Source organism: Streptomyces sp. NPDC057486 (assembly GCF_042802415.1).
GTDB classification, from domain to species: Bacteria; Actinomycetota; Actinomycetes; order Streptomycetales; family Streptomycetaceae; genus Streptomyces; species Streptomyces yanii.
On sequence record NZ_JBHVEE010000055.1, the window covers coordinates 1 to 57,671 of the forward strand.

The following is a 57,671-nucleotide window of genomic DNA, read 5'->3' on the forward strand; positions in this document are numbered from 1 at the left end:
CTTCTGCGGTCCGGGCCCTTCCGTATGAGCCGGATCAGCTTGCGGCCTTCTTGGCCCCGGAGAACGCGGCGAACGCGGCGATCGCGATGAAGACGAAGGTGAGCGGGTCGGCGTCGGCCTTCCACGCCTCGTTCAGGAGGCCGAAGTGGTCGAAGAACAGCTCGGAGACGGTGACCGGGAGTTCCTTCGCGGCGATCATCGCCTCGCCGAGCAGCTGGCCGAAGTAGACGGAGACCAGGGCGATCACGGCGCTGAGGACCGGCAGTACGGGGTTGCGGCCGCCGACCTTGCCGGCCGCGAGGCCGACGAGGAAGCCGACACCCACGGCCGCGTAACCGATCTCGTGCTTCGTGGCGCCGATGATCGCGCCGTAGACGGCCGCGGCCACGACGGCTGCGACGACGCCGGCGAGCAGGCCGAGTCCGACGTTGTTGCGCGCGGCCGCCGGGGCCGGTGCGAACGGTACGTCGCCGAACTGGCCGGGCTGGCCCGGCTGCTGACCGGCGAACGGATTGCCGGTCGCGACGCCGGGCTGCCCCGGCTGCTGGCCCGCGAACGGGTTGCCGCCGGGCTGGGCGTCGTACGGCTGCTGCGGCTGGTTCGGCGGTGGCACGGGCTGGCTCATGGTGGGACTCCCCCTGGGACGGATGCGCACGACTGTGCGAGAAGTGACGCCGCAGGCTAGCAGTCGCCTGTGACATCGCCCACCGAAATCCTTGGGGAACTGCGCTCACAACCGGTGTGCGGCTCCGGCCGGGGTGGCGCCGCGTGTGTCCAGAAGGAGTTGGGCCTTCACGGCGAGGCCTTGGAGGTCGTACGTACGGTGGTGTTGCAGCAGCAGCGTCAGGTCCGCGCTCGCCGCCGCCTCGTACAGCGAGTCCGCGCGTGGGACGGGCCGTTCGTGTACCCGCCAGTCCAGGACGTGCGGGTCGTGGTAGCCGATCTGTGCGCCCATGTCCATCAGCCGCGTCGCGATCTCCCGGGCGGGGGACGCCTCCTGGTCGGCGAGGTCCGGCTTGTAGGTGACACCGAGGAGCAGGACCCTGGCGCCGCGGACGGACTTGCCGTGTTCGTTCAGCAGGGTCGCGCAGCGCTGGATCACGTAACTGGGCATCCGGTCGTTGATCTCCTGGGCGAGCGAGACCATCCGCAGAGGGTGGCCGGGGGTGCGGCTGTTGTACGGGAAGTAGCCCGGGTCGACCGGGGCGCAGTGGCCTCCGACGCCGGGGCCCGGGCGGAACGGCTCGAAGCCGAACGGCTTGGTCTCGGCGCACCGGATGACGTCCCAGAGGTCGACACCGAGGTCGTGGCAGAGCACCGCCATCTCGTTCACCAGGGCGATGTTGACGTGCCGGAAGTTGGTCTCCAGAACCTTCGTCATCTCGGCCTCGCGCGGCCCGCGGGCGCGTACGACCTTGTCGGTCAGCCGGCTGTAGAACGCGGCGGCCGATTCGGTGCAGGCGGGGGTGAGGCCGCCGATGACCTTGGGGGTATTGGCGTAGACATGGGCGCGGTTGCCCGGGTCGAGACGGCTGGGGGAGCAGGCGAGGTGGAAGTCGCGTCCGGCGCGCAGCCCTGAGCCCTCTTCGAGGAGGGGGCGCACGAAACTTTCGGTGGTGCCGGGGGGCACGGCCGATTCCAGCAGGACCGTGGTGTGCGGGCGGAGTCCGGCGGCGAGGGCGCGGGTGGCGTCGCCGACGGCGGTGAGATCGATGGTGCGGTCGGCGCCGAGAGGAGTGGGCGCGCAGATCACGGCGGTACGGACCCGGCCCAGCTCGGCCGGGTCAGTGGTGGGCCGGAAGCCCCTCGAGAGCATCCGGCGGATCTCCGAGGCCGTGAGGGAGCCTTCGACGGGGGTGCGGCCGGCGGAGAGCTCGGCGAACGGGCGTGGGTCGGTGTCGTAGCCGACGGTGTGGATACCGGCGGCGACGGCGGCTTGGGCGAGGGGCAGGCCGAGGTGACCGAGTCCGATGACGGCGAGGTCGGCGGGCATAGAAGTGGCCGTCCTTCCCTAAGACCATGAGAGCAGAAAGCGCAACCGCTGAGGACAGCGCAATGTCAGACTAGGCGTAAATATGACCTATATGTCGCATTGTGGGGGTCCCGTCGCCCGGGTGTTGTCCACAGGCGGTGGCTGAAGTCGCGGACCGCGGACAGAATCGAGAGGTGGGTACGGGAGCCCGACCCCCCGGTCGGACCGCAGCCCCGTGCCGGACCCACCCCGATCTACCGGGAGGCAGCAGTGAGGACAGCGACACTGGGACCTGCGGAGCGTGCCGAGGCGCTCGCCGCAATGGCCGAGCGCGAACTGGACGTGCTGGTCGTGGGGGCGGGTGTGGTCGGCGCCGGAACGGCGCTGGATGCGGCGACGCGAGGGCTCTCGACCGGACTGGTCGAGGCGCGCGACTGGGCGTCCGGCACGTCGAGCAGATCGAGCAAGCTGATCCACGGCGGGCTGCGCTATCTGGAGATGCTGGACTTCGCACTCGTGCGGGAGGCGCTGAAGGAGCGCGGACTGCTGCTGGAGCGGCTGGCCCCGCATCTGGTGAAGCCGGTGCCGTTCCTCTATCCGTTGCAGCACAAGGGCTGGGAGCGGTTCTACGCCGGTTCGGGCGTCGCGCTGTACGACGCGATGTCGGTGTCGTCGGGGCACGGCCGCGGGCTGCCCGTGCACCGGCACCTCTCCCGCCGCCGGGCTCTGCAGGTCGCGCCCGCGCTGAGGAAGGACGCGCTGGTCGGGGCTTTGCAGTACTACGACGCCCAGATGGACGATGCCCGCTACGTGGCGGCGCTGGTGCGCACGGCCGCCGGATACGGCGCGCAGGTGGCGAACAGGGCCCGGGTGATCGGCTTCCTGCGCGAGGGCGAACGGGTGGTCGGCGCGCGGGTGGAGGACGTCGAGGCGGGCGGGGAGTACGAGGTCAGGGCCAAGCAGGTGGTCAATGCGACCGGGGTGTGGACGGACGACACCCAGTCGCTGATCGGTGAGCGCGGGCAGTTCCACGTCCGGGCGTCCAAGGGCATCCACCTGGTCGTTCCGAAGGACCGTATCCACTCCTCGACCGGGCTCATCCTGCGGACCGAGAAGTCCGTGCTGTTCGTGATCCCGTGGGGCCGCCACTGGATCATCGGGACGACGGACACGGACTGGGACCTGGACAAGGCGCACCCGGCCGCGTCCAGCGCCGATATCGACTACCTCCTCGAACACGTCAACTCGGTCCTGGCCACTCCGCTGACCAGGGATGACGTCGAGGGTGTCTACGCCGGGCTGCGGCCGCTGCTGGCCGGTGAGTCGGACGCGACCAGCAAGCTCTCGCGCGAGCACACGGTGGCGCACCCGGCCCCGGGGCTCGTCGTCGTCGCCGGAGGCAAGTACACGACGTACCGGGTGATGGCGAAGGACGCCGTGGACGAGGCGGTTCACGGCCTCGACCAGCGGGTGGCCGACTGTGTCACGGAGGACATCCCGCTGCTCGGTGCGGAGGGCTACCGGGCGCTGTGGAACGCACGGGCGAGGATCGCGGCTCGCACCGGGCTGCATGTCGCTCGGGTGGAGCATCTGCTGAACCGGTTCGGGTCCATGACCGAGGAGATCCTGGAGCTGATCGCCGCCGATCCTTCGCTGGGCGAGCCGCTGCCGGCGGCGGACGACTATCTGAAGGCCGAGATCGTCTACGCCGCCTCGCACGAGGGGGCCCGTCACCTCGACGACGTCCTGACGAGGCGGACCCGGATCTCCATCGAGACCTTCGACCGGGGCACTCGCTCCGCGCGGATATGCGCGGAGCTGATGGCTCCGGTGCTGGGCTGGGACAAGGGGCAGATCGAGCGGGAGGTCGAGCACTACGAGAAGCGGGTGCAGGCGGAGCGGGAGTCGCAGCGTCAGCCGGACGACCTGACAGCGGACGCGGCACGGCTCGGGGCGCCGGACATCGTGCCGATCTGATGGTCCGGTCGTCGGTCCGAGCCGATCGGCGGCCCTTCAGGAGATGCGGTGACGATTCTGCCCCGCGGGGCAGAACTCGGCTTCGAGGAGCGCCGGTTCGAGGGTCGCTTCGGTCAGTGTGTCCGTGTTGATGCGGAACGTCAGGGTGTGTCGGCCGTCCCGGGTGACTGCGGTGCGGACATAGCTGCCCGCGATGTGGCCGTTGTGGCCCCAGACGGTCGAACCGCACGAGAGTTTCTGCGGATAGATGCCCATGCCGTAGACCCCGTGTGTCGTGACGGTGTTCAGCAGGGTGCTCAGCTGGGCGGGCGGCAGCAGGCGGCCGCCCAGGAGGGCTGCGTAGAAGCGGTTCAGATCGGCGAGCGTGGAGATCAGCTCTCCGGCGGCGCCCGCGGTGCGAGGATCGAGGACGGTGACATCGCGGAGGGTGCCGTCGGCCGGGTCGCGGGAGTAGCCGCGCCCGTGCGGGGAGGGCAGGTCGGTGCGGGCGCCGGGGAGCGACGTGCCGGTGAGATGGAGGGGTTTGATGATGCGGTGTCTGATCTCGGCGGCGTAGCTGTGTCCGGTGACGCGTTGAACGACCATGCCGAGCAGGACGTAGTTGGTGTTGGAGTAGGAGTAACTGCCGGTGGTGTTCGTGGGGCGGTGTGCCACGGCTGCCCGGATCGCGGCGATGGCGGAGACGGGGTGCGCGTCCGGGGCCGCTGCGTAGTCGTAGAGGCCGCTGGTGTGGGTGAGCAGGGCGCGCAGGGTGATGCGGCGGCCGTCGTTGCGGTGGCCGCGAACCAGCCCGGGCAGTTGGCTGTCGACGGTGTCGGACAGCTGCAGCCTGTGCTCCCGGGCGAGTTGGAGGACGACCGTCGCGACGAACGTCTTGGTGATGCTGCCTGCCCGGAACCGGTCCGCCGAGCGGATGCCGGGACCCGTGGAACGGTAGGTGGCGCGGCGGGCGGAGGAGGCGTCCCGGCTGAGAAGTGCCGCGGCCGGGGCGCCGCCCTCGGCGACGAGCCGGGGGAGGTACGCGGCTGCGGGCGTGAGGTGTGGTTCGCTGGGCAGGCTCGCTGTTCCGAGGCCGAACAGCGTGAGCACCACCAGGGTGGCGCGCAGCGCCCTGAGTGTCGGCATGGCAGGGAGTCCCTTCCTCCGGCCACATCATGACGGACCCCGGACCCGGCACCATGACCGGTCCCGGGGTGAGGGACAATGAACGCTCTGCCAGGGCGGGTTGATCGCAGAGGGGACGCATGTCGGAGGCGGAGCAGGCACGGGAGCCCCAACGGGACACGGATGGACGTCTCCTTGCGGGTAGGTACCGGCTCGGGGAGGTGCTCGGCCGGGGCGGTATGGGCACGGTCTGGCGTGCCGTCGACGAGACGCTGGGCCGCACGGTCGCGGTCAAGGAGCTGCGGTTCCCGTCGGCCATCGACGAGGACGAGAAGCGTCGGCTCATCACGCGCACACTGCGCGAGGCGAAGGCGATCGCCAGGATCCGCAACAACGGTGCGGTGACGGTCTACGACGTGGTCGACGAGGACGACCGGCCGTGGATCGTGATGGAACTCATCGAGGGCAAGTCGCTCGCCGAGGCGGTGCGCGAGGACGGTGTGCTGACGCCGAAGCGCGCGGCCGAGGTCGGTCTCGCCATCCTCGACGTGCTGCGTTCGGCGCACCGCGAGGGCATTCTGCACCGCGATGTGAAGCCGTCCAACGTGCTGATCGCCGAGGACGGCCGGGTCGTGCTGACCGACTTCGGTATCGCCCAGGTCGAGGGCGACCCGTCCGTCACGTCGACGGGCATGCTCGTCGGTGCACCGTCGTACATCTCGCCGGAGCGCGCCCGCGGGCACAAGCCGGGACCGCCCGCGGACCTGTGGTCGCTCGGCGGACTGCTGTACGCGAGCGTCGAGGGCTCCCCGCCGTACGACAAGGGTTCGGCGATCGCCACCCTGACCGCGGTGATGACCGAGCCGCTCGACCCGCCGAAGAACGCGGGCCCGCTGGAGGAGGTCATCTACGGCCTGCTCGCCAGGGACCCGGAGCAGCGGCTCGACGACGCGGGTGCGCGGGCCCTGCTCAACGACGTGATCCACGCCGCCGACAAGCCGGCCCCCGTGGTGCCGCCGCCGGCCGACTCCACCCAGGTCATGGCGCTGCCCGGAAGCGTCGTCGCTCCCCGTGCCAAGGGGGCGTCGAAGCCCGGTGAGGCGGCGGAGGGCGCCCGGGACCGGCTGCGCGGTGCGCTGCGTTCCGTGCGGAACGCGAAGGCCGCGCCCGGAGCGGGCGCGGCTGTCGCCGCTCCTGTCTCCGCCGAGCCCTCTGCCGTTTCCACGACTCCGGCCCGGCCCGAGGTTCCGGCGGCCTCCGCCTCCGGGGGTGTACCGCCGCAGCGTCCGGGCGGCTCGTCCAGCAGTCCGGTCCGTGCGCCCCTCACGGACGTGGTGCCCCGTCGCACCCTGGCGATCATCGCTGCTGTCGTCGCGCTCGTCGTGCTCGGCACCGTCCTGGCGCTCTCGCTCGGCGGGGACGACACGGACAACCGGAGCAGCGGTTCCGGCAAGGGTGACACGGCGGCCTCGGCGGGGGCTTCCGCGAGTGCCGGCTCCGGCAAGGACCAGGGGCAGAACGCCGATCAGGGCGAGGGCAAGGACAACGGCAAGAGCAAGGACGACGACTCGGGCAAGGGGTCGGACGACTCCGAGCCCAAGGGATCGGACTCGGGCAAGGCGGGCGCGCTGCCCGACGGCTACAAGAAGGTCACCGACAAGCGGTTCCACTTCACGATGGCGATGCCCGAGAACTTCACGCCCTACAAGATCGCGGGCGCCAACTCCGGCCGGATCTACGCCGTGAACGGCGGCTACCCGCGCGTCCAGGTCGACTACAACAGCTCTCCCAAGGACGACGCCGCCGCGGCCTGGAACGCGGCCAAGGGCTATATCGCGGCCACCAGCAGCGGTTACCGGCACCTCGGGATCAAGACGGTCGAGTTCAACGGCTATCCGACCGTCGCCGACTGGCAGTTCGAGCGCAATGAGAACGGGCAGCGGAGCCGCGTGCTCAACCGGGGCTTCAAGGTCGACGCCACGCACGGCTACTCGATCATGGTGAGCTGCAAGGCGAGCGAGTGGAACGGCGAGGCGTGCCGGACCGTGCGTGAGACGGCGTTTGCCACGTTCCGGCCCAAGGACTGAGCGGCGGGTTGCCTCGACCCTGCCGCGCGGCCCGCACTTGCCACGTATCGTGAGAGGCCGAGGACCGTACGCAGCCATAACCGTAGGCGAATTGCACAGTATGTGACCGCAATTGACGGTTGTTGCGGTCTCCGTGACCGGGGGACAGCGCGCTCTGGGGAGGCGTCGTGGACGACTATGCGGGTCGGGTGCTTGCCGACCGCTACCGCCTGCCGCTGCCGCCTTCCGACGAGTACGAACCGGTCGAGACCCGGGCGTTCGACACGTACAGCGGACAGGAAGTCCGGGTGCGGCAGGTGCCGTTGCCGGAGGTCGTGGACGCCGAGGTGCTCGAGGGGGACGGGCCGCCGCCGGCGGTGCGTCGGTCCGGCGGGCGTACGGCGCACCGGTCCACGGACCCCGCGGTCCTGCGCGCGATCGAGGCCGCGCAGGCCGCGGCCCAGGTGCCCGACCATCCGAGGCTCGATCAGGTCTTCGACGTGTTCGCCGAGGACGGATCGCTCTGGATCGTGAGCGAACTGGTCGCGGCCCGTCCGCTGGCCGCGCTGCTCGCCGAGCGGCCGCTGAATCCGTACCGGGCCGCCGAGATCGGCTCCGATGTGCTGACGGCCGTGCGCGTGCTGCATGCGCACGGCTGGACCCACCGGAACATCACCGTCCGTACGGTGCTGATCTGCGACGACGGACGCGTCATGCTGACCGGCCTGGCGGCCGGGGCGGCGGAGGAGGCGTTGTGCGGGTATGTGCCGACGCCGCAGCCCGAGGACGGGTACGGGCGGCCCGCGCTCGAGTCGGGCCCGACCGGTCCGTACGTACCACCCGCCGAGCCCGCCGAACGAGCCGGACCGCCCGGCCCCGTCGAGCTGCCGTCCTCGCGCGGCCCGGCCAGTGAGCTGGAGGCCGTACGGTCGCTGCTGCACCCCGACGCGGCCGCCCCCGGCACGGACGGGTCCGCGCAGCTGCGGGCCGCGCGCGCCGGAGCCATCGCCGCCTACCGCGCGGGCGCCCGCGCCGCCGCACGCGTCAGCGAGGACCAGCGAAACGCCCGGACGGGCGAGCCGGAGGAAACGGACCGGACCGGCAGCCTCCCCGTTCAGCGCCACGGACCGCCCGACACCGGCCGCACGCAGGTCACGGACAGGTGGGGCCCCACCGCGACGGACCCGTACGACGACGAGGGCGACGAGGACGACGAGGACGACCCCCCGTACGGCAGCGACGGTCGTGACGGCGGTGAGGGGGGCCACCGTGGCGAGGGGCCGCCCGACCGGCGGATGAACCTGATCGGCTCATGGGGCGACGGCGCCGACTTCGGACGCCCTGTCCCCGCGGGCGGCTCCGGCGAGGACGCCCTGCGCGCCGACGCCCGTCGCGACGGCAACCCCGCATCTCAGCAGCAGGAGCACCATCAGCAGTCCGCCTCCGGCCGCTGGGACGACATCGTCGCGGGTGGCCGGGGAGCCCCCGCCTACCGCGGCCCCGCCACCACCCTCGCTGCCGAGCGCGCCCGGCAGGCGCGCATCGCCGTCGTCGGCGCCGTCACCGAGCGCTGGGCACCCGAGCAGGCCGGACCGGTGCACGAGAACTGGCAGCTGGCACCGCCCATCGGTCCCGCCACCGACCTCTGGGCGCTCGGCGCCCTGCTCTACCGCGCCGTTCAGGGCCACGCACCGTACCCCGAGGAGAGCGCGGCCGAGCTCGTCCAGATGGTCTGCGGCGAGCCGCCCGCCTTCGCCGAGGAGTGCGGCCCGCTGCGCCCGGTCGTGGAGTCGCTGCTGCGCCAGGACCCCACCGAACGCCCGGACTTCGAGGAGCTGCGCGGCTGGCTGCGCTCCCTCGTCCGGTCGGCGCCCGAGCCCGAGGCCGGTCTCGATGTCGTGCCGCTGCCGTCCGTCGACGGCACCCGGCTGCCCGTCGTGCGCCGCCGGGGCGAGCTGGTCCGCAGGCGCCGCGGCCGCATGGGCAGCGCCTCCGCGCACGGCCGCCACCGCCAGACGAGGGAGCGGCCCGAGCGGTACGAGAGGCCACGGCCGTCCCGCGAGCCCAAGGGCCCCAAGGCGCTGCGCACTCCGCCCCGCCCCCGGCAGGGCGAGGGGCGTGCGCCGCGACGGCTCGGACGGTTGCTGCTCGTGCTGATCCTGCTGGGCATGGCCGCCGCCATCGCGTACGCCGTGATGTTCATGCCCAAGGCGGACGGCGGTGCCGGGCCGGGCGCCCCCTCCGGCTCCAAGGGTTCGGCCCCGGCGTCCGCGGACACCGGCTCCCCCGACTCCTCCGACGGGAAGCCCCCGGCACGGTCCGAGCCGCCGTCACCGTCCGGGTCGCCGGGTGCGGAGCAGCCGCAGACCAGCCGCTCGGCCGTCGCGCTCGCACCCGGTTACACCCTGCGCAAGGACGCCGAGGGCTTCGAGGTCGGCGTGCTCAAGGGCTGGCAGCGCAGCGCCGGTGGCGCCGACCGGCAGGTCAGGTACGGCAGCGACGGGTTCAGCCTGCTGGTCGTGCCGGGCCGCGACACCGTGAAGGCGAACGGCAGTGACCCCCTCGTCTACCAGAGCGAGAAGGAAAGGGAGTTGCAGCCCTTCCGGGACTCCAGCTGGTCGTCGGCGACCGGGTTGCGCCGTATCGACGTCGGCCGACAGGCCATGGCGGAAGGCCAGTTCACCTGGCAGGACGGGACCGGGCGCGAGGTGTACGTCCGCAACCTCGCGATGATCGTCGACGGCCGCTACCACGTCATTCAGGTCATCGGCCCGGAGAACGAGCGGGACAAGGTGACCGCCGTCTATGAACAGGCCATCGCCTCGTACCGCGTGAACTCCTGAGCAACCGCCAGGAGAAGGGCGCCCGCGCGACAAGCATCACAGTGCGGTTTCGTGGGCGGTGCGAGGTTCCGTGGCCGTACTCCCCCTCCGTAACCTGACATCCGAAGGAAACGGGGGCGGGGAATCGTGGAGCAATCACAAGGTACGGACGCGGGGCTGGTACTGGCCGGAAGATACCGGCTCGGTGAGGTTCTGGGGCGCGGCGGCATGGGCAAGGTGTGGCGCGCCCATGACGAAGTGCTGCATCGCACGGTCGCCGTCAAGGAGTTGACCGCCGGGCTGTACGTCGCCGAGGCCGACCGGGTCGTGCTCCATGCCCGGACCCAGAAGGAGGCCCGTGCCGCGGCCCGCATCACCCATCCCGGCGTGGTCACCGTCCATGACGTGGTCGAGTACGACAGCAGGCCCTGGATCGTCATGCAGTACGTCGACGGGCCGTCACTCGCCGACGCGGCCAAGGAAAGTGGCGAGATCGCGCCGCGCGAGGCGGCCAGGATCGGCCTCCATGTCCTGAGCGCACTGCGCGCCGCGCACAGCGCCGGTGTGCTGCACCGGGACGTGAAGCCCGGCAACGTACTCCTCGCCCGTGACGGGCAGGTGCTGCTCACCGACTTCGGTATCGCCGCCATAGAGGGCGACTCGACCATCACCAGGACCGGTGAACTCGTCGGGTCCATCGACTATCTGGCGCCCGAGCGGGTACGCGGCGGCGATCCCGGTCCCGCCTCCGACCTCTGGTCGCTCGGCGCCACGCTCTACTCCGCGGTCGAGGGACGCTCGCCGTTCCGCCGTACGTCCCCGATCTCCACCATGCAGGCCGTCGTCAGCGAGGAACCGCCGCCGCCCGCCCGGGCCGGCGCGCTCGGCCCGGTGATCGTCGCGCTGCTCCGCAAGGACCCGACGGACCGGCCCTCGGCGGCCGAGACGGAACGGATGCTGCTGGACGCGATGGAGGGGCGGGAGCCCCGGGCGGCGCAGGCGTTCGTACCGACGCAGCGAGTGCCCGAGGAAGCCCTGCGGGCGACGGACCCGGGTGGGACGGGGCCCGCAGGTACCGGGACGGAGGCACTCGGCCCCGTACCGCAGTTCACGGCCGCCCCGGTGACCCGCCGCAGCCGCGGCCGGTGGCGTACGACGGTCGTGGTCATCGCGCTCGCCGCGCTGGTCGGTGGCGGCGCCGGGCTGGCCGCGATGAAGTTCGGCGGGAGCTCCGGGACGGGCGGCACGGGCGGCGGGGCGATCCGTGCGACGAACACTCCGCCGCGCACCTCGTCCCAGGATCCGGGGCCCGGCCACTCCGCCAAGGCAGTGCCCGACGGCTGGCACCCGGTGACCGACCCCGAAGGGTTCGGTCTGGTCGTCCCCGACGGCTGGGAACGCCGGGTGGACGGCCAGAACGTCGACTACACCCCGGACGAGGGCGAGCACTACATCCGGATCAGCGTCGACCCGGAGCCCGACTTCGACAACCCGTACATGCACATGGTGGACCTGGAGAAGACGCTCACCGAGCGGCTGCCCGCCTATGAGCGCAAGACACTCCACTCCAACGTCTACCGCGATCGTCCCGGCTCCCTCTGGGAGTTCACCTGGACCGAGTCCAAGGACCACCCCGGCCCGCGCCACGCGATCGACCAGATGTACTTCGCGGAGGACGGCGGCCCGGAGTACGCGTTGTACATGTCGGGTCCGGCGGAGGACTGGGACACGACGCGGGACCAGTTCGACACGATGCTGCGGGGCTGGCGCGCCCCGGGTGACGCAGGCTGACGGTGCCTGGGCGTGCGGCATGACGAGCGCACGGAAAACCAGGGGGAGCAGGCGGCGCGGTGGCCGGGAGCCGCCCCAGGATCGTGCGCAGGCTCGGGCACACGAGGATCCGTCGGCCGGGGCCACCGGGTCGCGGGCCGGGATTGATGCGGATCGCCGACGCGTTCGACGCGGCACCGGACTCTTCCACCGCGGCCCGCCGAGGACTACGTTCCGCTGCCGCAGTTGTTCGGCCAACGGCCGGCCGGCCCGTCCGGCTCGGCAGATAGGCCCTGATCAGCAAATATGCAGCCAGTGATCGCTGGCTCGATTTGTAGGGACTGTGAAAACCTGTTACCGGCGGGTACCCAAAGTGTCCGGCTGGACATACTCTCGCCCCATGACGGACTCGCAGGCCTCTGTGGCCCACCTTGGTTCGAACCCTGTGGCCGCCGCTCCCGCAGGCGCGCGCACAGCCGCCGATGTGGTGACGCCCGAGGTGGTCGCCCAGTTGACCCGTGGCGTCGTCGGCTCCGGCCGCACCGCGAACCACACCCCCTTCACCGGGGAGAAGCTCGCCGACCTGCCGGAGTCCACCCCCGAGGACGTCGCTGAAGCCTTCGCGCGGGCCCGCGCCGCCCAGCCCGCCTGGGCCGCCACCCCCGTCCGGGCCAGGGCCGCCGTCCTGCTCCGCTTCCACGACCTCGTACTCCAGCGCCAGGCCGAGGTCCTCGACCTCATCCAGCTGGAGACCGGCAAGGCCCGCCTGCACGCCCACGAGGAGATCCAGGCGGTCGCCGTCGCCGCCCGGCACTACGGGCGCAAGGCGTCCTCGTATCTGAAGCCGAAGCGGCACACCGGTGTCGTACCGACGCTGACCAAGGTCACCGAACTGCGCCAGCCGCGCGGCGTCGTCGGCCAGATCGCGCCGTGGAACTACCCCTTCGAGCTGTCCGTCGGCGACGCGCTGCCCGCGTTCGTCTCCGGCAACGCCCTCGTGATGAAGCCCGACACGGAGACCGCGCTGACCGCGCTCTGGGCCCGTGACCTGCTGATCGAGGCCGGGCTGCCCGCCGAGGTGTTCCAGGTCGTCCTCGGTGACGGACCGGTCGTCGGCCCCGAGGTCGTCAAGCACGCCGACTACGTCTCGTTCACCGGCTCCACCCGTACCGGCCGTGAGGTCGCCCAGGGAGCCGCCGCCCGCCTGGTCGGCGTCTCGCTGGAGCTCGGCGGCAAGAACGCCATGCTCGTCCTGAAGGACGCCGACGTGGAGAAGGCCGCCGCGGGCGCCGTCCGCGCCTGCTTCTCCTCCGCCGGACAGCTCTGCATCTCCATCGAGCGGCTGTACGTCCACGAGTCGGTCGCCGACGATTTCGTGGCGCGGTTCGCGGCCCGTACCAAGGCCATGCGGCTCGGCAGCTCCCTCGCGTACGGCGCCGACATGGGTTCGCTCGTCGGTGAACGCCAGCTGGAGACCGTCACGCAGCATGTCGCGGAGGCCGTCGAGAAGGGCGCCACACTCGTCGCGGGCGGCGTCGCCCGCCCCGACATCGGCCCGCTGTTCTACGAGCCGACCATCCTCGACGGCGTCGAGGCACCGATGGCCGTCTGCACCCAGGAGACCTTCGGCCCGGTCGTCTCCATCTACCGCTTCTCCGACGAGGACGAGGTCATCGCCCTCGCCAACGCCACCCCGTACGGCCTGAACTCCAGCGTCTGGACCAAGGACTCCCGGCGCGGCCACCAGGTCGCCGCCCGGCTGCGGACCGGCACGGTCAACATCAACGAGGGGTACGCCCCCGCGTACGGCAGCGTGCAGTCCCCGATGGGCGGCATGAAGGACTCCGGTCTCGGCCGGCGGCACGGCTCCGAGGGCATCCTCAAGTACACGGAGGCCCAGACCGTCGCCCAGCAGAGGCTGATCCCGCTCGCCCCGTCCTTCGGGATGGACGACGAGAAGTACGCGGCGTTCATGAGCCGCAGCCTGAAGGCGATGAAGGCGTTCCGCCTGCGCTGACCGCGTCGCACCGCAGCACGTTCTGTCCTTTTCGCACCGAGGAGAGCCATGTCCCAGGACAGCCCTGCCCAGAATCAGGCCGGACCGGCCGATGAGACCGACGACGCGGCGTACGACTACGACGTCCTCGTCGTCGGCTCGGGCTTCGGCGGTGCGGTGTCCGCCCTGCGGCTGAGCGAGAAGGGGTACCGGGTCGGGGTCCTGGAGGCGGGCCGCCGCTTCACCCCCGGCACCCTCCCCAAGAACTCCTGGGACATCAAGAACTACCTGTGGGCCCCCGCCCTCGGGCTCTTCGGCATCCAGCGCGTGCATCTGCTCGGCAAGGTGATGGTGCTCGCCGGGGCGGGCGTCGGTGGTGGCTCCCTCAACTACGCCAACACGCTGTACGTCCCGCCGGCGCCGTTCTTCGAGGACCGCCAGTGGGCTTCCATCACCGATTGGCAGGACGAGCTGGCGCCGTACTACGACCAGGCCAAGCGGATGCTCGGGGTGCGGCTCAACCCCACGATGACCCCGTCCGACGTCCATCTGAAGGCGGCCGCGCAGGCCATGGGCGTCGGCGACACCTTTCATCTCGCCCCGGTCGGTGTCTTCTTCGGCGACGGCAAGGACGCCGACGGCGCGGCGAGAGCGAAGCCCGGCGGAACGGTCGCCGACCCGTACTTCGGCGGCGCGGGCCCCGCCCGCAAGGCCTGCACCGAGTGCGGCGAATGCATGACGGGCTGCCGCCACGGTGCGAAGAACACCCTCAACGAGAACTACCTCCACCTCGCCGAGAAGGCCGGAGCGGTCATCCACCCGATGACCTCCGTCGTCGCGATCACGGACGCCCCGGAGGGCGGGTACCACGTCACGACCGTCCCGACGGACCGCCGGAAGAAGGGCAGGCCGACACTGCTGCGCGCCCGCCAGGTGGTCGTCGCGGCGGGCACGTACGGCACCCAGACCCTGCTCCACACCATGAAGGACACGGGGTTGCTGCCCCGGCTCTCCGCCAGGCTCGGCGAGCTGACCCGTACCAACTCCGAGGCGCTCGTCGGTTCCCAGACCAGCGACCGCCGCTACCGAAAGAAGCACGGCACCGCGAAGGCCGACTTCACCCAGGGCGTCGCCATCACGTCCTCGATCCACCCCGACGAGAACACCCACATCGAGCCGGTCCGCTACGGCAAGGGTTCCAACGCCATGGGCTCCCTGTCGATCCTCCAGGTCCCGTACGGCAGCCGCCGGGTGCTGGGCTGGCTCGGCAACATGGTCAAGCACCCGACCCTCGCCGTCCGGTCGCTCTCCAACCGTCGCTGGTCCGAGCGGACCATCATCGGTCTCGTCATGCAGTCGCTGGACAACTCCCTGACGACATACCGCAAGCCCAGCGGTATCGGAAAGGGCCTGCTCACCGCCCGGCAGGGGCACGGGGCGCCCAACCCCACCCAGATCGAGGAGGCGACGCGCAGCGCCTCGTTGCTCGCCGACGAGATCAACGGCTTCGCCGGATCGAACGTCGGCGAACTGATGGGCACCCCGCTCACCGCGCACTTCCTCGGCGGCTGCCCGATCGGTGCGAGCGCGGAGGACGGGGTCATCGACCCGTACCACCGGCTGTACGGGCACCCGGGCATCTCGGTCGTGGACGGCTCGGCGGTCTCCGCGAACCTCGGCGTCAACCCGTCGCTGACCATCACCGCGCAGGCGGAGCGGGCCATGTCGTTCTGGCCCAACAAGGGCGAGGCGGACTCGCGTCCGGCGCAGGGCGAGGCGTACGAGCGGCTGGCCGCGGTCGAGCCGAAGGCACCGGCGGTGCCGAAGGAGGCGTTCGGCGCGCTGAAGCTGCCGTTCCTGGGCCTGCCGACGGTCCCGCCGAAGAAGAAGCGCTAGGTGTATGTCGGAAGTCCCGCCGTCCGCCCGAAGGGTGGGCCCGGCGGCGTCCGGTGCGTGCGATCGCACGGTGGAGGGTCGTCCTCGTACCGGACGTACTCGGGCGGGCCCGACAACGCGGCGAGCGTGCGTGCCGGGCGTCGCGGGGCAGGCGGGACTTCCGACAGCCCCAGGGCCTCTCTGTCGGACCGGGCCCGATCAGGACAGCGGAAAGGGGCTGCACCCCCCTCCGAGTGCAGCCCCTCACGCCTACCGGTGACGTCGCCCGTTACGCGGCGGTGTCACCGTTCCTGCGGCGTCGCACGACGAACATCGCACCGGCGCCGAGCACTACGGCCGCGCCGCCCGCGAGGGCGAACATCGGCACTGCGGAGGACGAACCGGTCTCGGCGAGCGTGCCGGAGACCTGGCCCGTGGTGTTGGAGGACGGCTTCTCGGCCGGGACCGGAGCGGTGCCGCCGGTCTGCGGCGTCGAACCGCTGCCGCCGGACTTCACGATCTGGAACTTGTACGCGACGTCGCTGACGCCCATGCAGTCCTCGTCGCCGATGTACAGACCGGCGCCGAGGGTGAAGCCGGCGCCGACCGGGGCGGTCGACTTCACATTGATGCGGAGCGGGATGTCGACCTCGTAGCCGGCCTGGATCTCGTCGGACTGACCGACGTAACCGACCGCGCGGCCGCCCTCGCTGAGGTCCTCCCACGTGTGGGTGTCCGGGTCGAGGGCCTGGAGGCTGACCTGCTTCGACTTGAAGAGGTTGTCGCCGTCCTTGTCGGAGGAGGCGCCCGCGAAGTAGTCGATCTCGCGCACGGTGGTCTTCGACGAGTTGTAGACGTTCATCTTGAACTTGTGCCAGCCGCTGCCACGGGCGATCTTGCCGGGCAGTCCGTTGATCGAGATGTCCAGGTCGGACTTCTCGCACTCGGTCGGCTCCTGCGGGTCCTCGGACTCGGACGGCGTGCCGGAGGGCGTGTTGGAGGGCGTGCCGGACGGGGTGGCTCCGACGTTCGCGGAGGGCGTGCCGGACGTCTCGGCGGCGGGCTCGTCCGTCTCCTTCACGGGCTTGTCTGTCTCCTCGGCGGGCGAGGAGGTGTTCTCGGCGGGAGCCGTGGTGGTGACCTCGTCGGACGGCGTACTGCCGGGCGTGGTCTCGGTGTTCCCGGTCGGCTCCGGGGTCGTCGACTCGACGGTGGTGACGGTGTCGTCGGCGAACGCGACCGGGGCGGCCAGGATGGCTGCGGGTGCTATGACTGCGGTGGCGGCGGCCACCGCCATGGCGCGGCGAAGCTTCATGAAGACCTCAGAAGTCCGGGTGTACCGCTGTGGCCGCGGCACGAGGGGCTGGACGGACCTTCCGCGGTGGGGTCACGGGTGGGGCCGTTGTTCTGCATGCATGACCAGCCACCCGCCGTAATGGTTGTCCAGGTGTTCACAGAATCTTTATGTGACGCGTGTCACACATGTTCTGCCGTGCCTCCGTGGCCTGCGGAAATCTGTCGCCGCTCCATGGCCGAGGGCCCCGCGGTCCGGTGTGAACCGGTCCACGGGGCCCTCGGTGATCAGCACCGACGTCAGGGCCGCGCCGGTGCCGAGAGGCGGCGCCGGGGGGTGGCGCCGCGGGAAGGTGGTGCGTCGGGCCGGCGCCCCCGGCGCGCGGGGGCGCGTACGAGGTGTCGACCCACGTCGTGAGTGGTGCGACATGGGGGACTTGCCCCTTGCGTCGTGCGGGATCGGCTGCGTCCCGCGCAACCGTTTCGACCGGATACGGTCGGCTCCGGGCGTCCCCGGAGCCGACCGCTCTTGGGGTGACCGGGCTGCTGTCCCCTGCCGACCGGTCACGCACGCTGGGGCGCGGTCCCACGGCGTACCTGCAGTACGCCACACGCTCCAGCGGAGCCACGCGTGGTTTCTTCCTGAGCCGCCCCTGGCTGGCACGGACACCGGGACCAACGAAGCCACCGAGGTCCCGGTCACGCGCCGTACGGGTGAGAGTCGGTCCGAACGCAGATACGCCTCCGGAGTCACCGGATCCCCCGTCGGCCGCCGCGCGCCCGGCCTGCGGGTGGGTTGCGCGCGGCCGTCCTGCGGAAGTCACACGCGGCCGCGGCACAGCTCCAGCAGCGTCATGGCGAGTGAGGTGCCGGGCTTGCCGAGCGCCTTCCGGTACTGGCCGAGGATCTCCATCTCGCGGGAGAGGTTGACCCGGCGGCCGCCGGAGGTGATCCGCGCCTCCTGGATGACTGCCGAGACGGCCATCCGTTCCTGGACGAGCCCGATGATCCGGTCGTCGAGGGCGTCGATGCGCTCGCGGGCGTCACCGATCAGCTCGGCGGCCTCATCGGTGTTCGCACCGGTCCTCTCGATGAGGGTCTTCGCGGCGGCGGTGCTGTTGCTCATGGTGTGACTCCTGGGGGATGTGGTCCCCGGAGCGGTCGGGCCCCGAACGCAGAACGCCCCGGGCCTGTCGGCCCGGGGCGCCTGGAACGTTGCTTGTCAGTTGCTCAAGCAGCACGACCATGGCAGCCGGCGGGCCGGATGCCATAGGTAAAGACGAAGGTCGTGTGCTGACGCATGGGCCCAGTATGGACCCGCGCCGGGCGGTGGGCCAACGCGGGGCCGGATGCTGAGACGCCGCCGTCGGGGCGGTCGCGGGCCCCGTCCCGGCCGACGCCCGGAGGGTCTCCGCCCGCACCCGGGAAGACGCAGAAAGAGGTACTCCTCGCAACCCCGGTAGAATCGGAAACCGACCCCCCCTCTCACCGCCGGAAGGCCGCCCCCGTGCCAGCAGCACCCCCCGCCGCCCCCGACACCACGCCCGACGTGGTCCTTGTTGTCGACTTCGGCGCGCAGTACGCCCAGCTCATCGCCCGACGCGTCCGTGAGGCCCGGGTCTACAGCGAGATCGTCCCGTCCACGATGCCGGTGGCCGAGATGCTGGCCAAGAACCCCCGGGCGATCATCCTGTCCGGCGGCCCCTCCTCGGTGTACGCGGAGGGTGCGCCCAGCCTCGACCGTTCGCTGTTCGAGGCCGGGGTCCCGGTCTTCGGCATGTGCTACGGCTTCCAGCTGATGGCCACCACCCTCGGCGGCACTGTCGACGACAACGGTGCCCGTGAGTACGGCCGCACGCCGCTGACGGTCTCCAAGACCGGCTCCACGCTCTTCGAGGGCACGCCCGCCGAGCAGTCCGTGTGGATGTCGCACGGCGACGCCTGCTCCGCCGCCCCCGAGGGCTTCACCGTCACCGCGTCCACGGACGTCGTACCGGTCGCCGCCTTCGAGAACGACGAGAAGAAGCTCTACGGCGTCCAGTACCACCCCGAGGTCCTGCACTCCACGCACGGCCAGCAGGTCCTGGAGCACTTCCTCTACCGCGGCGCGGGCATCGAGCCGACCTGGACCACGACCAATGTGGTCGAGGAGCAGATCGCGCTGATCCGCGAGCAGGTCGGCACCAAGCGCGCCATCTGCGGTCTCTCCGGCGGCGTGGACTCCGCGGTCGCCGCGGCCCTCGTCCAGAAGGCCATCGGCTCCCAGCTGACCTGCGTGTACGTGGACCACGGTCTGATGCGCAAGGGTGAGAGCGAGCAGGTCGAGAAGGACTTCGTGGCCTCCACCGGCGTCCAGCTGAAGGTCGTCGACGCGGAGGAGCGGTTCCTCAAGGCGCTGGCCGGGGTCTCCGACCCCGAGCAGAAGCGGAAGATCATCGGCCGCGAGTTCATCCGCGTCTTCGAGCAGGCCCAGGCCGAGCTCGTCGCCGAGGCGGGCGCGGCCGGCGAGGACGTCGCGTTCCTCGTGCAGGGCACGCTCTACCCGGACGTCGTCGAGTCCGGCGGCGGCACCGGCACCGCCAACATCAAGTCCCACCACAACGTGGGCGGCCTCCCCGAGGACATCGAGTTCCAGCTCGTCGAGCCGCTGCGCCAGCTGTTCAAGGACGAGGTCCGGATGGTCGGCCAGGAGCTCGGCCTGCCGGAGGAGATCGTCCAGCGCCAGCCGTTCCCCGGCCCGGGTCTCGGTATCCGGATCGTCGGCGAGGTCACCAAGGAGCGGCTCGACCTGCTGCGCGAGGCCGACGCCATCGCCCGCGAGGAGCTGACCGCGGCCGGACTCGACCGCGACATCTGGCAGTGCCCGGTGGTCCTCCTGGCCGACGTCCGCTCGGTCGGCGTCCAGGGCGACGGCCGTACCTACGGTCACCCGATCGTGCTGCGCCCCGTCTCCTCCGAGGACGCGATGACGGCCGACTGGTCGCGCCTGCCGTACGAGGTCCTGGCGAAGATCTCCACCCGCATCACCAACGAGGTCGCCGACGTCAACCGCGTCGTCCTCGACGTGACGAGCAAGCCGCCGGGCACCATCGAGTGGGAGTGATCCCACCGCAGGGCCAACGCCGATGCCGTCGCTCGTTCATCCGGGCGGCGGCATCGCCGTGTCCGGGGCCGCAGCTCCGGCGAATCGATACGTGATCGCTCTGGCCACCTGCGGTGACCGGCGGTAGCTTCCGTCCGAATGCCCTGGGAGCCCCGAGGAGTCGCCATGCCCGAGCCCACGCCGATCCCCGTCGAACAGCTGCAGTTCGCGATGCCGCCCGTCCACGAGTCGGCCGGTGAGGAACGCGCGTACCGCAAGGAGCGGCTGGCCGGGGCGTTGCGGCTGTTCGGCGAGTACGGGTACGAGGACGGGGTCTCCGGTCACCTCACCGCACGGGACCCGGAGTTCGCCGACTGCTTCTGGGTCAACCCGTTCGGCGCCCCCTTCGACGGGATGAGCCCGGAGGACCTGATCCTGGTCAACGGCGACGGGCAGGTCGTCGAGGGTCGCCACCACGTCAATCAGGCGGCGTTCGCCGTCCATGCCCAGGTGCACCGGGCGCGCCCGGACGTCGTCGCCGTCGCGCACACCCACTCCGTGCACGGCCGGGCACTGTCCACGCTCGGTGAGTTCATCGAGCCGATCACCCAGGAATCCTGCGCGTTCTACGAGGATCACGCGGTCTACCAGGCCTACACGGGGGTCGTGGTCGACGAGGACGAGGGGCGCCGGATCGCGGCCGCGCTCGGCACCCGGAAGGCGATCATCCTGCGCAACCACGGACTGCTGACCGTCGGTGACTCGGTGGACGCGGCCGCCTGGTGGTTCCTGACCATGGAGCGCTCCTGCCAGGTGCAGCTGACCGCGCGGGCGGCCGGGAAGCCGGTGCTGATCGAGCACCGGGACGCCGTCGCCACCCGCGAACAGCTCGGCAGCGACCTGGTGGCCTGGATCAATTACCAGCCCCTGTGGCAGCGGATTGCTCGAACGTTCTGACGATCTGCGCGTCCGGACCGCCCCGATGCGGTACCTGCCCGTCCCGTACGGCACAATTCGCGGCAATCGGTGGTCAGTTGGCAGTACTGGGGCGGGAAAGGGCGGCGTTCTCCGTGGCGTTGGACGAGGCACGACAAGGCGCGCACGGCGGTGGCTGTACGTGCGGCGACTGCCCGCACGGGGCCCGCGAGGGACACCGGCGCGCGGTGGCCGCCTTCCTGGCCAAACGGGACGGACTCGCCGCGGGCCAGGGGCTGCCGACCGGCGTCGCACAGTCCGCGTCCGCGACCCGTCAGTGGGTCTCCGACGAGCTGACCGAGTCGGCCCGCACGGTCGCCGAACGCAGCCGGGAGGCGGGCGACGTCTGGCTCCGCCGGGTCTGGCAGCGCACCCTGACCGTCGTCTGGGGGAGTGTCGCCGTGCTCGTCATCGGCGAGGCGGTCACCGCGATCGGCGCGGGCTGGTCGACCGCCCGCACCGCCGGTCTGTTCGCCGGGCTCGTCACCGCGGCACTGCTGACCGGCGCCGCCCGCTTCCACCGGGCCCGCGGCGGCGTCCTCGCCCCGCTGGTCGGCGAGGACAACCGGCTCTCCACCTCCCGGGCGGTCGCCGTCGCCTGGGTGCTGCTCACCGTCTTCTCCGTACTCGTCCTCGCGCTGCAGCTGGCAGGTGCCTCCAGCCACGCGGAGCGCGACGCGCTGATCGACGGTCTGGAACTGGCGCGTGGCGTCGGGGTGCTGACCGTGCTGGCGCTCGTGTGCGCCGTCGCCGTACTCGTACGCCGGGTGGTGACCGTTCGCGTCCTCGCGCAGCGCCTGCAGAAGCTGCGGGCGGACCGGCCGCGCGCCGCCGATCTGCTCACCGACGACTCCGGGCGCGGCAGTTTCACGGATGTGCAGTACGTGCTGGTGAGCGCCGTGGCCGTCCTCTTCGCCGCGGTCCGGCTGGCCCGCCGGCCCGAGCAGCTCCCCGATCTGCCATGGGGGCTGGCGCTGCTGGTGGCGGTCTCCGCGGCGACGTACTTCGCGGGGAAGTACGCGGAGGGCGGGCGCCCGGTCGTGCTGTCCGTCGTACGGGCCCGGGAGGCCGGCGACCTGGACGCGCCGATCCGCACCGGCGACGACATCGAGATCCGCGGCGCGGGCTTCGTGCCGCCCGGCGCCGGGGCCCCGGACCGGCTGGCCCGCATGGTGGTCCGGATCGGCCGGGTCCATGTCCATGTCCCGCTGATCCCGGTCACGGGAGGCTTCGCCAACCCGACCGACACCGTGCTGACCGTGCCGGTCCCGGTGGAGGTGGAACCCGGGCGGGTGGACGTCCAGGTCGTGACAGCCGCCGGGGTGGAGACGAACCGGGTCGAGATCGACGTCACGGACTGAGATCCGATCGACCGTCCTTCCTCCGGGCCGCCACTCGGGTCTGATCGGACCGGATCGAACCGCAGGGCAGGTGAGCAGCCCGCTGGCCGCGTACGTATGGTCTGGTGACGGGTCGACGGAAGGATAGGGTCCTTATGCGTGCGTATGGCACGAATTCGCGAGGTCTGGGCGAAGCGACGAGCATTCGTGAGCTGGCGCGGGAGCATGCCCTGCTGCCGCTGCGGATCTTTCTCGGTGTCACCTTTGTCTATGCCGGGCTCGACAAACTGACGGACAGTGCCTTCTTCCGCGCCACCGGCTCCGGCTCCATCGGCGAGACGATGCACGCGGTACGCGACTCGGCCGCGATCCCGGCCCTCGTCGACCTCGCGCTGAAGAGCCCGGGAGCCTTCGGGCACGCCATCGCCTTCGGTGAACTCGCCGTCGGTATCGGCACCCTGATCGGGCTGTGGGCCCGGCTCGCCGCACTCGGCGGGGCGCTGATCTCGCTGAGCCTGTGGCTGACCGTGAGCTGGCAGGTCGAGCCGTACTACTTCGGCAACGACCTGGCCTACCTCATGGCCTGGCTGCCGCTGGTGCTCGCCGGCGCCGCGTCGTTCTCCGTGGACGCCTTCCTCGCGTCACGACGGCGACGGATACGGTAGCCGATCCACGTCGTGGTCGCGGCGAGCCAGAGGCCGCCGAAGAACACCGGGCAGAAGAAGACCCAGGGGACGTCCCAGGTGCCGGCCGCGTCCGCCGCGTAACCGGCGGCGAGGGCGAGCATCGCGATGCCCGCGACCGCCCGGCCCGGCCGGATCTCATGACGCAGCACGAATGACCTCCACCTGTCCGATACCCACTTCCAGATCCAGCTCGACCGTGCCCGCCGGGGTGACGCCCGCGGGCGGGTCGATCATGCGGTGTTCCCTCGGCGACGGGCTGATGTCCACATCGCCCGGCGGATCGCCCGGCAGCCGGATGTCGCCGATCCCGGCGTCCGCCCGCACCCGGAGCGTCACCGCCTTCGGCACGACGACGACCGCCCGGCCCGCGCCCACCCCCAGCCGCGTCCGGACCGTGTCGCCCTTCGGGACCGGGACCTTCGACAGGTCGAGGGTGCCGACACCGCTGCCGAGCTCGTACCGCGGCTGGACCGCGGCGACCGATGCCGGGCGCCATTCCTCCCGTACCCAGTGGGTGCTGATGTCCTTCGGCAGCGCGGCCGCACCCGCCAGCAGCGCCGCCGTGATCATCGCCAGCAGGACGGTGCCGAACCCGGTCCTGCCGAGGAAGGTGCTGACCACCATCCCCGCACCGAACACGGCGAGCGCTGCGGCCAGGCCGAACTGCAGGCTCGTGCCGAACGGATGCGTGTGCCAGCTCAGACCCGTGCCCAGACCGCCGGCGATCAGCGCGAGCAGGAAGACCAGGCCGCCGATCGAGCGTGGCCCCCGGTTGGTCCGTACCGGCTCGGGGGCGCGGTACGGGGTGTCCGCCGCCCTGCGGGGACGTACCGGCGGACTGTCGGCCACCGCATCCGCCGGGCCCCACAGATACCCCGGGCCCACCGGCCCGGACGTGCCGTCCTTGATGATCGGATCCCGCCACCACGACGGGCTGCCCGGCGACGGCGGTGCTTTCACCTCCGGCGGGGCGTCCGCCACCGCCTGCGCGGCCGTCGGGTGCAGCGGGTCCTCCGGCGCGGCGGTCCTGCGGGCCTGCGTCCACACGCTGAAACCGACGACCGCGAGCGTCAGCATCGCGGAGAACGCCAGCGTGCCCCCGTTGCCCAGCATGGACAGGAAGAGCCCGCAGCCGATCAGCGCGAACAGCACCGCGACCAGCGACGCCCCCTCGACCCGGCCGGACAGCAGCCTGCGTGCCTCGTTCTCCTCCTCGCCCTCCAGCGGGAGCAGCAGCCAGGCGAAGCCGTAGAAGATCAGGCCGACGCCACCGGTCACCGACAGCACACCGATCACGATCCGGAAGATCACCGGGTCCACGTCGCAGTACCGGCCGAGTCCGCCGCACACCCCGGCCACCACTTTCTGCCGCGAGCTGCGCTGCAGCTGCGGTCTCGGTGCGGGCTGCGGTGCGACGCCGGGCTCGGCGTCCTGGGGAACGGTCATGGCTCCATGGTGACGGGCGGCAAGCGCCGACGGGACCCGCGCCGACCCTGGCCGATCCCTGATATTGGTTCCCCCGGACCCTGAAGGGAGCCGTCGCCGGGCGTGCGTCGGGTGCGAACTGCCCGTCTCAGGGTCGAAGTGGGGGCAGACCCTGATACCGCCGCTCACCCGTCCATGTGACGATCGTGGCATGCCGACCGCCTCACCCCGAGCCGCAAGCTCCCTCAGCGCCGACCCGGAGGAGCCACCGCTGCGCAAGCTGTACCGCAGTGCCGACGGACGGCTGCTCGGCGGTGTCGCGCGCGGTCTCGCCGGACATCTCGGGCTGCCCGTCGTCTGGGTGCGGTTCGTCTTCCTCGGCCTGTTCTTCGCGGACGGCCTCGGGGCTCTGCTCTACGCCGTGTTCTGGATCGTTGTCCCCCTCGGCGTCGGCGGCGTCGACGCGCCGCGCTCCGTCTTCGAGACGGCCCCCGACGGCCGGCGCAGGCTCCGCAAGCCCGACAAGGGGCAGGTGTTCGCCCTCCTCGCGCTCCTCATCGGCGCCGTGACCTTCGTCGGTAACGTCGACATGGGCAGCAAGGCCGACCGTTACATCTGGCCGACGCTGCTGATCGGCGCGGGCTCCGTCCTGGTGTGGCGGCAGGCCGACAACGCCCGCCGGGCCCGCTGGATGGAGGTCGGCGGCCGCCGCCGGGTACTGCATCTGGCCCGGGCGCTGGCCGGGGTCGCCCTGGTCGGCCTGGGACTCGCCGTCTTCATCGTGGTACGCGGCTCCGCGGCCCAGCTCGGCAATGTGCTGACCGCGGCGATCGCCGTCCTCACCGGCATCGCGCTGCTGGCGGGTCCGTATCTCGTCCGCATGACCCAGGACCTGTCCGAGGAACGCCTGATGCGCATCAGGGCCCAGGAACGTGCCGAGGTCGCGGCTCACGTCCACGACTCCGTGCTGCACACCCTCACCCTGATCCAGCGCAACGCGGACGACGGCAGCGAGGTCCGCAGACTGGCCCGCGCCCAGGAACGCGAGCTGCGCAACTGGCTGTACAACCCCGAGGGCACCGGCAAGGACGAGGGCGACGAACCGGATACCCTCGCCGAAGCCGTCAAACGCGCCGCCGCCGAGGTCGAGGACAAGCACGGTGTCCCCCTGGAGGTCGTCGTCGTCGGCGACTGCCCGCTCGACGAGAAGCTCGCCGCGCAGATGCAGGCCGCACGCGAGGCGATGGTCAATGCCGCGAAGTACGGTGGCGAGGGCGGCGCCGTGCAGGTCTATGCGGAGGTCGAGGGCCGGACGGTCTTCGTCTCCGTACGGGACCGTGGTCCGGGATTCGATCCGGATTCCGTACCGGGGGACAGAATGGGCGTACGAGAATCAATCATCGGCCGGATGCAGCGCAACGGCGGTACGGCGCGGCTGCGTTCGGTGCCCGGCGGGGGCACGGAAGTCGAGCTGGAGATGGAGAGGGCGGGCGAATGACCGAGACCACCGAAGCGATCGGGGGCCCGGAGCGCCGGGTACGGGTCGTGCTCGTCGACGACCACCGGATGTTCCGCACCGGAGTCCAGGCCGAGATCGGCCGCACCGAGGAGACCGGTGTCGAGGTCGTCGGCGAGGCCGCCGATGTCGACCAGGCGGTCACCGTCATCACGGCGACCCGCCCCGAGGTCGTCCTCCTCGACGTGCACCTGCCGGGCGGCGGCGGCGTCGAGGTGTTGCGCCGCTGCGCCCCGCTGATGGGCGCGGTCGAGAACCCGGTGCGCTTCCTTGCGCTGTCCGTCTCGGACGCCGCCGAGGATGTCATCGGTGTCATCCGCGGCGGCGCCCGCGGCTACGTCACCAAGACGATCACCGGCACCGATCTGGTCGATTCGGTCTTCCGGGTGCAGGAGGGCGACGCGGTGTTCTCGCCCCGGCTGGCCGGCTTCGTCCTCGACGCGTTCGCCTCGACGGACGCGCCGCCCGTCGACGAGGACCTGGACCGGCTGACGCAGCGCGAGCGCGAGGTGCTGCGACTGATCGCGCGCGGCTATGCGTACAAGGAGATCGCCAAGCAGCTGTTCATCTCGGTGAAGACGGTCGAGTCGCACGTCTCGGCGGTGCTGCGGAAACTCCAGCTGTCGAACCGGCACGAGCTGACGCGGTGGGCGACGGCCCGACGACTGGTCTGAGTCGGCCGTTCTCCCGGTCGGGGGCGACGGCGATGTCGAGTTTCTCGCCGACCCTTCGGTGGCCGATGCCCGCGTGGATCCGTTCCACAGCGGTGTCGGCCGGCTCCAGCCACACCACCTACCCGTGGTGCTGTACGCGGGCGGCGGCGTAGAACTCGGCGTCGGTGGCCGGTTCGGCGAGCACGAGGGTGTCGACGGGCTTCGGCGGCAGGAGGTCGCCGGGGGAGCGGAGGGCGAGTGCATGGGCGTGCGTCCGGACATCGGCGTCCATGGGTATACGGGTTCCCCTTCGACCGGTCCGGTGGGACTCCGGACCCAGGACCGCGAACTGCGGAGCGAGGGAGCCTATGCGACCCGGGTCGCTCCCGCGAAGGGCATGTTGTCGATCGGCGCGATGCGGACCGGTGCTCCGGGGTGCGGTGCGTGGATCATCTGTCCGTCGCCGATGTAGAGACCGACATGGCTGACCCCGGAGTAGAAGAACACCAGGTCACCGGGGACGAGTTCGGAGCGGGGGACGTGCCGGCCGGCGTTGATCTGGGTGTATGTGGTGCGGGGGAGTGAGACGCCGGCGGAGCGCCAGGCGGCCTGGGTCAGCCCGGAGCAGTCGAACGAGGACGGTCCGGTGGCGCCCCAGACGTACGGTTTGCCGAGCGCCCCGTAGGCGAACGCGACGGCCTCCGCGGCGCGGGCGTTGGGAGCCTGGGTGGCGCCCAGGCGCGGGGCGCCGCGATCCGCGCGGGCGGCGTCCGCGCGTTCGAACCCGGCACGCTCCGCGGGCGAGAGGGTGTCCAGGAGCTTCTGGGCGTCGGCCAGTCTGGCCCTGACCGTCGTCCGGTGCTTCTTCAGGTCGGCCCGGCGGGCGGTGAGGGCCGCCAGCTCGTTCTTCGCCTCGGTGCGCAGCTGGGCGATCTCGGTGACCTGCCGCTGCACGTTGGAGACCTCGGCCGCCTGGCGGTCGGAGGCCCACTCCACGTACGAGGCCCGTTGCAGATACTGGTCGGGGTCCGAGGACAGCGCCAGCTGCACGGCGGGGTCGAGGCCGCCCGTGCGGTACTCCGCGGCGGCGAGCGAACCGAGTGCGTTGCGGGAGGCATTGAGGCGTTCGGCCCTGCGGGCGGCCTCGTCGCGCAGTGCGTTCAAGGACTTGGCGGCGGCGGTCGCCTCCTCCTTCGCGCCGTTGTACTGCTCGGTGGCGACCTCGGCGTCGTGGTACAGCCGGTCCACCTCGGCCTTGATCCGGGCGGGGGTGGGCTGTGGTTCGGCGTGCGCGGAGCCCGGCAGGACGGCGGCGGTCGCGGCCCCGGCGAGGGCGAGGGTGGCTGCGGTGCGGGCGGCGGAGCCGGTGTGCGGGCGCTGCCTGGGTTTTCGATGCACTGCCACAGGGGCGGGGCTCCTTGGGTCGACTGCCCGTCGGGGCCTACCGGCGGGCCGCTGAGGTCCGGCGGCGGGACACCAACAGGGGGAGCGGCCCGCCGCCGGATTTCTCGGCGGGGTGACCGGGCTGCCGTCCGGGTGCGGAGCGGTGGTGAAGCCGGCCACCTGGACAGGGACGCTAAGCCCGGGGCGCGAGGAAGAGTCGCAATGACGGCTATTGCCCGAATTTGGCAATGTATTGTCGCCGAGTGACTGGAAAATTCCGTCAGAGTCAGGCAATTGGTACAGATGCGAGCGAAATGCCGGGTAGCCCCCACCTCGCCGAAGAGGGGTGATATGGCCCCGGCTAGGCTGCGGCCTCATGGACGTACTCATCAATGTCTTCGTCGCGCTGCACATCATCGGCATCGCCGCCCTCCTGGGCGGCTTCCTGACCCAGATGAAGGCGATGGGCGCGGGCACGGCACGCTTCGTCCCGGCGATGCTGCACGGAGCGCTGACCATGCTGGTCACCGGTGTCGCGCTGGTCGGGCTCAACCAGGCCGACGACCACCCGGTCAACAACATCAAGATCGGCGTGAAGCTGGCGGTCCTGGTGGTGATCCTCGCGCTGGTCTACATCAAGCGGGACGAGGAGAAGGTCGAGAAGGGCGTGTTCGCGGCGGTCGGCGGACTGACGGTCGCCAACATCTTCATCGCGACACTCTGGACCTGAGCCGGACCCACCCGCACGAGAAGCGAGCCCCTGCCGGACCCGGCAGGGGCTCACTCCTTGGAGGAGCTCGGCGTCACGCCGGGCGCACGCTGCCGTAGATCGGCATGTAGTAGATCGACTCCTCGCGGACGTTCGCCCCGGGCTTCGGGGCGTGGATCATCATGCCGTCGCCCTTGTAGATACCGACGTGGCTGATGTCGTCGTAGAAGAAGACGAGGTCGCCCGGTTGCAGGTCGGCCGTGGCTATCCGGGTGCCGATCTTCACCTGGTCCCAGGTGGTGCGGGGGATGTCGACGCCCGCCGCCTTCCAGGCGGCCTGGGTCAGCCCTGAGCAGTCGTACGAGGAGGGGCCCGTCGCTCCCCAGACGTACGGCTTGCCGATCTGGGCGCGGGCGAAGGCGAGAACCTTCTCGGCCTTCGTGGTGGCACTGGTGTCCGAGCCGGTCCCGGTCCCGGTCCCGGTTCCCGTGCCCGTGCCCGCCCCCGTGCCCGTGCCGCTGGTGGAGGCGGCCTTCTTCGCCGCCTCCTGGGCCTTGCGGTCCGCCTCGGCCTTGGCGGCGGCCTGCCGGCGGGCGAGTTCCTCCGCCTTGCGCTTGGCCTCCGCCTCCTTCTCGCGCTCCAGTGCCGCCAGCCGCGCCTTCTCCTCGGCCGTCAGCTTCGACAGCATCGTGCGCGCCTCGCCCAGCTTCTTCTGGACGGATTGCTTGCTGGTCCGGAGCGTGGCCTGGGACTCGGTGAGCGTCTCCAGGCTCTTCGTCGCCTCGGCGCGCTTCTTCGCCGCCGCTGCCTGCTGCGTACGGAAGTCCGTGACCGCCTTCTGCTGCTGGGCGGTCATCCGGTTCATCAGCTGGTTCTGGTCGAAGTACGACTGCGGGTCGTCGGCCAGGAAGAAGGTGGCGGTCGGGGCGATGGAGCCGGTGCGGTACTGCGCGGCCGCGTAGTTGCCGAGTGTTCTGCGCGCCTCGTTCAGCTTGTCGGCGCGCTCGGCCACGTCCTCCAGCAGGGCGTCGACCTTGCCGCGCTGCTTGGCGGAGGCCTCCTTCGCCTGGTTGTACTGCTGGGTCGCGGTGCCCGCCTGCCGGTAGAGGTCGTCGACCTTCTTCTGCACGTCCTCGATGCTGGGCTTGGGTGCGCTCGGGGCGGCCGTGGCGCTCTGGGTCGACAGCAGGGTCACGCCTGCCAGTGCGGCCGTCGTGAGCCCGACGGCGGGGGTGGTGGTGCGTACCCGGCTGCGCGGTTTGCGATGCGATGCCAAAGCCGGCATCTCCTTCCGTGGACCGCCTACCGGGTTAGCTGTCGGGTTCGGGCGGAACGGAAGGCTGCCCTACGGTCCGAGTGGGGATACAGACCGATTCACCCCGGTTTCGCATGTGGGTCCCCGGTTCCGAACTTCCCTGTGGGCAGCGCGGATTCGGCGGGGGAGCCCGCTCGGCGTGGTTCGCCTCAAGGGGGTACGGGCCGCCCGACGGAGCACGCTAGCCAACCGTGGTGCCGCTGTGAAGCTTGATGTTCGATATGCCCGATACGTTTTCGTGACCTTGGTGAAGAGAGGTCGGAGGAGGCGGTCCGGGCCCCGATTCCCTTACGGGGCGTGGGTGGGCGCTCTCCGTGCGTAGGTGCCTTCCGGTCGCGCTTTCCCATGCGGCCGCAGAGTGTCGGTGCGTCGCCCTAGACTCGTGAGGCGATGAGCAGCCTCTTTGACGACAGTTTCCTGGCCGGCCTCCAGCACTCGGAGGAAGAACCCCCGCCGCCCCCCGAGGACTCCGCACCCGAAGCGGTGCCGGAGGACCTCTTCGCGGGTGTCTTCGACGCGCCCCCGCCGCACCGGGACGCGTACTACCGGGACGGCGCCCACCGCCCCGCCATCGACTCCGCCGCCCTGCTCGACGGGCTGAACACCGAGCAGCGCGCCGCGGTCGTTCACGCCGGATCGCCGCTGCTCATCGTCGCCGGCGCGGGCTCCGGCAAGACCCGGGTGCTCACCCACCGGATCGCCCACCTGCTGGCCGAGCGGGGCGTGCACCCCGGCCAGATCCTCGCGATCACCTTCACCAACAAGGCCGCGGGCGAGATGAAGGAGCGCGTCGAGCAGCTCGTCGGACCGCGCGCCAACGCCATGTGGGTCATGACGTTCCACAGCGCGTGCGTGCGGATCCTGCGCCGCGAGTCGAAGCGGCTCGGCTTCACCTCGTCGTTCTCGATCTACGACGCGGCCGACTCCAAGCGGCTGATGGCCCTGGTCTGCCGCGATCTGGACCTCGACCCGAAGCGCTTCCCGCCGAAGTCGTTCACGGCCAAGGTCTCGAACCTGAAGAACGAGCTGATCGACGAGGAGACCTTCGCCGGCCAGGCCGCGGACGGCTTCGAGAAGACGCTCGCCCAGGCGTACGCGATGTACCAGTCCCGGCTGCGCGAGGCCAACGCACTGGACTTCGACGACATCATCATGACGACGGTCCATCTGCTCCAGGCGTTCCCCGACGTCGCCGAGCACTACCGACGCCGCTTCCGGCACGTCCTCGTCGACGAGTACCAGGACACCAACCACGCGCAGTACACGCTCGTACGCGAGCTGGTCGGCCCGGCCGGAGAGGCCGACGCCCCCGCCGAGCTCTGCGTCGTGGGTGACGCCGACCAGTCGATCTACGCCTTCCGCGGCGCGACGATCCGCAACATCCTCCAGTTCGAGGAGGACTACCCGAACGCGACGACGATCCTGCTGGAGCAGAACTACCGCTCCACGCAGACGATCCTCTCCGCCGCCAACGCGGTCATCGAGCGCAACGAGAGCCGCCGCCCCAAGAACCTCTGGACGAACGCGGGCGAGGGCGCCCGGATCACCGGCTATGTCGCGGACACCGAGCACGACGAGGCGCAGTTCGTCGCCGACGAGATCGACCGGCTGACCGACGCGGGCGACGCGAAGGCCGGCGACGTCGCGATCTTCTACCGGACGAACGCTCAGTCCCGTGTCTTCGAAGAGATCTTCATCCGCGTCGGCCTGCCCTACAAGGTCGTCGGCGGCGTGCGCTTCTACGAGCGCAAGGAGGTCCGGGACATCCTGGCCTATCTCCGGGTCCTCGCCAACCCCGAGGACACCGTCCCGCTGCGCCGCATCCTCAACGTTCCCAAGCGCGGTATCGGCGATCGCGCCGAGGCGATGATCGACGCACTGTCGCTGCGCGAGAAGATCACGTTCCCGCAGGCACTGCGCCGCGTCGACGAGGCGTACGGCATGGCGGCCCGCTCGGCCAACGCCGTCAAGCGGTTCAACACGCTGATGGAGGAGCTGCGCACGATCGTCGAGTCCGGCGCGGGCCCCGCCGTGGTGCTGGAGGCGGTGCTGGAACGGACCGGCTATCTCGCCGAGCTCCAGGCGTCCACGGACCCGCAGGACGAGACGCGGATCGAGAACCTCCAGGAACTCGCCGCCGTCGCGCTCGAATTCGAGCAGGAGCGGGGGGAGTCCGCCGGGGAGGAAGGTGCGGGCACGGGCACGCTCGCCGAGTTCCTGGAGAAGGTCGCGCTCGTGGCCGACTCCGACCAGATCCCCGACGAGGACGAGGACGGCTCCGGCGTCATCACGCTGATGACGCTGCACACGGCCAAGGGGCTCGAATTCCCGGTGGTGTTCCTGACCGGCATGGAGGACGGCGTCTTCCCGCACATGCGCGCCCTGGGACAGGTCAAGGAACTGGAGGAGGAGCGGCGCCTCGCGTACGTCGGCATCACCCGTGCCCGTGAGCGGCTGTACCTGACCCGGGCGGCGATGCGCAGTGCGTGGGGCCAGCCCTCGTACAACCCGCCGTCGCGGTTCCTGGAGGAGATCCCGGACCAGCACCTGGAGTGGAAGCGGACCGGGCCGATGGCGGCCCCGGCCGGACCGACGTCGGGGATCACGTCGTCGCTGTCCTCGTCGCGCGCCCGCTCGGGCCCCTCGGGCTTCGCGACCCGGCGTACCTCGGACAAGCCGACGGTCACGCTGGTGGTCGGGGACCGGGTCACGCACGACCAGTTCGGGCTCGGCACGGTGACGGCGGTCGAGGGGATCGGCGACCAGGCGAAGGCGACGGTCGACTTCGGGGACGAACGACCGAAGAAGCTGCTGCTGCGGTACGCGCCGGTGGAGAAGCTCTAGGGCGTGTGTCGGAAGTCCCGCCGTCCGCCCGAAGGGTGGGCCCGGCGGCGTCCGGTGCGTGCGATCGCAAGGCGGAGGGTCGTCCTCGTACTGGACGTACTCGGGCGCGCCCGACAACGCAGCGAGCGTGCGCGCCGGGCGTCGCGGGGCAGGCGGGACTTCCGACACACGCCCCAGGGGGTCCGCTCCGGAGCCGACGGGCGGGCGAGGGCGCCCGCCCCTGCCGACGGGCGGGGCCTGTGCCGTGCCGGACTCTGCTGCTCAGGTCGGGTCGAGGCCGTGGCTGCGGAGCCAGGGCAGCGGGTCTATGGCCGCTCCGCCACCGGGCCGGACCTCGAAGTGCAGGTGCGGGCCGGTGGAGTTGCCGGAGTTCCCGGAGTACGCGATGACGTCACCGGCCTTGACCGGGCCCGAGCGGATCCTGGTGCTGCTCAGATGGCAGTACCAGGTCTCGGTGCCGTCGGCCGTGGTGACGATGGCCATGTTCCCGTAGGCGCTGTTCCACTGGGTGCGTACGGTGCCGTCGGTCGCGGCCATCACCGGAGTGCCGTACGAGACGGGGAAGTCGATGCCCGTGTGCACGGACATCCAGTTGACGCCCGCCTGGCCGTAGTAGGCGCTGAGGCCGTGCTGCTTGACCGGCAGGAGGAACTTGGGCCGCAGCGCCTCTTTCCGGGCGGCCTCCTCCTCGCGCTTCTTCTTCTCGGCGGCCTGCCGCTCCCTCAGGTCGATGCGCTCCTGGGTGCGGCTGGCGCGGTCGGCGAAGTTCTCGGCGTCGGCGCTGAGGTTGGCGAGCTGGGTGTCCAGCTTGTTGTTGGCGTCGGCCGGCTTGACGCTGCCGAGGTCGGCGGCCGCCATCGACGTGGTGTCGTCCTTGGTGTCCTCGCCGCTGCCCAGTCCGCCGACGGAGGCGGCGGCGATACCGGCGACGCTCATCACGCAGGCGGAGGGGACGGCGACGGTGAGAAGAGCGGAACGCTTGGCGGGGGTGCGACGACGGCTGCGACTGCCACCGCCGCCGCGGGTGACGGAACGGCTCGCAGGGCGGGGGATGTCGGCGATGTGCTCCGCCGCGTGGTCCGCCCGGTCTGCCGCGTCGTCCGTATCGGCGTCGAGGTCCGGATCCAGGTCGGCGACGCCGAACTCGGAGGTCGCGGTGAGGTCCGCGGGCTCCACGGTCCCTGCGGGCGAGTAGGGCTCGTACGGAGCGTGGGAACCCTGGTCCTCGTACGCCTCGTACGCGGCCTGTTCGGGTTCGTACGACTCGTGCGCGGTTTGCGCGGTTTGCTGTTCGTGCTCGGGCGTGGCGCCGGTGTTCCAGGCAGTGGCGTCGTATGCGCCGGTGTCGTAGGCGGCCGTCCCGGTCGTCGCCCACTGGCCGTTCTGGTGCCAGCCGTTGGTGTCCCACTGGCCCGACGCGTCCGGAGAGCCGCCCTGCGCGGGGATGCCCGGGGCTTCCGGCATCCAGGTCGCGGTGGTGTCGTACTGCTGCGGGTGCTGGGTCCCGTACGCGGCATAGGGGTCGTACGCGACGGTCTGATGCGCGCCGGTGTCCCACTGGACGGAGTCGTACTGGCCGCTGTATCCGGCCTGTCCGGTGCCGTTGCCGCTGCTGTAGCCGGTGGTGTCGTACGTGCCGTCGTGGCTGCCAGGGAGGGAGCCGAACAGCGGGTCGCTGTCGAAGCTGCCCGTGGAGTGGCTGTCGTAACCGACATACCCGGCGTAGGGGTGCTGGTCGTTCACCAACTTCTCTCTCGCCTCGGCAGCAGGACCTGGGTCTGGGGTCCGGTGGGGGAATCCCAGGGGGAAAGCAGTGGCCGCGACTGTACCCGGCAGTACGTGACGGCGACAATCTTCCTCGGGTCCCGGGCCCGCAGGAAACGGGCAATCGGCCGTCTTTCGGCGGACTGTGCACAGAGCCTTGGCTCTATGTTCGAAACGCGTTCTATTTGTGAGCGTGCTCCGGGCGGCCATGGCGCCCGGGGGTATGCCCCCGGCACGGCGTGGCGGCCTTGTGCCCGTGAGGGACTCCGGTCCCTCAGGCGACCGAGGCGGCTCCCAGGAGTCCGGTGGCCGATTCCGGGGACTCCAGTGCCTGCCGGATCCCGGCGGCGACCGCCGGGTGGACCGGCAGTGCGAGGTGGCCGATCCCGGTGACGCGCACGTTCAGCGCATCGAGGTCCGGATGATCGATGCAGGCCGCCTCGACCGGGACGATCACCTGGTCCAGCTCGCTCCAGAAGCTCACGAACCGGGTGCGGCAGTCGGGTGCGGGGCGGCGCAGTTCCTCGATCGGGGCGGAATCGCTGCGCATCTGGCGCACGATCGGGTGCGCGCTGGCCACCGGGGCGACGGCGGTGCCGCCGTGCGGGGTGCCGAGGGTGACCAGGGTGTGGACCCGTCGGTCACCGCCGAGTCGCTGCACGTAATAACGGGCGATCAGGCCACCGAGGCTGTGGCCGACGACGTCGACCTCGTGGTGCCCGGTGCGGGTGCAGATCTCCTCGACATGCCGGCCGAGAAGTTCGGCGGCCGTGCGGATGTCACACGTGAGCGGTGAGTAGTTGAGGGACTCCAGATGGTGCCAGCCGTGCCGGGCCAGGGAGCGGCGCAGCAGGACGAAGACGGAGCGGTTGTCGATGAACCCGTGCAGGAGCACGACGGGCCGCCGCTCGGGGCTCTCGGTGGGCAGGGCCCGGGTTCCGGCCGGTGCGGTGGGCGGCTGTTCGGGCGGGGGCGTCGCGTCATGCCGCTCCCCGGTCATGCCCGAGGGGTAGAGGAGCACGTGCCCGACGAGCACGACCAGCTCCAGCGCGGTGGCTCTCAGCAGTGCCGATGACAGCCAGGTGCGACGCAGACACGGCTGGCGCAGCAGCAGCGGAAGAAAAGGCAGGACCTTCATGGCCGACCTCCTGCTTCGGCGCACGGGAGGCGGCTCAGGTCCCCGTATGCCCTCATGGGGTGCCGTGGCAGAGGCGTGGGTGGCTGGTCCGACCACCTGTCGACGAGCCGTACCACCGTGCCGTGCGGCTGACGGCGCGGTGGTACGGCGACCTCGTAGCGGCTCCCCTGGCCTCCGTGGCCCGCGCGGCAGCCATGCCGCGTGATGCGGGAACGGGGCCCGGTGAACATGTCCCAGGTGTGATTTCCCCCTCCCGGCCCACCGCGAAACGGCGGGTTGCGGGATGCTGTCGATAACGTTCGTTCACATCCCCGGCCCTTTCCGGCACGGGAGACGCATGTGGAGGCAGTGATGGGTGTGACCGGTCCGATCCGTGTGGTGGTGGCCAAGCCGGGCCTCGACGGCCATGACCGCGGGGCGAAGGTGATCGCGCGGGCGCTGCGCGACGCCGGTATGGAGGTCATCTACACCGGGCTCCACCAGACGCCCGAGCAGATCGTCGACACCGCGATCCAGGAGGACGCCGACGCGATCGGCCTCTCGATCCTCTCCGGCGCGCACAACACGCTCTTCGCCAAGGTGATCGAGCTCCTGAAGGAGCGCGACGCGGAGGACATCAAGGTGTTCGGCGGCGGCATCATCCCGGAGGCGGACATCGCACCGCTGAAGGAGCAGGGCGTCGCGGCGATCTTCACCCCGGGGGCGACGACGGGCTCGATCGTCGACTGGGTGAACGCCAACGTCCGCCAGTCCGCAGACGCCTGACCGGGCGGGCCGGGGCGCTGACCCGTCCGGTGCCCTGCGTCCTCGGTCGCCCGCCCGGTGCGAGGCCGGCTCCGTCGAAGGGGTTCCGCCGCCCTGGAGACCCCGGGGGAGATCGAGGACGCAGCGCGGCGCAGGCAGCGCAATCCGCCGCCGCACCCCCTACGCCGCCTCCGGTAGCAGCTCCTCCTCCATCGCCGCGCGCAGCCGCAGGGTGGAGACCAGGCGCTGGAACGCCTCCGACCAGTAGCCGGCGGCTCCCGGCGACGCGCCCTCCGGCTCGTCCGGTGTCGTCGTGAGGACCTCCAGGCGGTCCGCCTCCGCCGGGTTCAGACAGCGCTCGGCGAGACCCATCACGCCGCTGAAGCTCCACGGATAGCTCCCCGCGTCGCGGGCGATGTCGAGCGCGTCGACGACCGATCTGCCGAGTGGCTCCGCCCAGGGAACCGTGCAGACCCCCAGGAGCTGGAACGCCTCGGACAGCCCGTGCGCGGCAATGAAGTCGGCCACCCACGCGGCCCGTTCCGTACCGGGCAGTGTGGCGAGGAGCTTGGAGTGCTCGGCGAGCGACACCGTGCCGGGGCCGTTCGACGGGGGTACGGAGGGGGCGCCCAGCAGCGCGCGGGCCCACTCCGGGTCTCGCTGTCGTACCGCTGCCCGGCACCACGCCGCGTGCAGTTCCTCACCCCAGCCGTCGGCGACGGGCAGCGCGACGATCTCCTGTGCCGTGCGCCCGCCGAACCGCGCCGGCCAGGTGGACAGCGGGGTCGACTCCACCAACTGGCCCAGCCACCACGACCGTTCGCCCCGGCCGGACGGCGGCGTCGCGACCACGCCGTCGCGCTGCATCTCCGCATCGCATTCATGCGGCGCCTCCACGGCGATGGACGCGGAACCGGCCGTCAGGTCCGGGTTCACGCATGACGCCGCACGGGACGCCATCCGCCCGGCCAGCGCCGACTCCGGCAGCGCGGACAGCAGCTCGGCGGCCGTCGCGCGGACATTGCGGCTGCGGTCGGAGAGCGCCTGCTCCAGGAACGGTTCGTCCGCACCGGACAGGCCGGTACGCAGCGAGTCCACGAACATCAGCCGGTCCTCGGCACGCTCCGTCGGCCACGTGCTGGTCAGCAGCGCGAGCGCGCTCCCCGGATCATGTGCTCGTACGGCCCCGAGCAGGGCGACGCGCTCGGCGAACAAGCCCTCCTCCCACAGCCGGCGCACCGCCTCCGGGTCTGTCACCTCGGGCCGCGGCGCGCCGCCGGACGAGCCGCGCAGTGCGAACCTCCAGTCGGGGTTCAGCCGGGCCAGCCACAGCCCACGCGGCCCGGCGAACGCCAGGGCCTGCGGCCGCAGGTCGGTACGGGCGCGGGCCGCGTCCAAAAGTGCCGGGAGCAGCGCCTCCGGCGCCCGGTAGCCGTGCAGACCGGCTGTGGCCAGCCACTGCGGGATCAGCTCGGTGAGATCCGGCGCGGCACCGCGCCGGCCGCCCGCACCGCTCGGCGCCGACCGGTCGGCGAGCAGCTGGGCGAGTCTGCGCCGCGCGGCCGGCGGCAGGGGCGGCCGGAGGTCGGCGGGTGCCGTCCCCGGCCGAGCGGCCGCGGGCGCGGGAAGCAGTCCGGCTCTGTGCCGGACGGTGTGGAGCGCCGCCGCGTCCAGGAGCGCGACCGGCCCCCGATCGCCGCCCGCCGATGACGGTCGGCGATCGGTGCCGAGCAACGCCGAGGTGACGAGCTCTTCCCACGGGGTGGTTGTACTGGGCATCGGTCCTCCTCCAGGGGTCAGATGAGCGGCACGGTCTCGGCCGCACCGCCGTCGGAGCCGTCGGCCCAGGCGGCGAGCGGGTCGAAGCCGCGGTGGCCGCATTCGCCGAACACCGTGAGGGGCGCGCCGCCGGACAGCGCGACGAGCTTCCACAGACCCGGCCGGGACAGCGCCGACGGGACGACGGGCAGGGCCGTACCGCCTGTGGCGTCCGCCAGTTGCCAGCCGTCGCCCGACGGCACCGGTACGACCTCGCGCAGGGTCACCGGCCAGGACTCCAGCCAGGGGTCGTCCCGCAGGGCGCGCCCGTACGCGGCGACCGCGCCCGCGGTCGTCGAGCCCCGAGGGGGAGTGCCGGACGGCATCGGCGCACCGAACTGCGCGCCCAGCTCGGCCCGTAGCTGCCCGGCTCCCTGGTACGGCGTGAGCTCGGCGTCGAGCGTGACGCCCACCGGCAGGGCCTGCCCCGGGGAGCGCCCGGCCGCTCCGAAGGACAGCAGCAGTGCGGTGCGGCCCGAGTCGCTTCCGTGCAGCCAGATCCGACGCGTGACGATCTTGCCGTCCGGGGTGTCGTACTGGGCGAGGACCAGCCACCGGTCACGGACCGGGACGCCGTCGGCGGGGGATGTCAGCCCCACCCGCGTACGGACCGTCGCGGCCAGCGGCTCCGGCAGCCGGTCGATGCCCAGCCAGGCGGTGTCCAGCAGATGCAGCAGCGCGCACTCCTGGAGCAACCGCGCCGGCCAGCCGGCGCCGGACGCCGGGATCGCCCCCAACTCCCGGACCCGGCCGGCAAGTCCCGGCGCCTGAGCGTCGACCATGCGGGCCGCCGTCTCCTCCCACAGCCCGTACCCCGACCGGTCGGCCGCCGCCAGACCGCCGCGCAGCAGATCCATCAGCCGCTGCTCCAGCTCCTGTGCACCGCCGGTGATCCGCCCGGCCCGCCGCTCGGCGCGCCGCCGGGCGGCCTCCGGGTCGGCCGGGCCCGCGGCCGAGGCGCCGCCCGCCCCCGGCCCGCCCTTCTCCCCCTTGGCCTCTGCGCGCTTGCGACGGCCCGTCAGCCACTCGTCGGCCCAGTCCGGCACCTCGTCCGCGGGCAGGGCCGATGCGCCGGAAGCCCAGACCAGCAGCAGGCCCAGCGCGTGCTTGCACGGGAACTTCCGGCTGGGGCAACTGCACCTGTACGCAGGGCCGGTCGTGTCGACCACCGTTTGATACGGCTTGCTTCCGCTGCCCTTGCACAGCCCCCACACCGCACCCGAACCGTCACACCCGCCACCCGACCACGGTCCGGTCGAACCGAGCTTGCTCCCCGCCTTGCGTGATGCCTCGTCAGGAGCCAGGGCCAGGACCTGCTCCACCGTCCAGCGCGCCGCCGGGTCGGCGGTGCGCAAGGGTTCTCCCCCGTGAGATAGCAGCATGGGAACGACGGTAGAACGCGCCACTGACAATCATGCTGACCTGCCATTTCGTCGTCGCGCAAGTAGCTTGACTTTACTCTCCCTTTGCGATTCGCTGCGAGGTACCGACCGTTGAATCCGGGGGGATCGACCGATGAGTCACACCGTCCGCAGCATCCACAAATTCCGTAACGCCCGCACCGTCCGGACTGCCGTCTCCGCAGCCGTCGTCCTCGGTCTCGCCGTGGGCCTCGGGGCCTGCTCCGAGTCCGTCGATCAGGTGGACAAGGCCGTGAACGAGACGTACGAAGTCACCTACGAGGTCACCGGTACGAGCGTCGACGAGATCCAGTTCCACGCGGGCGGGGGCAAGGCCATGGACCCGGAGATCGAGACGGTCAAGTCCCCGACCCTGCCGTGGCGGAAGACCGTCACGCTGCGCGGCATCATGCCGCCCGCCGTCATGCCGATCGCCCTGGACGAGACCGGGGACGACGTCGCCTGCTCGATCACGTACAAGGGCAAGGTCATCAAGGAGGCCGAGGGCGAGGGACTCATCACCGGCGGCGGCTGCGTCGCGGTCTCGCCGGTGGCCGGCTGAACTCCCCGCCCGTAGCCGCTGGATCGGCCCCGACCTGCGGTCGGGGCCGGTTGTCAGTGGCATGGTGCACGGTGGGAACCACATCAGGTCGACCGATCTGGAGGGGGATCCATGACCGTGTCCGAAACCACCGCCACCGTCGGCGTCCAGGCCCTGCGGCCGCATGCCGAGGACGCCTTCGCCCATGAGCTGAAGGCCCTTGCCGCGGCCGACGACCGCCCGCGGCCCGCCCGTTGGCAGCTGTCTCCGTGGGCCGTCGCCACCTACCTGCTCGGCGGCACCCTGCCCGACGGCACGGTGATCACACCCAAGTACGTCGGCCCGCGCCGCCTCGTCGAGGTCGCCGTGACCACACTCGCCACCGACCGGGCCCTGCTGCTCCTCGGGGTTCCCGGCACCGCCAAGACCTGGGTCTCCGAGCACCTCGCGGCCGCTGTCAGCGGCGACTCGACACTGCTCGTCCAGGGCACGGCGGGCACGCCCGAGGAAGCCGTCCGCTACGGGTGGAACTACGCACAGTTGCTGGCACACGGCCCCAGCCGCGACGCACTGGTGCCCAGCCCGCTCATGCGTGCCATGTCCGAGGGCATGACCGCGCGGATCGAGGAGCTCACCCGCATCCCCGCCGATGTGCAGGACTCGCTCATCACGATCCTGTCGGAAAAGACGCTCCCCGTTCCGGAGCTGGGCCAGGAGGTCCAGGCCGTCCGGGGATTCAATGTCATCGCGACGGCCAACGACCGCGACCGCGGGGTCAATGAGCTGTCCAGCGCCCTGCGCCGCCGGTTCAACACGGTCGTGCTGCCGCTGCCCGCCACGCCCGACGCCGAGGTCGACATCGTTTCCCGGCGCGTCGACCAGATGGGGCGCTCGCTCGACCTTCCGGCCGTGCCCGACGGCATGGCCGAGATCCGACGGGTGGTCACGGTCTTCCGCGAACTGCGCGACGGCATCACGACGGACGGGCGCACCAAGCTCAAGTCCCCGTCGGGCACGCTGTCCACGGCCGAGGCCATCTCCGTCGTCACCAACGGCCTCGCGCTCGCAGCCCACTTCGGCGACGGAGTGCTGCGCCCCGGCGATGTCGCGGCCGGCATCCTCGGCGCGGTCGTCCGGGACCCGGCGGCGGACCGGGTGGTCTGGCAGGAGTACCTGGAGACCGTGGTCCGGGAGCGGGACGGCTGGAAGGACTTCTACCGCGCCTGCCGCGAGGTATCCGCATGACCCGGGCCGCGCGTCCCGTCGGACCGCTGCTGCTGGGGGTGCGGCACCACGGGCCGGGCTCGGCCCGAGCCGTCCGTGCGGCGTTGGAAGCCGCCCGCCCGCAGGCGGTGCTCATCGAGGGGCCTCCCGAGGGTGACGCACTGCTGCCGCTGGCTGCCGACGAGCGGATGCGACCGCCGGTCGCGCTGCTCGCCCATTCCGTGGACGACCCGGGACAGGCGGCGTTCTGGCCGATGGCCGCCTTCTCGCCCGAGTGGGTCGCGATCCGCTGGGCGCTGGCGCACGACGTGCCGGTCCGCTTCATCGACCTGCCCGCGGCGAACTCCCTGGCCATGACACAGGCAGCGGCACGCGAACCGGACGGGGGCGGTGAAGCGGACGGGACCGGGGGCGCGGACGGGGGCGTGGCCGGGGAGCCGGCTCCGGGAGGCTCACCCGGGCATGCCCCGATCGACCCCATCGGCGTGCTGGCCGAGACAGCGGGATACGACGATCCGGAGCGATGGTGGGAGGACGTCGTCGAACACCGCACCCAGGGCGATGAGGCCGTCGACCCACGGGCACCGTTCGCCGCGCTCGCCGAGGCGATGACGGCCCTGCGCGATGTGTACGGGGACGGCGGGCATCCTCGGGACGCCGTCCGCGAGGCGTACATGCGCATCCAGCTCCGCAAAGCGGTGAAGGAGTTCGGTGACGACGTCGCGGTCGTCTGCGGTGCCTGGCATGTGCCCGCACTCGGTACGAGGACCACACTCGCCGCCGACAGGGCCCTGCTCAAGGGGCTGCCCAAGCTCAAGGCCGAGCTGACCTGGGTGCCTTGGTCGCACCGGCGGCTCGCCCGGCGCAGCGGATACGGGGCGGGCATCGACTCGCCCGGCTGGTACGGACACCTCTTCGGGGCCGCCGACCGCCCGATCGAGCGGTGGATGACGAAGGTTGCCGGACTCCTGCGCGACGAGGACCGGTTCGTGTCGTCCGCCCATGTCATCGAGGCCGTCCGGCTCGCCGGGACCCTCGCCGTCATGAGGGACCGCCCGCTGGCAGGGCTGAGCGAGACGACCGATGCGATCCGGGCCGTGATGTGCGAGGGCTCCGATGTGCCGCTCGCGCTCGTCCGGGACCGGCTGATCGTCGGCGAGACACTCGGCGAGGTGCCGGACACCGCCCCTGCCGTGCCCCTGCAGCGTGACCTCACCCGACAGCAGCGCATGCTCCGTCTCAAACCGGAAGCGCTGGAGCGGGAGTTGGAGCTCGACCTGCGCAAGGACACCGACGCGGCCCGCAGCCGGCTGCTCCACCGGCTGCGGATCCTCGCCGTCGGCTGGGGCGAACCGGCCGCCGGGCGGGGGAGCACCGGCACCTTCCGGGAGAGCTGGCGGCTGCGCTGGGAACCCGAGCTGTACGTACAGGTCGCGGAGGCCGGCACCTGGGGCACCACCGTGCTCTCCGCGGCGACGGCCAAGGCCGGGTCCCAGGCGGTCTCGACGACCGCCCTCGCCGAGGTCACCGCGCTCGCCGAGCGCTGTCTCCTTGCCGAACTGCCCGAGGCACTGCCCGTGGTGATGCGGGCCCTCGCCGACCGCGCCGCGCTCGACGCGGACGTCGGCCACCTCGCCGACGCCCTGCCCGCCCTCGCCCGCACCTTGCGATACGGGGATGTGCGGTCCACGGACACCGCGGCGCTCGGCGAGGTCGCGGCCGGGCTCGCCGAGCGGATCTGCGTCGGACTGCCGCCCGCCTGCACCGGGCTGGACGCCGACGGAGCCACCGAACTGCGTCGCAAGGTGGACGGCGTCCACACCGCGATCGGGCTGCTCGCCGGAACCGTGCAGGCCGACGGACTCCGCGAGCGCTGGGCAGCCGTGCTGCACAAGCTGGCCGCCCGGGACACCGTCGCGGGTGTCATCCGGGGCCGTTCGACGCGGCTGCTCCTCGACGACGGGCGGCTCGAAGAGGACGACGCGGCACGGCTGATGGGCCTCGCCCTTTCGCCCGGCACACCCCCGGCCGACGCGGCGGCCTGGATCGAGGGGTTCGTCGGCGGGGCCGAGGGGGGCGGCATGCTCCTTGTCCACGACGAACGGCTGCTCGGCCTGGTCGACGCCTGGCTGGCAGGTGTCCCCGCCGACACGTTCACCGACGTGCTCCCGCTGCTGCGCCGGACCTTCTCGGCGTACGAAGCCGGCGTACGGCGCACGCTCGGCGAGCTCGTACGACGCGGTCCGGCCGCCGGGGCACCGGCCGCGATCGCCGCCGGGACGACGGCACCCGGCTTCGGCCCGGGCCTCGACGAGGCGCGGGCGGACGCGGTGGTGCCGGTGCTGCGGCTGATGCTGGGACTGGACGCCGAGGGCGCAGAGGGTGCCGAGAACGCCATGGAACCGCTGGGGGCAACAGGATGACGACGGTCACGGAATCCGGCACGGACGCGGAGCGGCGGGGAGCCGTCGGGCGGGGTGCTGCGGACGACGAACGGCTCCGGCGGTGGCGCATGGTGCTGGGCGCGGACAGCGCCGAGTCCACCGGGTGCACCCTGACTGGACAGGACGCCGCGATGGACGGTGCGCTGAACGCGCTGTACGGCGGCGGGGGCGGGCCCGGCAGCCGCGGCGGGAGCGAGCGCTCGGCCGGACTCGGCGCCTCCGCCCCGTCCGTCGCCCGCTGGCTCGGCGACATCCGCACGTACTTCCCCAGCTCCGTCGTCCAGGTCATGCAGCGCGACGCGATCGACCGGCTCGGTCTCTCCGCGCTGCTGCTGGAGCCGGAGATGCTGGAGGCCGTCGAGGCGGACGTCCACCTGGTCGGAACACTGCTCTCGCTCAACAAGGCGATGCCGGAGACGACGAAGGAGACGGCGCGAGCCGTCGTACGCAAGGTGGTCGACGACCTGGAGAAGCGGCTCGCCACCCGCACGCGGGCCACGCTGACGGGCGCGCTCGACCGCTCGGCGAAGATCAACCGGCCGCGTCACCACGACATCGACTGGGACCGCACCATCCGGGCCAATCTCAAGAACTACCTCCTGCTTCCCGGCGGGGACGGGGCCGGCACGGTCGTCCCCGAGCGGCTCATCGGCTACGGGCGTGCCGCGCAGGCGGTGAAGAAGGACGTCGTCCTCTGCATCGACCAGTCGGGGTCGATGGCCGCCTCCGTCGTCTACGCCTCCGTCTTCGGCGCGGTGCTCGCCTCCATGCGCACATTGCGGACCAGGCTCGTCGTCTTCGACACGGCTGTCGTCGACCTCACCGAGCAGCTCGACGACCCCGTCGACGTCCTCTTCGGCACCCAACTCGGTGGCGGCACGGACATCAACCGGGCGCTCGCCTACTGCCAGTCCCAGATCACCCGGCCCGCCGACACCGTCGTGGTCCTCATCAGCGACCTCTACGAGGGCGGCATCCGCGACGAAATGCTGAAGCGGGTGGCCGCGATGAAGGCGTCCGGCGTGCAGTTCGTGACGCTGCTCGCCCTGTCCGACGAGGGCGCGCCCGCCTACGACCGCGAGCATGCGGCGGCGCTCGGCGCGCTCGGAGCACCGGCATTCGCGTGTACCCCGGACCTCTTTCCGGAGGTGATGGCCGCGGCACTGGAGAAGAGGCCACTGCCCATACCGGACAAGGAGACCCATCGGTAACTAGGGGCTTGCGTCAACCCGGGAGGGTCGTGCAAGCATCGTCCCGTCGCCCGCGGAGGACTGCGTTCCGCAGTCCGCGCCATTCTGGGAGGGCTCACTCCGACGTGACCACAGCAGCTGTACGTCCAGTCGCCGACCCGCGCCCGGTGCGCGGGCCGGTCGGCCGGCGCACGCTGCAGGTGGTGCTGTTCCTGGGCGGACTGCTGGCGCTCGGCGTCCTCTTCGGGGCCGAGGCGCACGCGGAGCAGGTGCCCGTTCCGTCACATGCCCTCGTGGAGAAGGCGGTTGCACGCGGGGCCGATGCGATGGCCGGCCGGACAGCGGTTCCGGACGCCGAACCGGCCACGGACGCCACCGAGGCGTCGGCCGCGGTCGCGACCCGCGTTCCGGCCGCCCCGCCGGAGGGGGCGCCGGCCGCCGAAAGGCTCGCCGAGCCTGCGGCCGCCAGCACCGCCACTGCTCGACCCGCTCCCTCTGAGGCCACCGCGGGCTCCGACACCGTTCCCGGCCTCCGGCCGGTCGCCGGGGCGGCGCGGACCACGGTCCAGGACCTCGGCCGACCGGTCGGCCGACTGGTCGGAAAGGCCGTCGCCACGGCCCTCGGCCAGGCTGTTGGGATGCTCCCGCACCCGTTGACGCTGTCGACAGGACTGCTGCCTCCCCATCCCCCCACCGAGCCGCCCGCCCACGGCTCTGCCGAGGGCGGTGCCCCACGCCACGCCGCACCCGCGCCTCGTCCTGCCGGCGCGTACACCGTTGCGGCCGATCAGGGCCGGGGCTTCGCCGCCCTGCTGAGCGGCGTGACTGTGAAGGAAACGGAGCGACGGGGCGCCGCGCCGCAGGACCGGCCGGCGCCCGGGCAGGTGCCGCCCGACCCCTGTGGCGGCTTCGGTGGCACCGCCACCGCCGTGACGCATGTGCCGCGCGGCGGCGACCAGCACGCCGTCCCGTTCGCGGGCGGTGCTTCCTTCGGGCTCGTACGCGGTGCTGCTCTTCCGGCCACCGCCGCCCCGATGCGTGACAGATCCGGCGAGATCGTCGAATTCCCCGGCTAGGGCAGGCCGTTCCCCCGCCTCGACCTGCCGCGCGGGGGCGGAACAGGTCTGCCCGCTGTCCGGACGACTCCGGACCGTCGAAACGCATTCGAAGGATCTGACGCACATGCACAAGAACATCCGCCGTTCCATAGCTGTCGCCGCCACGGCCACCGGGATGTGGGCCCTCGGCACCGCCGCAGCCAGCGCGGACGAGCTGCCCGTCTCCGTCCCGCTGTCCACTCCCGACCACGCGGCCGACGCGGCCGACGTGATCAATGGGGTCGAGGGCCTCGAGGACACCGTGCGGACGACGGCCGGTGAGGCGAGGACAGCTGTCGGCGACACGGTCTCCGAGGCCACCGCGGCCGCCGGGCAGACCGGGCAGGTGACCGGCCTCAAGGGGAAGGTCGCCGACGCCACCGGCACGGTCACGGGCACCGCCGACCGTGCCACCGGCGGCGCGGACGCGCAGGGCGTGCAGAACCTGTCCGGCCTGTCCGGTGCGTACGGGACGCAGGACCCGCAGGGTCTCCCCGACTACGACGTTCCCGGGTTCGACGTCTCCTCGTACGGCGTCCCCACGTACGACATCCCGACCGCCCCCGACGCCCCGATCGACTACCTCTTCGGTCCGATCGAGCAGATCCCCGGCTACGTGCAGAACACCGCCCCCGGCACCGTGGCCACGGCACAGAGCACCGCGCACGGCGCTGTCGCGCAGGCCGGACCGGTTGTCGGACAGACCTCCGACTCCGTGCTCCCGCCGGTCGTCGTCGACGTCGTCTCCGCGGTGCTGCCGGTCGTCGACCAGGCGCTCGGGGATGTCGGCACCCTCGTCCAGGGTGTGGTCTCCGAGGTCTCGCCGTTCGCCCATGGTGTCGTCGCGCAGGACGCCCTGCCCTTCGTGCACGGCGTCACGGCCGAGGTCGCATCGCTGGCCGACGGCGTGACCGGTGCGGTCCAGCCGTTCGCCGGGGGAGTCGTCGCCGAGGTGCAGCCGCTCGCCCAGGGGCTGACCGGGAACGCGGTCACCCCGTTCGCCCAGGGCGTCACGGCCCGGGTGAAGCCTCTGGCGCAGGGTGTCGGGGCACAGGTGCAGCCGTTCGCGGCCGGTCTCGTCGGCACGGCGGGCGGCGACGCCCGTCCGGCCGTCGAGCACGCGGCGTACGGAGCGGCGGGTCTGGACTCGGTCGCTCCCGCCCATCTGCGCGACGCGGTGGCCGCCTTCACCGCACCGGAGTACCCGGCCCCGGGGATCTGAGCCCCCTCGGAACGCCGAAGTACAGCTCCCGGCCCGTGGCCGGGCGGTTCCCCGTCGCGTCAGGACCACTGCGTCCCGACCGTGGGGCCGCCCGGCCGCGGGCCGTCCTCGTACCACCGGCGCGGCCCGTGCGGTTCTGTCCACTGCGACCCGGCCACCGGCACGATCTGTGACCGTAATCACCGCCCAGGTGTGATCTGCGATTTAGGGTCATGCGGAGCTCGGGGATAACCTGCGAGATGGACATGCCGCGTACTCGGTAACCGTGTGCGCCTTCCTTGTGACCGAGCAGTCACGTTGCCCCTCGCGGCACGCCCACGCTGAAAACGAACCGCGAGACCACTGAAAAGGGACGGACGCGCGTGGACCTGTTCGAGTACCAGGCGAGGGACCTCTTCGCCAAGCACGGTGTACCGGTGCTGGCCGGTGAAGTCATTGACACGCCTGAGGCAGCCCGCGAGGCGACCGAGCGGCTGGGCGGCAAGTCCGTCGTCAAGGCGCAGGTGAAGGTCGGCGGCCGCGGCAAGGCCGGCGGCGTCAAGCTGGCCGCCACCCCCGACGAGGCGGTCGCCCGGGCGACCGACATTCTCGGCATGGACATCAAGGGCCACACGGTCCACAAGGTGATGATCGCCGAGACCGCGCCGGAGATTCTTGAGGAGTACTACGTCTCGTACCTCCTCGACCGCACCAACCGCACCTTCCTGGCCATGGCCTCGGTGCAGGGCGGCATGGACATCGAGGAGGTCGCGGAGAAGACCCCCGAGGCCCTCGCCAAGGTCCCGGTCGACTCCAACACCGGCGTCACGATCGAGAAGGCCCGCGAGATCGTCGCCCAGGCGAAGTTCCCGGCCGAGGTGGCCGAGAAGGTCGCCGAGGTCATGGTGACGCTGTGGGAGACGTTCGTCGCCGAGGACGCGCTCCTCGTCGAGGTCAACCCGCTCGCCAAGGTCGCCTCCGGCGACGTCCTGGCGCTCGACGGCAAGGTGTCTCTCGACGAGAACGCCGACTTCCGTCAGCCCGGCCACGAGGCCCTTGAGGACAAGGACGCAGCCAACCCGCTCGAGGCTGCCGCCAAGGCCAAGAACCTCAACTACGTCAAGCTCGACGGCGAGGTCGGCATCATCGGTAACGGTGCCGGTCTGGTCATGTCGACCCTGGACGTCGTCGCGTACGCCGGTGAGAACCACGGCAACGTGAAGCCCGCCAACTTCCTCGACATCGGTGGCGGCGCCTCCGCAGAGGTCATGGCGAACGGCCTGGAGATCATCCTCGGCGACCCGGACGTCAAGTCCGTCTTCGTCAACGTCTTCGGTGGCATCACCGCGTGCGACGAGGTCGCCAACGGCATCGTCCAGGCTCTTGCGCTGCTCAAGAGCAAGGGCGAAGAGGTCGCCAAGCCGCTGGTCGTGCGCCTCGACGGCAACAACGCGGAGCTGGGTCGCAAGATCCTTTCCGACGCCAACCACCCGCTGGTGCAGCGTGTGGACACCATGGACGGCGCGGCCGACAAGGCCGCCGAGCTCGCCGCGGCTGCGAAGTAAGGGACGAGGGACTCCAACACCATGGCTATCTTCCTCACCAAGGACAGCAAGGTCATCGTCCAGGGGATGACCGGTGCCACCGGCATGAAGCACACCAAGCTCATGCTGGGCGACGGCACCAACATCGTCGGCGGCGTTAACCCGCGCAAGGCCGGCACGACCGTCGACTTCGACGGCACCGAGGTTCCCGTCTTCGGCTCCGTCGCCGAGGCGATGGAGAAGACCGGCGCAGACGTGTCCGTCCTCTTCGTGCCGCCGGCCTTCGCGAAGGCCGCCGTCGTCGAGGCGATCGACGCCGAGATCCCCCTCGCTGTCGTGATCACCGAGGGCATCGCCGTCCACGACTCGGCCGCCTTCTGGGCGTACGCCGGTTCGAAGGGCAACAAGACCCGGATCATCGGCCCGAACTGCCCCGGCCTGATCACCCCCGGCCAGTCCAACGCCGGCATCATCCCGGGCGACATCACCAAGCCCGGCCGCATCGGTCTCGTGTCGAAGTCCGGCACGCTGACCTACCAGATGATGTACGAGCTCCGTGACATCGGCTTCTCGTCCGCCGTCGGCATCGGTGGCGACCCGATCATCGGTACGACGCACATCGACGCCCTCGCGGCGTTCGAGGCCGACCCCGAGACCGACCTGATCGTCATGATCGGCGAGATCGGCGGCGACGCCGAGGAGCGTGCGGCGGACTTCATCGCGAAGAACGTCACCAAGCCGGTCGTCGGTTACGTCGCGGGCTTCACCGCCCCCGAGGGCAAGACCATGGGCCACGCGGGCGCCATCGTCTCCGGCTCCTCCGGCACCGCCCAGGCGAAGAAGGAGGCCCTCGAGGCCGCCGGCGTCAAGGTCGGCAAGACGCCGACCGAGACCGCCAAGCTGGCGCGCGAGATCCTCGGCGCCTGATCACCTCTTCGCGGGACTGCCTCCGCACAGACGGCGCGGGCCGGAGCGCCTGTGCGTGGGCCGGAACGCGCCGGAGGTCACCTCAGGTCCGGTACCAGTCGCGCCGGGCCACGGACGAGCTCTTCGCGGAGCTTCTTCTGCAGCTCCAGGTCCTGTGGGGTCAGCTTCTGGGGACCGCCGTGGGGAGACGCACCACCGACCTGCTCGGCGGGCGGATTCGCGTACTGCACCGGAGACGTCACCGTGGTGATCAGCGCGATCCCGACGATCAGAGCCGTCAGGGCGATGGCTGCCCGCGTCCAGAGTCTGGCCTTGTGCTCACTGCCGTCACGGATCGCACGGGCCGCGGGCATCGCGGCCACCGGCTGAGTGAGGGCGAGCGCGCCCAGCTGCTCGTGCAGCAACGCCGACTGCCCGGTGGGCGACGAGGGTTCCGCCAGCTCGGGCACCTGCTCTGCCACCGCGGCACGCGCGTTCATCAGCCGGCTTGCAGTCGCCGGTGTGCTTGCCTCCGTCTCCGCGGCGGTCTCCGGCAGGTCCAGGCCGACACCGTCGTAGAGCAGGAGGGTGCGACGGTAGGACGGCGGCAGGTCGAGCAGTGCGTCGAGCAGGGCCCGCGCGTCGGGGGCGGCGGGCGGCGGGTCGGGGTGGCGGTGCGCCCGGCGCAGCCGGTGCCAGGGCGACACGGCGTACTCGTATGCGGCTGCCCGTACCCAGCCCGCGGGGTCCCGGTCCACCGCGACCTCGGGCCAGCGCTGCCAGGCCTGCTCGAAGGCCCGCTCGACGGCCTCCCTGGAGAGGCTCCGGCGCCCGGTCAGCAGGAACGTCTGGCGGAAGAGGGCGGCGGCGTTCCTCGTGTACAGGGCGTCGAATGCCTCCGCGGGTGTGAGCGCGGCTACGGGGGCGTCCGGCCGGTCGGTGGCCGTCGGCTCGTCCGCCCGCGCCGCTTCGGCCGGTGCCGCTGCCGGGGACGACGACGGCTCCGTCCGATCCGCCCGCTCGTCGTGGGCGCCCTGGGGGGCGCTTTCCGATGCGCCCCGTGCCCCGGTGCCGCCCGTGCAGGCCGAGCCGATCAGCTTCGCGTACGCCTCGCGCTTCCGCCCCCGAGGGCTGGCGCGGCCCGACTCCCAGGCCCGGACCGTGGCCGGGGTGACGCCCAGGGCCGCAGCGACCTGCTCCTCGCTCAGCGACTTCTCCTCACGCAGCCGGCGTCGCTCCTCGGGGGAGGGCAGGGGGGAGGAGCCGGCCGTGTCGGTGGCGCTCCGAGTCATGAGGAACCCCCGGCAGGCCTCCATGGGATGGAAATGTACATAACCGTATATTGGGCGACACAGCGGCTAATCGCCCGTTACATGGATTAAGTGCGTGTCGTTGGGAGCATTGCCGTGTGATCCACATGACCGAACGCACCCCGTCGTTCTCGGCAGAGCAGGGAAGGACCGCCGTACTGGCATCCGCCCTTGTTCGGGGGGGGCTTGCCGCGGGGCTCGGACTCGGCTCGCTCACCGTCCTCGCCCTGGCCGTGTGGATCAGCTCCCCGGCCCCCGACAGCGGCCCCGGCGGGGCCCTCCACACGGCGGCCGGGATCTGGCTGCTGGCGCACGGCGCGGTACTCGTCAGGACCGACACCCTCAGCGGCGCGCCCGCCCCCGTCGGCATCGTCCCGCTGCTGCTCACCGGAGTGCTGGTGTGGCTGGTGCACCGGGCCGCCCGCGACGTGATGGAGCCGGACGAGGGGCGCACCCCGCCGTCGGGCGCGAGCGCCTTCTGCCTGGTGACGGCCGGATACCTGCTGGTCGCGGTGGCGGTCGCCCTCTATGCGAAGGGCGGACCGATGTTCGCGCGGCCGGGCTCGCTCCTGTTCCCGATGGCCCTCGTGGTGGGGGGTGGGGCGGCCGCCGGGGTGTGGGCAGCGGCCGGGCGCCCGATCGGGCCGCCGCCGGCCTGGGCGCCGGTGCGGGTGCGCGAGGCGCTGGCACGGTCCCGGTTCGTGGAGCGGGCGGACGCGGTGCTCCGGTCGGCGGTGGCCGGGACTGCGGTGCTGCTGGGTGGTGGGGCGCTGCTCGTCGCGGTGGCCCTGGTGTGGCATGAGCAGGCGGTGCAGGACTCGTTCCTGGGGCTCTCCGGCGACTGGGCGGGCCGGGCCGCGGTCCTGCTGCTGGCGCTGGTGCTCGTGCCGGATGCGGCGATGTGGGGTGCCGCGTACGGGATGGGGCCGGGATTCGCCCTCGGTACGGCGTCCACGGTCACCCCGCTCGCCTTCACCGGGCGGCCGGCCCTGCCGGATTTTCCGCTGCTGGCGGCGGTCCCCGCCCACGGAACCGGAACGGCTCCGAACTGGGCGGCCGCGGCGGTACCGGTCGCGGCCGGGGTGACGATCGCCTGGTTCACGGTGCGGAGGGCGGCGCCCGCCCGTGGCGTCGGGGAGTCGGCATGGGGCCTGCGGGGGACCGCGCTGACGGCTGCCCTGGCTGCGCTGGGATGTGGCGTGTGTACGGCGGTGCTGGCCGCGGCGGCGGGCGGTCCGCTGGGGACCGGTGCGCTGGCGGAGTTCGGCCCGGTGTGGTGGCTGACCGGGGCGGCCGCGGTGGCGTGGACGGCCCTGCTCGGTGTGCCGGGGGCGCTGCTGCTGAGGGCGTGGCGGCTGCGGGAGCCCGGCAGTGAGGGGGAGCGCGCCGAGGCGACGGAGAAAGCGGTGAGCCCCGTGACACCTGGGGTGGCCGATGCGGAGGCGCCCGGGCGGCCGAGCGAGGAGCGGCGCCGGTGGTGGCGCCTGCGGCGCGGGCCCGGGGGCGAGGACGCGGCCGCCGGCACGGCGCCCGGAACCGGACCTGTGGCCGGCGCAGGCTCCGTACGGCCGTCCGTGACCGCGCCTGCGGCCGCCTCCGTACCCGCCTCCGCGTCCCGCGAGGAGGAACACGCGGGCCGGGACGCGTACGACTTCCTGCCGACCGGTCCGTGGCAGGGGGGAGCGGTTGAGGATCTCCCTTGGGACACGCTCCTCACGGAGCCGGAAACGCCATCGGCCCGGCCTCCGGAGGCCGGGCCGACGAGTGGGCCGGGAGAAAACGCTAGTTCTTGACGCCGAAGAACGGTTCCAGCGGCTTCGGCAGGAGATCGTTGCAGGCCAGCTGTCCGGACTTGGTGAGCGCGTCGTTCACGCAGGTGTAGTAGTCGCGGTAGACCAGCTGCACCGTGAACGTCATCGCGACGATCGACAGGGCCAGCAGCGCCGTGACGAGCCCGCTGACCGCGGCTGTCGTCTGCGGCCTGCCCTGGTTCTGCGCGTACGGCGCACCGGGTCCGGAGGCAGGGGCGCCCGCCGGAGCGGAGCCCGTACCGGAGGAACCGGCGGCGCCGGCCGCGCTGTCCGTCGCCGTCGCGCTCCTGGGCTTGGCGCGCAGTGAGCTGATCGACCAGTACACGGCCAGCGCGCCGAGCAGCAGGGCGATCTCCGGGAAATCGAAGATCGCGAAGAAGAAGGCCCACATGCCGGAGAGCAGCGCGTAGCGGGCGCGGCGCTGGGCGGGGTCGGTCGGGTCCCAGCGCAGTCCGCCGGGAGTGTTCTCGGGTCCGCCCTGTCCACCCGGGCCGCTCGGTCCGCCGGGACGGCCGCCGAAGCCGCCGCTCTGGCGTCCCGGCTGGTGGCTGCTCCACTGACTGCCCCAGACGGGGCGGTCGTCGGAGGAGCCTCCCTCGGGTGCCCCGTCGCCGTTTCCGCTCCCGTCCCCGTCGGTCCCGCCGTTCGACGGGTGGCGGGGCTGCCACGGCTGGTCGGGGCGGTTCTCCGGCGGTGCGGCGAACGGGTTGTCGTCCTTGTCCGGGGAAGAGGAGGGGCCCGTGGGGGGCCGGCGTTCCCTCAGCAGCACCGAGGACCGCTCGGGCAGCGGGAGGCGGAAGGCGGTGCGGCGGCGTCGGTCCGGCATATGGTGAACGTCTTCCCCATCTCGTCATTTCCGCCCTGTGGACGGTTCGCTGTCCCCTGACGCTACCTCCCGGCCGTCAGGGGCCGAAAGCTGGGAGCGCGGCGGTGGCCCGCGCCTTCCGCCCGGATGTCCTTCCTCGCTTCGGTCCGGCCCCTCACCCCCGTCCCGTGGGGGTCCCCCGATGTGCCGGTATCGTTGCTGACGGTCGACTCCTTCGTAGAGTTCCCCGTATTGAGGGGCGCGATTCTTTCGTACGACCGTACAAATAGCGTCGCTCTGCTTCACCGCGCGAGGCTTCACCACGCGAGAAAGGGCCCAGCCGTGGCCTCCCCGCCCTCCTCCGCCGCCCCGGCCCGCCTGGTCGTGCTGGTCTCCGGCTCGGGTACGAACCTCCAGGCCCTGCTCGACGCGATCGGTGACGACCCTGCGGGCTTCGGAGCCCAGGTCGTCGCGGTCGGCGCCGACCGCGACAACATCGTCGGTCTGGAGCGGGCGGAACTCGCCGGGCTGCCGACGTTCGTCTGCAGGGTCAAGGACTACGGCACCCGCGAGGAGTGGGACGCGGCGCTCGCCGCGGCCACCGCGGCGCACCACCCGGACCTCGTGGTGTCCGCGGGCTTCATGAAGATCGTGGGCAAGCGGTTCCTCGCCGAGTTCGGTGGCCGGTTCGTCAACACCCACCCCGCCCTGCTCCCCAGCTTTCCCGGTGCCCACGGGGTGCGTGACGCCCTCGCGTACGGCGCGAAGGTCACCGGGTGCACCGTCCACTTCGTCGACGACGGCGTCGACACCGGTCCGATCATCGCGCAGGGCGTGGTCGAAGTGACCGAAGAGGACACGCCGGAGGGCGAAGCCGCTCTCCACGAACGCATCAAGGAAGTCGAGCGCAAGCTGCTCGTCGAGGTCGTGGGGCGGCTCGCCCGTAACGGCTATCGCATTGAGGGACGAAAGGTTCATCTCGGTCATGTCGGTGAATAAGCCCATCCGCCGCGCCCTGGTCAGTGTCTACGACAAGACGGGGCTCGAAGACCTCGCCCGCGGTCTGCACGAGGCGGGCGTCGAGCTCGTCTCCACCGGTTCGACCGCCGGGAAGATCGCCGCTGCCGGTGTGCCGGTCACCAAGGTCGAGGAGCTCACCGGCTTCCCCGAGTGCCTCGATGGCCGCGTGAAGACGCTGCACCCGCGCGTCCACGCCGGCATCCTCGCCGACCTGCGCCTGGACGCCCACCGCGAGCAGCTCGCCGAGCTGGGTGTCGAGCCCTTCGACCTCGTCGTCGTCAACCTGTACCCGTTCAAGGAGACCGTCGCCTCCGGTGCCTCCGCCGACGAGTGCGTGGAGCAGATCGACATCGGCGGCCCGTCGATGGTTCGCGCCGCCGCCAAGAACCACCCGTCCGTGGCCGTCGTCACCAGCCCCGAGCGGTACGCCGACGTGCTTGCCGCGGTCGGGGCGGGCGGCTTCGACCTGGCCACGCGCAAGCGGCTGGCCGCCGAGGCGTTCCAGCACACCGCCGCGTACGACGTGGCCGTCGCCTCCTGGTTCGCGGACGACTACGCCGCCGCCGACGACTCGGGCTTCCCCGACTTCTTCGGTACGACGTACGGGCGCAGCAACGTCCTGCGGTACGGCGAGAACCCGCACCAGCCCGCCGCGCTCTACACCTCCGGCTCCGGCGGCCTGGCCGAGGCGGAGCAGCTGCACGGCAAGGAGATGTCGTACAACAACTACACGGACACCGACGCCGCGCGCCGGGCCGCGTACGACCACGCCGAGCCGTGCGTCGCGATCATCAAGCACGCCAACCCGTGCGGCATCGCGATCGCCGACGACGTCGCCGAGGCGCACCGCAACGCGCACGCCTGCGACCCGCTGTCGGCCTTCGGCGGCGTCATCGCCGTCAACCGTCCGGTGACCGTCGCCATGGCCGAGCAGGTCGCGGAGATCTTCACCGAGGTCATCGTCGCCCCGGCGTACGAGGACGGCGCGGTCGAGATCCTCACCCGCAAGAAGAACATCCGCGTGCTGCGCTGCCCCGACGCCCCGAGCTCCGAGGTCGAGGTCAAGCCGATCGACGGCGGCGCGCTGCTCCAGGTCACCGACCGGCTCCAGGCCGACGGCGACAACCCGGCCAACTGGACCCTCGCCACCGGTGAGGCACTCTCCGCGGACGAGCTCGCCGAGCTCGCCTTCGCCTGGAAGGCCTGCCGCGCGGTCAAGTCCAACGCCATCCTGCTCGCCAAGGGCGGCGCCTCGGTCGGCGTCGGCATGGGTCAGGTCAACCGCGTCGACTCCGCGAAGCTCGCCGTCGAGCGGGCGGGCGAGGAGCGGGCGCGCGGCGCGTACGCCGCCTCGGACGCGTTCTTCCCGTTCCCGGACGGCCTGGAGATCCTCACCGCGGCCGGCATCAAGGCCGTGGCCCAGCCCGGCGGTTCGGTCCGTGACGAGCTGGTCGTCGAGGCCGCGAGGAAGGCGGGCGTGACGATGTACTTCACGGGTACGCGGCACTTCTTCCACTGAGCGGCCCGAACGCCGAGGGCGTCTCCCGGAGCAGGTCTCCGGGCGCCGCTCTTCGCGCTGCCCCGGCGAAGAGGCGCCTGCGGCGGGGGTCGGGCCGACGGTGTGAACCGTCCGGCGGGGCCCGTACGCCACGGGGCGCCGGTCGGGGGCGCAGAAACGACCGAAGGCCGTAACCCACTCGGGTTACGGCCTTCGGCCATGTGCCACTGTGCGCCGAGTCGACCGCAGCGGTCGGTCGGCTCAGGCGCGCGGGCGCTGGAACCAGGCGGCGCCGTCCGACTTCGCCACGAAGACGATGATCAGAACGCCGAGCGCGATGCTGACGATGCCCAGCGGCAGCTGGAAGATGCCACCGAGGCAGATGAACGCGCCGTAGACGATGGCGCAGACGCGGGTGGCGTTGCCGCCGGACTTCATCTTGAGCGCCAGCGCGACGGAGAGCCCGGCGAAGATCAGGGCGAGCACGGCGACGAACGCCAGGATGCCCTTGCCGAAGTTCTCGATCGTCTCGGTGTCGGCCGCCGTGGTGCCGGCATTGCCGACAGCGTCGGAGACGGCGCCCATGCCCGCGAACGCGATGATGGCGGCGATGATCTGGAAGGCGGCAACCACCCACAGCATCACGCGTGCTGCCTTCACGCCGCCCGGCATCTCGACCGGGGCACCCGGGAAGCCGTAACCGGGCGGGGCCTGCGGGTAGCCGTAACCCTGCTGCGGCACGCCCTGCGGGGTCTGCTGGGGGTAGCCGTAGCCCGGCTGCCCGCCCTGCGGCTGGCCATAGGGGTTGTTCGGGTCGCCGAAGCTCATGGCGAATTCCCTCCGTTGCAAAATGTGCGGGGACGACGCGGTCCGCGCGGAGGAATGGTGCTCGATCAGAACGACCTGTCCCCCGACACTGCCCGCGGTGCTGCGAGGGCGGGCCGGCAGGCCCGCGGCCGGATCAGTACTGCGGCTGCCGCTGGCGGTTGAACCAGGCGTTGCCGTCGGCCCTCGCGACGAAGACGATGATCAGCACGGCGAGAACCGTGTGGACGAGACCGAAGACGACGAACGGGTAGATACCGAGAATCGCGGTGATCGCACCGAAGATGATCGCCGTGATGCGGATGCCGTTGGTCCCCTTGCCGAACTTCACGGCCAGGAATACGGCAAGGACGCCCCACAGCACTGCGAAGGCCACGACGCCCCACAGGGCATTGCCGGAGTAGTCGGCAAGCTGCTGGAACTGAACGTCGTCCTTGAGCGTCGAGTCGTTCTTGGCGGCGTTCACGGCCGCAGCGGCGATCGCGAAGATGACCGCGCCGATGACCTGCAGACCAGTGATCACGTAGAGCATGACCCGGGCCGCCTTCACGCCGCCCGGCATCTCGGTGGGCACACCGGGGAAGCCGT

Annotated in this window: 44 protein-coding genes and 1 riboswitch (1 of these 45 running past the window's edge); of the genes, 26 read left to right on the forward strand and 18 right to left on the reverse strand. The window is 71.6% G+C overall.

Annotation, left to right across the window (positions count from 1 at the left end; translation table 11 throughout):
- Window positions 1-34 precede the first annotated feature (34 nt).
- Window positions 35-625: a hypothetical protein gene (locus ACFU6I_RS24620; RefSeq protein WP_384370596.1), complete on the reverse strand. Its 591-nt coding sequence runs from the start codon at window positions 623-625 to the stop codon at window positions 35-37.
- 105 nt (window positions 626-730) lie between these two features.
- On the reverse strand, window positions 731-1,993 hold the full coding sequence (locus ACFU6I_RS24625; RefSeq protein WP_384370598.1) for a nucleotide sugar dehydrogenase: 1,263 nt from the start codon (window positions 1,991-1,993) through the stop codon (window positions 731-733).
- Window positions 1,994-2,242: 249 nt separating this feature from the next.
- On the opposite strand from ACFU6I_RS24625, the gene ACFU6I_RS24630 reads away from it, so the two are divergent.
- Window positions 2,243-3,949, forward strand: coding sequence for a glycerol-3-phosphate dehydrogenase/oxidase (locus tag ACFU6I_RS24630; protein WP_345515036.1), 1,707 nt, complete (start codon window positions 2,243-2,245; stop codon window positions 3,947-3,949).
- 36 nt (window positions 3,950-3,985) lie between these two features.
- Here ACFU6I_RS24630 and ACFU6I_RS24635 read toward each other — a convergent pair whose 3' ends face one another.
- Window positions 3,986-5,074 carry a serine hydrolase domain-containing protein gene (locus tag ACFU6I_RS24635; protein WP_384370601.1) on the reverse strand — a complete coding sequence of 363 codons (1,089 nt, stop codon included), beginning with the start codon at window positions 5,072-5,074 and terminating at the stop codon, window positions 3,986-3,988.
- 119 nt (window positions 5,075-5,193) lie between these two features.
- Between ACFU6I_RS24635 and ACFU6I_RS24640 the strand changes: the two genes are divergently transcribed.
- The 5 genes from ACFU6I_RS24640 to ACFU6I_RS24660 all read left to right on the forward strand — a co-directional run bounded on the left by ACFU6I_RS24640 (window position 5,194) and on the right by ACFU6I_RS24660 (window position 15,603).
- Window positions 5,194-7,140, forward strand: coding sequence for a serine/threonine-protein kinase (locus ACFU6I_RS24640; RefSeq protein WP_384370603.1), 1,947 nt, complete (start codon window positions 5,194-5,196; stop codon window positions 7,138-7,140).
- 167 nt (window positions 7,141-7,307) lie between these two features.
- Window positions 7,308-9,962 carry a protein kinase gene (locus ACFU6I_RS24645; RefSeq protein WP_384370605.1) on the forward strand — a complete coding sequence of 885 codons (2,655 nt, stop codon included), beginning with the start codon at window positions 7,308-7,310 and terminating at the stop codon, window positions 9,960-9,962.
- Window positions 9,963-10,088: 126 nt separating this feature from the next.
- Window positions 10,089-11,732, forward strand: coding sequence for a serine/threonine-protein kinase (locus ACFU6I_RS24650; RefSeq protein ID WP_384370607.1), 1,644 nt, complete (start codon window positions 10,089-10,091; stop codon window positions 11,730-11,732).
- Window positions 11,733-12,111: 379 nt separating this feature from the next.
- Entirely contained in the window at window positions 12,112-13,728 is a 1,617-nt protein-coding gene (locus ACFU6I_RS24655; RefSeq protein ID WP_384370609.1) for a succinic semialdehyde dehydrogenase, read from the forward strand.
- A 48-nt stretch (window positions 13,729-13,776) separates the two neighbouring features.
- The gene (locus ACFU6I_RS24660) at window positions 13,777-15,603 is read left to right on the forward strand and encodes a GMC oxidoreductase (protein WP_384370611.1); all 1,827 of its coding nucleotides are present in this window, start codon (window positions 13,777-13,779) and stop codon (window positions 15,601-15,603) included.
- Between the two features lie 268 nt (window positions 15,604-15,871).
- Here ACFU6I_RS24660 and ACFU6I_RS24665 read toward each other — a convergent pair whose 3' ends face one another.
- Window positions 15,872-16,897 carry an LAETG motif-containing sortase-dependent surface protein gene (locus ACFU6I_RS24665; protein WP_384370613.1) on the reverse strand — a complete coding sequence of 342 codons (1,026 nt, stop codon included), beginning with the start codon at window positions 16,895-16,897 and terminating at the stop codon, window positions 15,872-15,874.
- Window positions 16,898-17,695: 798 nt separating this feature from the next.
- On the reverse strand, window positions 17,696-18,001 hold the full coding sequence (locus ACFU6I_RS24670) for a chorismate mutase (RefSeq protein ID WP_345515047.1): 306 nt from the start codon (window positions 17,999-18,001) through the stop codon (window positions 17,696-17,698).
- 381 nt (window positions 18,002-18,382) lie between these two features.
- Between ACFU6I_RS24670 and guaA the strand changes: the two genes are divergently transcribed.
- From guaA to ACFU6I_RS24690, 4 genes are all read left to right on the forward strand, one after another.
- Entirely contained in the window at window positions 18,383-19,978 is a 1,596-nt protein-coding gene (guaA, locus tag ACFU6I_RS24675) for a glutamine-hydrolyzing GMP synthase (RefSeq protein ID WP_345515048.1), read from the forward strand.
- Between the two features lie 165 nt (window positions 19,979-20,143).
- Complete coding sequence (locus ACFU6I_RS24680; protein ID WP_384370615.1) at window positions 20,144-20,914, forward strand: class II aldolase/adducin family protein; 771 nt, start codon at window positions 20,144-20,146, stop codon at window positions 20,912-20,914.
- A 113-nt stretch (window positions 20,915-21,027) separates the two neighbouring features.
- On the forward strand, window positions 21,028-22,293 hold the full coding sequence (locus ACFU6I_RS24685; RefSeq protein ID WP_384370667.1) for a hypothetical protein: 1,266 nt from the start codon (window positions 21,028-21,030) through the stop codon (window positions 22,291-22,293).
- Between the two features lie 134 nt (window positions 22,294-22,427).
- Window positions 22,428-22,937, forward strand: a complete 510-nt coding sequence (locus tag ACFU6I_RS24690) for a DoxX family protein (protein ID WP_384370617.1) — start codon at window positions 22,428-22,430, stop codon at window positions 22,935-22,937.
- On the opposite strand, the gene ACFU6I_RS24695 is transcribed toward ACFU6I_RS24690, so the two are convergent.
- Both ACFU6I_RS24695 and ACFU6I_RS24700 read right to left on the reverse strand, forming a co-directional pair.
- The gene (locus tag ACFU6I_RS24695) at window positions 22,844-23,107 is read right to left on the reverse strand and encodes a hypothetical protein (RefSeq protein WP_384370619.1); all 264 of its coding nucleotides are present in this window, start codon (window positions 23,105-23,107) and stop codon (window positions 22,844-22,846) included. The two genes, ACFU6I_RS24690 and ACFU6I_RS24695, sit on opposite strands and share 94 nt — an antisense overlap.
- On the reverse strand, window positions 23,094-24,404 hold the full coding sequence (locus ACFU6I_RS24700; protein ID WP_384370621.1) for a PspC domain-containing protein: 1,311 nt from the start codon (window positions 24,402-24,404) through the stop codon (window positions 23,094-23,096). The genes ACFU6I_RS24695 and ACFU6I_RS24700 overlap by 14 nt, the downstream gene beginning before the upstream one ends.
- A 190-nt stretch (window positions 24,405-24,594) precedes the next feature.
- Here ACFU6I_RS24700 and ACFU6I_RS24705 point away from each other — a divergent pair, with 190 nt between their 5' ends.
- Complete coding sequence (locus tag ACFU6I_RS24705) at window positions 24,595-25,881, forward strand: PspC domain-containing protein (RefSeq protein ID WP_384370623.1); 1,287 nt, start codon at window positions 24,595-24,597, stop codon at window positions 25,879-25,881.
- Complete coding sequence (locus tag ACFU6I_RS24710; protein WP_345515054.1) at window positions 25,878-26,573, forward strand: response regulator transcription factor; 696 nt, start codon at window positions 25,878-25,880, stop codon at window positions 26,571-26,573. The genes ACFU6I_RS24705 and ACFU6I_RS24710 overlap by 4 nt, the downstream gene beginning before the upstream one ends.
- Window positions 26,574-26,691: 118 nt before the next feature.
- Here ACFU6I_RS24710 and ACFU6I_RS24715 read toward each other — a convergent pair whose 3' ends face one another.
- Both ACFU6I_RS24715 and ACFU6I_RS24720 read right to left on the reverse strand, forming a co-directional pair.
- The gene (locus tag ACFU6I_RS24715; RefSeq protein WP_384370625.1) at window positions 26,692-26,844 is read right to left on the reverse strand and encodes a hypothetical protein; all 153 of its coding nucleotides are present in this window, start codon (window positions 26,842-26,844) and stop codon (window positions 26,692-26,694) included.
- Window positions 26,845-26,918: 74 nt separating this feature from the next.
- Window positions 26,919-27,956, reverse strand: coding sequence for a C40 family peptidase (locus ACFU6I_RS24720; RefSeq protein ID WP_384370627.1), 1,038 nt, complete (start codon window positions 27,954-27,956; stop codon window positions 26,919-26,921).
- A gap of 355 nt (window positions 27,957-28,311) precedes the next feature.
- On the opposite strand from ACFU6I_RS24720, the gene ACFU6I_RS24725 reads away from it, so the two are divergent.
- Window positions 28,312-28,665: a hypothetical protein gene (locus ACFU6I_RS24725; RefSeq protein WP_266982443.1), complete on the forward strand. Its 354-nt coding sequence runs from the start codon at window positions 28,312-28,314 to the stop codon at window positions 28,663-28,665.
- 73 nt (window positions 28,666-28,738) lie between these two features.
- Here the strand turns inward: ACFU6I_RS24725 and ACFU6I_RS24730 are convergent, their stop codons facing one another.
- Window positions 28,739-29,929: an NlpC/P60 family protein gene (locus tag ACFU6I_RS24730; protein WP_384370629.1), complete on the reverse strand. Its 1,191-nt coding sequence runs from the start codon at window positions 29,927-29,929 to the stop codon at window positions 28,739-28,741.
- Window positions 29,928-30,092, reverse strand: a riboswitch (cyclic di-AMP (ydaO/yuaA leader). Its footprint overlaps the gene before it by 2 nt.
- Window positions 30,093-30,349: 257 nt before the next feature.
- On the opposite strand from ACFU6I_RS24730, the gene pcrA reads away from it, so the two are divergent.
- Window positions 30,350-32,803: a DNA helicase PcrA gene (gene pcrA, locus ACFU6I_RS24735; RefSeq protein WP_384370631.1), complete on the forward strand. Its 2,454-nt coding sequence runs from the start codon at window positions 30,350-30,352 to the stop codon at window positions 32,801-32,803.
- A 261-nt stretch (window positions 32,804-33,064) separates the two neighbouring features.
- Here the strand turns inward: pcrA and ACFU6I_RS24740 are convergent, their stop codons facing one another.
- Window positions 33,065-34,546: a M23 family metallopeptidase gene (locus ACFU6I_RS24740; protein ID WP_384370633.1), complete on the reverse strand. Its 1,482-nt coding sequence runs from the start codon at window positions 34,544-34,546 to the stop codon at window positions 33,065-33,067.
- Window positions 34,547-34,841: 295 nt separating this feature from the next.
- Window positions 34,842-35,705, reverse strand: a complete 864-nt coding sequence (locus tag ACFU6I_RS24745; RefSeq protein ID WP_384370635.1) for an esterase/lipase family protein — start codon at window positions 35,703-35,705, stop codon at window positions 34,842-34,844.
- Window positions 35,706-36,056: 351 nt separating this feature from the next.
- Here ACFU6I_RS24745 and ACFU6I_RS24750 point away from each other — a divergent pair, with 351 nt between their 5' ends.
- Window positions 36,057-36,470: a cobalamin B12-binding domain-containing protein gene (locus tag ACFU6I_RS24750; protein WP_266982434.1), complete on the forward strand. Its 414-nt coding sequence runs from the start codon at window positions 36,057-36,059 to the stop codon at window positions 36,468-36,470.
- Window positions 36,471-36,629: 159 nt separating this feature from the next.
- On the opposite strand, the gene ACFU6I_RS24755 is transcribed toward ACFU6I_RS24750, so the two are convergent.
- Together ACFU6I_RS24755 and ACFU6I_RS24760 are read right to left on the reverse strand one after the other, a co-directional pair.
- Entirely contained in the window at window positions 36,630-38,228 is a 1,599-nt protein-coding gene (locus tag ACFU6I_RS24755) for a DUF5691 domain-containing protein (RefSeq protein ID WP_384370637.1), read from the reverse strand.
- Window positions 38,229-38,245: 17 nt separating this feature from the next.
- Window positions 38,246-39,649: an SWIM zinc finger family protein gene (locus ACFU6I_RS24760; RefSeq protein ID WP_384370639.1), complete on the reverse strand. Its 1,404-nt coding sequence runs from the start codon at window positions 39,647-39,649 to the stop codon at window positions 38,246-38,248.
- Between the two features lie 133 nt (window positions 39,650-39,782).
- Between ACFU6I_RS24760 and ACFU6I_RS24765 the strand changes: the two genes are divergently transcribed.
- The 8 genes from ACFU6I_RS24765 (at window position 39,783) to sucD (ending at window position 49,835) form a co-directional block, all read left to right on the forward strand.
- Window positions 39,783-40,229: a hypothetical protein gene (locus ACFU6I_RS24765; RefSeq protein ID WP_384370641.1), complete on the forward strand. Its 447-nt coding sequence runs from the start codon at window positions 39,783-39,785 to the stop codon at window positions 40,227-40,229.
- Between the two features lie 111 nt (window positions 40,230-40,340).
- A complete protein-coding gene (locus tag ACFU6I_RS24770) occupies window positions 40,341-41,453 on the forward strand; it encodes an AAA family ATPase (protein WP_384370643.1) in 1,113 nt (370 codons plus the stop codon).
- Window positions 41,450-43,855 (forward strand): DUF5682 family protein, encoded by a 2,406-nt coding sequence (locus ACFU6I_RS24775; RefSeq protein ID WP_384370645.1) that lies wholly within the window; start codon window positions 41,450-41,452, stop codon window positions 43,853-43,855. Before ACFU6I_RS24770 ends, ACFU6I_RS24775 begins: the two co-directional genes overlap by 4 nt.
- A gap of 89 nt (window positions 43,856-43,944) precedes the next feature.
- A complete protein-coding gene (locus ACFU6I_RS24780) occupies window positions 43,945-45,087 on the forward strand; it encodes a VWA domain-containing protein (RefSeq protein WP_384370669.1) in 1,143 nt (380 codons plus the stop codon).
- A 104-nt stretch (window positions 45,088-45,191) separates the two neighbouring features.
- Window positions 45,192-46,142 (forward strand): hypothetical protein, encoded by a 951-nt coding sequence (locus ACFU6I_RS24785; protein WP_384370647.1) that lies wholly within the window; start codon window positions 45,192-45,194, stop codon window positions 46,140-46,142.
- Between the two features lie 106 nt (window positions 46,143-46,248).
- A complete protein-coding gene (locus ACFU6I_RS24790) occupies window positions 46,249-47,385 on the forward strand; it encodes a hypothetical protein (protein ID WP_384370649.1) in 1,137 nt (378 codons plus the stop codon).
- Window positions 47,386-47,747: 362 nt separating this feature from the next.
- A complete protein-coding gene (gene sucC / locus ACFU6I_RS24795) occupies window positions 47,748-48,929 on the forward strand; it encodes an ADP-forming succinate--CoA ligase subunit beta (protein WP_384370651.1) in 1,182 nt (393 codons plus the stop codon).
- A 21-nt stretch (window positions 48,930-48,950) separates the two neighbouring features.
- On the forward strand, window positions 48,951-49,835 hold the full coding sequence (gene sucD, locus ACFU6I_RS24800) for a succinate--CoA ligase subunit alpha (RefSeq protein WP_366695025.1): 885 nt from the start codon (window positions 48,951-48,953) through the stop codon (window positions 49,833-49,835).
- Between the two features lie 77 nt (window positions 49,836-49,912).
- Here sucD and ACFU6I_RS24805 read toward each other — a convergent pair whose 3' ends face one another.
- A complete protein-coding gene (locus ACFU6I_RS24805) occupies window positions 49,913-51,106 on the reverse strand; it encodes a helix-turn-helix domain-containing protein (RefSeq protein ID WP_384370653.1) in 1,194 nt (397 codons plus the stop codon).
- A 125-nt stretch (window positions 51,107-51,231) separates the two neighbouring features.
- Here ACFU6I_RS24805 and ACFU6I_RS24810 point away from each other — a divergent pair, with 125 nt between their 5' ends.
- Window positions 51,232-52,917, forward strand: a complete 1,686-nt coding sequence (locus ACFU6I_RS24810) for a DUF6350 family protein (RefSeq protein ID WP_384370671.1) — start codon at window positions 51,232-51,234, stop codon at window positions 52,915-52,917.
- On the opposite strand, the gene ACFU6I_RS24815 is transcribed toward ACFU6I_RS24810, so the two are convergent.
- Entirely contained in the window at window positions 52,907-53,761 is an 855-nt protein-coding gene (locus tag ACFU6I_RS24815; RefSeq protein WP_384370655.1) for a hypothetical protein, read from the reverse strand. The genes ACFU6I_RS24810 and ACFU6I_RS24815 overlap by 11 nt on opposite strands.
- A gap of 321 nt (window positions 53,762-54,082) precedes the next feature.
- Here ACFU6I_RS24815 and purN point away from each other — a divergent pair, with 321 nt between their 5' ends.
- Together purN and purH are read left to right on the forward strand one after the other, a co-directional pair.
- Window positions 54,083-54,739, forward strand: coding sequence for a phosphoribosylglycinamide formyltransferase (purN, locus tag ACFU6I_RS24820; protein WP_384370657.1), 657 nt, complete (start codon window positions 54,083-54,085; stop codon window positions 54,737-54,739).
- Window positions 54,726-56,279 carry a bifunctional phosphoribosylaminoimidazolecarboxamide formyltransferase/IMP cyclohydrolase gene (gene purH / locus ACFU6I_RS24825; protein ID WP_384370659.1) on the forward strand — a complete coding sequence of 518 codons (1,554 nt, stop codon included), beginning with the start codon at window positions 54,726-54,728 and terminating at the stop codon, window positions 56,277-56,279. The genes purN and purH overlap by 14 nt, the downstream gene beginning before the upstream one ends.
- Before the next feature lie 240 nt (window positions 56,280-56,519).
- Here the strand turns inward: purH and ACFU6I_RS24830 are convergent, their stop codons facing one another.
- Together ACFU6I_RS24830 and ACFU6I_RS24835 are read right to left on the reverse strand one after the other, a co-directional pair.
- Window positions 56,520-57,086, reverse strand: coding sequence for a hypothetical protein (locus ACFU6I_RS24830; RefSeq protein WP_384370661.1), 567 nt, complete (start codon window positions 57,084-57,086; stop codon window positions 56,520-56,522).
- 133 nt (window positions 57,087-57,219) lie between these two features.
- Window positions 57,220-57,671, reverse strand: the 3' portion of a protein-coding gene (locus tag ACFU6I_RS24835) for a hypothetical protein (protein ID WP_384370663.1). 139 nt of this gene lie beyond the right edge of the window; only the last 452 of its 591 coding nucleotides appear in the window; its start codon lies beyond the right edge, outside the window — the gene reads right to left on this strand; its stop codon occupies window positions 57,220-57,222.

Excerpts from the sequence above, each read along its gene's own strand:
- ACFU6I_RS24620 (WP_384370596.1), bottom strand. The coding sequence starts at position 625 with ATGAGCCAGCCCGTGCCACCGCCGAACCAGCCGCAGCAGCCGTACGAC.
- ACFU6I_RS24625 (WP_384370598.1), bottom strand. The coding sequence starts at position 1,993 with ATGCCCGCCGACCTCGCCGTCATCGGACTCGGTCACCTCGGCCTGCCC.
- ACFU6I_RS24635 (WP_384370601.1), bottom strand. The coding sequence starts at position 5,074 with ATGCCGACACTCAGGGCGCTGCGCGCCACCCTGGTGGTGCTCACGCTG.
- ACFU6I_RS24640 (WP_384370603.1), top strand. The coding sequence starts at position 5,194 with ATGTCGGAGGCGGAGCAGGCACGGGAGCCCCAACGGGACACGGATGGA.
- ACFU6I_RS24655 (WP_384370609.1), top strand. The coding sequence starts at position 12,112 with ATGACGGACTCGCAGGCCTCTGTGGCCCACCTTGGTTCGAACCCTGTG.
- ACFU6I_RS24660 (WP_384370611.1), top strand. The coding sequence starts at position 13,777 with ATGTCCCAGGACAGCCCTGCCCAGAATCAGGCCGGACCGGCCGATGAG.
- ACFU6I_RS24665 (WP_384370613.1), bottom strand. The coding sequence starts at position 16,897 with ATGAAGCTTCGCCGCGCCATGGCGGTGGCCGCCGCCACCGCAGTCATA.
- ACFU6I_RS24670 (WP_345515047.1), bottom strand. The coding sequence starts at position 18,001 with ATGAGCAACAGCACCGCCGCCGCGAAGACCCTCATCGAGAGGACCGGT.
- ACFU6I_RS24680 (WP_384370615.1), top strand. The coding sequence starts at position 20,144 with ATGCCCGAGCCCACGCCGATCCCCGTCGAACAGCTGCAGTTCGCGATG.
- ACFU6I_RS24690 (WP_384370617.1), top strand. The coding sequence starts at position 22,428 with ATGCGTGCGTATGGCACGAATTCGCGAGGTCTGGGCGAAGCGACGAGC.
- ACFU6I_RS24700 (WP_384370621.1), bottom strand. The coding sequence starts at position 24,404 with ATGACCGTTCCCCAGGACGCCGAGCCCGGCGTCGCACCGCAGCCCGCA.
- ACFU6I_RS24705 (WP_384370623.1), top strand. The coding sequence starts at position 24,595 with ATGCCGACCGCCTCACCCCGAGCCGCAAGCTCCCTCAGCGCCGACCCG.
- ACFU6I_RS24710 (WP_345515054.1), top strand. The coding sequence starts at position 25,878 with ATGACCGAGACCACCGAAGCGATCGGGGGCCCGGAGCGCCGGGTACGG.
- ACFU6I_RS24715 (WP_384370625.1), bottom strand. The coding sequence starts at position 26,844 with ATGGACGCCGATGTCCGGACGCACGCCCATGCACTCGCCCTCCGCTCC.
- ACFU6I_RS24725 (WP_266982443.1), top strand. The coding sequence starts at position 28,312 with ATGGACGTACTCATCAATGTCTTCGTCGCGCTGCACATCATCGGCATC.
- ACFU6I_RS24730 (WP_384370629.1), bottom strand. The coding sequence starts at position 29,929 with ATGCCGGCTTTGGCATCGCATCGCAAACCGCGCAGCCGGGTACGCACC.
- pcrA (WP_384370631.1), top strand. The coding sequence starts at position 30,350 with ATGAGCAGCCTCTTTGACGACAGTTTCCTGGCCGGCCTCCAGCACTCG.
- ACFU6I_RS24745 (WP_384370635.1), bottom strand. The coding sequence starts at position 35,705 with ATGAAGGTCCTGCCTTTTCTTCCGCTGCTGCTGCGCCAGCCGTGTCTG.
- ACFU6I_RS24750 (WP_266982434.1), top strand. The coding sequence starts at position 36,057 with ATGGGTGTGACCGGTCCGATCCGTGTGGTGGTGGCCAAGCCGGGCCTC.
- ACFU6I_RS24755 (WP_384370637.1), bottom strand. The coding sequence starts at position 38,228 with ATGCCCAGTACAACCACCCCGTGGGAAGAGCTCGTCACCTCGGCGTTG.
- ACFU6I_RS24760 (WP_384370639.1), bottom strand. The coding sequence starts at position 39,649 with ATGCTGCTATCTCACGGGGGAGAACCCTTGCGCACCGCCGACCCGGCG.
- ACFU6I_RS24765 (WP_384370641.1), top strand. The coding sequence starts at position 39,783 with ATGAGTCACACCGTCCGCAGCATCCACAAATTCCGTAACGCCCGCACC.
- ACFU6I_RS24770 (WP_384370643.1), top strand. The coding sequence starts at position 40,341 with ATGACCGTGTCCGAAACCACCGCCACCGTCGGCGTCCAGGCCCTGCGG.
- ACFU6I_RS24775 (WP_384370645.1), top strand. The coding sequence starts at position 41,450 with ATGACCCGGGCCGCGCGTCCCGTCGGACCGCTGCTGCTGGGGGTGCGG.
- ACFU6I_RS24780 (WP_384370669.1), top strand. The coding sequence starts at position 43,945 with ATGGTGCTGGGCGCGGACAGCGCCGAGTCCACCGGGTGCACCCTGACT.
- ACFU6I_RS24790 (WP_384370649.1), top strand. The coding sequence starts at position 46,249 with ATGCACAAGAACATCCGCCGTTCCATAGCTGTCGCCGCCACGGCCACC.
- sucD (WP_366695025.1), top strand. The coding sequence starts at position 48,951 with ATGGCTATCTTCCTCACCAAGGACAGCAAGGTCATCGTCCAGGGGATG.
- ACFU6I_RS24805 (WP_384370653.1), bottom strand. The coding sequence starts at position 51,106 with ATGACTCGGAGCGCCACCGACACGGCCGGCTCCTCCCCCCTGCCCTCC.
- ACFU6I_RS24810 (WP_384370671.1), top strand. The coding sequence starts at position 51,232 with ATGACCGAACGCACCCCGTCGTTCTCGGCAGAGCAGGGAAGGACCGCC.
- ACFU6I_RS24815 (WP_384370655.1), bottom strand. The coding sequence starts at position 53,761 with ATGCCGGACCGACGCCGCCGCACCGCCTTCCGCCTCCCGCTGCCCGAG.
- purH (WP_384370659.1), top strand. The coding sequence starts at position 54,726 with ATGTCGGTGAATAAGCCCATCCGCCGCGCCCTGGTCAGTGTCTACGAC.
- ACFU6I_RS24830 (WP_384370661.1), bottom strand. The coding sequence starts at position 57,086 with ATGAGCTTCGGCGACCCGAACAACCCCTATGGCCAGCCGCAGGGCGGG.